This window comes from Pseudoflavonifractor phocaeensis (assembly GCF_016901735.1).
In the GTDB taxonomy this organism is placed as follows: domain Bacteria; phylum Bacillota; class Clostridia; order Oscillospirales; family Oscillospiraceae; genus Pseudoflavonifractor_A.
This window is the reverse complement of the sequence record NZ_JACLZC010000009.1, coordinates 1-57,671: the sequence shown is the minus strand read 5'-3', so window position 1 is coordinate 57,671 and position 57,671 is coordinate 1. Positions and strand designations below refer to the sequence as shown.

The 57,671-nt window shown below is 57.0% G+C and carries 50 protein-coding genes (1 of these 50 running past the window's edge); 28 read left to right on the top strand and 22 right to left on the bottom strand.

What is annotated here, in order from left to right; genetic code table 11:
• The 5 genes from xdhA to H7U37_RS03535 all read left to right on the top strand — a co-directional run.
• Positions 1-1,665 carry the 3' portion of a xanthine dehydrogenase subunit XdhA gene (gene xdhA, locus H7U37_RS03555; protein WP_204873651.1) on the top strand. The gene continues 666 nt to the left of window position 1, outside the view, so 1,665 of the gene's 2,331 nt are visible here — the last part of the coding sequence; its start codon lies beyond the left edge, outside the window; it ends in the stop codon at positions 1,663-1,665.
• Entirely contained in the window at positions 1,658-2,536 is an 879-nt protein-coding gene (gene xdhB, locus H7U37_RS03550) for a xanthine dehydrogenase subunit XdhB (RefSeq protein ID WP_204873649.1), read from the top strand. Before xdhA ends, xdhB begins: the two co-directional genes overlap by 8 nt.
• Positions 2,533-3,024, top strand: coding sequence for a xanthine dehydrogenase subunit XdhC (gene xdhC / locus H7U37_RS03545; protein ID WP_204873648.1), 492 nt, complete (start codon positions 2,533-2,535; stop codon positions 3,022-3,024). The genes xdhB and xdhC overlap by 4 nt, the downstream gene beginning before the upstream one ends.
• A gap of 14 nt (positions 3,025-3,038) precedes the next feature.
• A complete protein-coding gene (miaA, locus tag H7U37_RS03540) occupies positions 3,039-3,944 on the top strand; it encodes a tRNA (adenosine(37)-N6)-dimethylallyltransferase MiaA (RefSeq protein ID WP_204873647.1) in 906 nt (301 codons plus the stop codon).
• Positions 3,945-4,199: 255 nt separating this feature from the next.
• A complete protein-coding gene (locus H7U37_RS03535) occupies positions 4,200-4,454 on the top strand; it encodes a DUF6061 family protein (protein ID WP_204873646.1) in 255 nt (84 codons plus the stop codon).
• 49 nt (positions 4,455-4,503) lie between these two features.
• Here H7U37_RS03535 and H7U37_RS03530 read toward each other — a convergent pair whose 3' ends face one another.
• A complete protein-coding gene (locus H7U37_RS03530) occupies positions 4,504-4,815 on the bottom strand; it encodes a helix-turn-helix domain-containing protein (RefSeq protein ID WP_081032467.1) in 312 nt (103 codons plus the stop codon).
• A gap of 111 nt (positions 4,816-4,926) precedes the next feature.
• On the opposite strand from H7U37_RS03530, the gene H7U37_RS03525 reads away from it, so the two are divergent.
• The 6 genes from H7U37_RS03525 (at position 4,927) to H7U37_RS03500 (ending at position 12,055) form a co-directional block, all read left to right on the top strand.
• The gene (locus H7U37_RS03525; protein ID WP_242864969.1) at positions 4,927-5,391 is read left to right on the top strand and encodes a hypothetical protein; all 465 of its coding nucleotides are present in this window, start codon (positions 4,927-4,929) and stop codon (positions 5,389-5,391) included.
• A 62-nt stretch (positions 5,392-5,453) separates the two neighbouring features.
• Entirely contained in the window at positions 5,454-5,693 is a 240-nt protein-coding gene (locus H7U37_RS03520; protein WP_204873645.1) for a type II toxin-antitoxin system prevent-host-death family antitoxin, read from the top strand.
• The gene (locus H7U37_RS03515) at positions 5,690-7,405 is read left to right on the top strand and encodes a type I restriction-modification system subunit M (protein WP_204873644.1); all 1,716 of its coding nucleotides are present in this window, start codon (positions 5,690-5,692) and stop codon (positions 7,403-7,405) included. The genes H7U37_RS03520 and H7U37_RS03515 overlap by 4 nt, the downstream gene beginning before the upstream one ends.
• Positions 7,402-8,682 (top strand): restriction endonuclease subunit S, encoded by a 1,281-nt coding sequence (locus H7U37_RS03510; protein WP_204873643.1) that lies wholly within the window; start codon positions 7,402-7,404, stop codon positions 8,680-8,682. The genes H7U37_RS03515 and H7U37_RS03510 overlap by 4 nt, the downstream gene beginning before the upstream one ends.
• Complete coding sequence (locus H7U37_RS03505; RefSeq protein ID WP_204873641.1) at positions 8,679-9,059, top strand: hypothetical protein; 381 nt, start codon at positions 8,679-8,681, stop codon at positions 9,057-9,059. Before H7U37_RS03510 ends, H7U37_RS03505 begins: the two co-directional genes overlap by 4 nt.
• The gene (locus H7U37_RS03500) at positions 9,059-12,055 is read left to right on the top strand and encodes a type I restriction endonuclease subunit R (protein WP_204873639.1); all 2,997 of its coding nucleotides are present in this window, start codon (positions 9,059-9,061) and stop codon (positions 12,053-12,055) included. The genes H7U37_RS03505 and H7U37_RS03500 overlap by 1 nt, the downstream gene beginning before the upstream one ends.
• A 10-nt stretch (positions 12,056-12,065) precedes the next feature.
• On the opposite strand, the gene H7U37_RS03495 is transcribed toward H7U37_RS03500, so the two are convergent.
• Both H7U37_RS03495 and H7U37_RS03490 read right to left on the bottom strand, forming a co-directional pair.
• Positions 12,066-13,175, bottom strand: a complete 1,110-nt coding sequence (locus H7U37_RS03495; RefSeq protein WP_338049766.1) for a hypothetical protein — start codon at positions 13,173-13,175, stop codon at positions 12,066-12,068.
• 110 nt (positions 13,176-13,285) lie between these two features.
• The gene (locus H7U37_RS03490; RefSeq protein WP_204873635.1) at positions 13,286-14,401 is read right to left on the bottom strand and encodes a DUF6076 domain-containing protein; all 1,116 of its coding nucleotides are present in this window, start codon (positions 14,399-14,401) and stop codon (positions 13,286-13,288) included.
• 173 nt (positions 14,402-14,574) lie between these two features.
• Here H7U37_RS03490 and H7U37_RS03485 point away from each other — a divergent pair, with 173 nt between their 5' ends.
• On the top strand, positions 14,575-15,171 hold the full coding sequence (locus H7U37_RS03485) for a CHC2 zinc finger domain-containing protein (protein WP_204873634.1): 597 nt from the start codon (positions 14,575-14,577) through the stop codon (positions 15,169-15,171).
• Entirely contained in the window at positions 15,164-16,459 is a 1,296-nt protein-coding gene (locus H7U37_RS03480; protein ID WP_204873632.1) for a DNA primase family protein, read from the top strand. Before H7U37_RS03485 ends, H7U37_RS03480 begins: the two co-directional genes overlap by 8 nt.
• Before the next feature lie 371 nt (positions 16,460-16,830).
• On the opposite strand, the gene H7U37_RS03475 is transcribed toward H7U37_RS03480, so the two are convergent.
• The 11 genes from H7U37_RS03475 to H7U37_RS03425 form a co-directional block, all read right to left on the bottom strand.
• Positions 16,831-17,745: a hypothetical protein gene (locus H7U37_RS03475; protein WP_087290077.1), complete on the bottom strand. Its 915-nt coding sequence runs from the start codon at positions 17,743-17,745 to the stop codon at positions 16,831-16,833.
• The gene (locus tag H7U37_RS03470; protein ID WP_204873631.1) at positions 17,738-19,159 is read right to left on the bottom strand and encodes a hypothetical protein; all 1,422 of its coding nucleotides are present in this window, start codon (positions 19,157-19,159) and stop codon (positions 17,738-17,740) included. The genes H7U37_RS03475 and H7U37_RS03470 overlap by 8 nt, the downstream gene beginning before the upstream one ends.
• Positions 19,160-19,255: 96 nt before the next feature.
• Positions 19,256-20,326: a hypothetical protein gene (locus H7U37_RS03465; protein WP_204873629.1), complete on the bottom strand. Its 1,071-nt coding sequence runs from the start codon at positions 20,324-20,326 to the stop codon at positions 19,256-19,258.
• Between the two features lie 113 nt (positions 20,327-20,439).
• On the bottom strand, positions 20,440-21,792 hold the full coding sequence (locus H7U37_RS03460; RefSeq protein ID WP_204873628.1) for a hypothetical protein: 1,353 nt from the start codon (positions 21,790-21,792) through the stop codon (positions 20,440-20,442).
• A complete protein-coding gene (locus H7U37_RS03455; RefSeq protein ID WP_087169852.1) occupies positions 21,789-22,667 on the bottom strand; it encodes a tetratricopeptide repeat protein in 879 nt (292 codons plus the stop codon). Before H7U37_RS03455 ends, H7U37_RS03460 begins: the two co-directional genes overlap by 4 nt.
• Position 22,668: 1 nt before the next feature.
• Positions 22,669-25,149: a tetratricopeptide repeat protein gene (locus H7U37_RS03450; protein ID WP_087169851.1), complete on the bottom strand. Its 2,481-nt coding sequence runs from the start codon at positions 25,147-25,149 to the stop codon at positions 22,669-22,671.
• 24 nt (positions 25,150-25,173) lie between these two features.
• Entirely contained in the window at positions 25,174-25,677 is a 504-nt protein-coding gene (locus H7U37_RS03445) for a zinc ribbon domain-containing protein (RefSeq protein WP_204873626.1), read from the bottom strand.
• Positions 25,661-26,071 carry a hypothetical protein gene (locus H7U37_RS03440; protein WP_071429670.1) on the bottom strand — a complete coding sequence of 137 codons (411 nt, stop codon included), beginning with the start codon at positions 26,069-26,071 and terminating at the stop codon, positions 25,661-25,663. The genes H7U37_RS03445 and H7U37_RS03440 overlap by 17 nt, the downstream gene beginning before the upstream one ends.
• A gap of 44 nt (positions 26,072-26,115) precedes the next feature.
• Positions 26,116-27,480, bottom strand: coding sequence for a hypothetical protein (locus H7U37_RS03435; protein WP_139193343.1), 1,365 nt, complete (start codon positions 27,478-27,480; stop codon positions 26,116-26,118).
• Between the two features lie 141 nt (positions 27,481-27,621).
• On the bottom strand, positions 27,622-29,088 hold the full coding sequence (locus H7U37_RS03430) for a LuxR C-terminal-related transcriptional regulator (RefSeq protein WP_071429664.1): 1,467 nt from the start codon (positions 29,086-29,088) through the stop codon (positions 27,622-27,624).
• 354 nt (positions 29,089-29,442) lie between these two features.
• Complete coding sequence (locus H7U37_RS03425) at positions 29,443-29,643, bottom strand: AbrB/MazE/SpoVT family DNA-binding domain-containing protein (RefSeq protein WP_087235037.1); 201 nt, start codon at positions 29,641-29,643, stop codon at positions 29,443-29,445.
• 587 nt (positions 29,644-30,230) lie between these two features.
• On the opposite strand from H7U37_RS03425, the gene H7U37_RS03420 reads away from it, so the two are divergent.
• From H7U37_RS03420 to H7U37_RS03405, 4 genes are all read left to right on the top strand, one after another.
• Entirely contained in the window at positions 30,231-30,452 is a 222-nt protein-coding gene (locus H7U37_RS03420) for an LLM class flavin-dependent oxidoreductase (protein ID WP_204873623.1), read from the top strand.
• A 351-nt stretch (positions 30,453-30,803) separates the two neighbouring features.
• Complete coding sequence (locus H7U37_RS03415; protein WP_204873621.1) at positions 30,804-32,069, top strand: plasmid recombination protein; 1,266 nt, start codon at positions 30,804-30,806, stop codon at positions 32,067-32,069.
• Between the two features lie 19 nt (positions 32,070-32,088).
• Complete coding sequence (locus tag H7U37_RS03410; RefSeq protein WP_117547822.1) at positions 32,089-32,394, top strand: hypothetical protein; 306 nt, start codon at positions 32,089-32,091, stop codon at positions 32,392-32,394.
• Positions 32,391-34,142, top strand: coding sequence for a recombinase family protein (locus tag H7U37_RS03405; protein ID WP_204873619.1), 1,752 nt, complete (start codon positions 32,391-32,393; stop codon positions 34,140-34,142). Before H7U37_RS03410 ends, H7U37_RS03405 begins: the two co-directional genes overlap by 4 nt.
• Positions 34,143-34,251: 109 nt before the next feature.
• Here H7U37_RS03405 and H7U37_RS03400 read toward each other — a convergent pair whose 3' ends face one another.
• From H7U37_RS03400 to H7U37_RS03385, 4 genes are all read right to left on the bottom strand, one after another.
• Positions 34,252-35,511, bottom strand: coding sequence for an acetyl-CoA C-acetyltransferase (locus H7U37_RS03400; RefSeq protein ID WP_204873617.1), 1,260 nt, complete (start codon positions 35,509-35,511; stop codon positions 34,252-34,254).
• 203 nt (positions 35,512-35,714) lie between these two features.
• Positions 35,715-37,589 carry a hypothetical protein gene (locus tag H7U37_RS03395; RefSeq protein ID WP_204873616.1) on the bottom strand — a complete coding sequence of 625 codons (1,875 nt, stop codon included), beginning with the start codon at positions 37,587-37,589 and terminating at the stop codon, positions 35,715-35,717.
• The gene (locus H7U37_RS03390; protein ID WP_204873614.1) at positions 37,564-38,466 is read right to left on the bottom strand and encodes an ABC transporter ATP-binding protein; all 903 of its coding nucleotides are present in this window, start codon (positions 38,464-38,466) and stop codon (positions 37,564-37,566) included. Before H7U37_RS03390 ends, H7U37_RS03395 begins: the two co-directional genes overlap by 26 nt.
• Positions 38,463-38,843, bottom strand: a complete 381-nt coding sequence (locus H7U37_RS03385; protein WP_204873612.1) for a GntR family transcriptional regulator — start codon at positions 38,841-38,843, stop codon at positions 38,463-38,465. Before H7U37_RS03385 ends, H7U37_RS03390 begins: the two co-directional genes overlap by 4 nt.
• A gap of 243 nt (positions 38,844-39,086) precedes the next feature.
• On the opposite strand from H7U37_RS03385, the gene H7U37_RS03380 reads away from it, so the two are divergent.
• Positions 39,087-39,578, top strand: a complete 492-nt coding sequence (locus tag H7U37_RS03380) for an HD domain-containing protein (protein ID WP_243413630.1) — start codon at positions 39,087-39,089, stop codon at positions 39,576-39,578.
• Between the two features lie 39 nt (positions 39,579-39,617).
• Here H7U37_RS03380 and H7U37_RS03375 read toward each other — a convergent pair whose 3' ends face one another.
• Complete coding sequence (locus H7U37_RS03375; protein ID WP_204873671.1) at positions 39,618-39,830, bottom strand: hypothetical protein; 213 nt, start codon at positions 39,828-39,830, stop codon at positions 39,618-39,620.
• Between the two features lie 4 nt (positions 39,831-39,834).
• On the opposite strand from H7U37_RS03375, the gene H7U37_RS03370 reads away from it, so the two are divergent.
• The 7 genes from H7U37_RS03370 to mfd all read left to right on the top strand — a co-directional run bounded on the left by H7U37_RS03370 (position 39,835) and on the right by mfd (position 48,707).
• Positions 39,835-40,998 carry a DapH/DapD/GlmU-related protein gene (locus tag H7U37_RS03370; RefSeq protein ID WP_243414215.1) on the top strand — a complete coding sequence of 388 codons (1,164 nt, stop codon included), beginning with the start codon at positions 39,835-39,837 and terminating at the stop codon, positions 40,996-40,998.
• 71 nt (positions 40,999-41,069) lie between these two features.
• The gene (locus H7U37_RS03365) at positions 41,070-42,029 is read left to right on the top strand and encodes a ribose-phosphate pyrophosphokinase (protein ID WP_204873608.1); all 960 of its coding nucleotides are present in this window, start codon (positions 41,070-41,072) and stop codon (positions 42,027-42,029) included.
• Positions 42,030-42,140: 111 nt separating this feature from the next.
• A complete protein-coding gene (pth, locus tag H7U37_RS03360; protein WP_204873606.1) occupies positions 42,141-42,728 on the top strand; it encodes an aminoacyl-tRNA hydrolase in 588 nt (195 codons plus the stop codon).
• A gap of 12 nt (positions 42,729-42,740) precedes the next feature.
• Positions 42,741-43,565, top strand: a complete 825-nt coding sequence (locus H7U37_RS03355) for a VanW family protein (protein ID WP_204873604.1) — start codon at positions 42,741-42,743, stop codon at positions 43,563-43,565.
• A gap of 13 nt (positions 43,566-43,578) precedes the next feature.
• Complete coding sequence (locus H7U37_RS03350) at positions 43,579-44,913, top strand: AMP-binding protein (protein WP_204873602.1); 1,335 nt, start codon at positions 43,579-43,581, stop codon at positions 44,911-44,913.
• Complete coding sequence (locus H7U37_RS03345) at positions 44,910-45,170, top strand: phosphopantetheine-binding protein (RefSeq protein ID WP_204873600.1); 261 nt, start codon at positions 44,910-44,912, stop codon at positions 45,168-45,170. The genes H7U37_RS03350 and H7U37_RS03345 overlap by 4 nt, the downstream gene beginning before the upstream one ends.
• Before the next feature lie 36 nt (positions 45,171-45,206).
• Positions 45,207-48,707, top strand: coding sequence for a transcription-repair coupling factor (gene mfd / locus H7U37_RS03340; protein WP_204873598.1), 3,501 nt, complete (start codon positions 45,207-45,209; stop codon positions 48,705-48,707).
• An 87-nt stretch (positions 48,708-48,794) separates the two neighbouring features.
• Here the strand turns inward: mfd and H7U37_RS03335 are convergent, their stop codons facing one another.
• The 3 genes from H7U37_RS03335 to H7U37_RS03325 all read right to left on the bottom strand — a co-directional run bounded on the left by H7U37_RS03335 (position 48,795) and on the right by H7U37_RS03325 (position 53,581).
• Positions 48,795-51,446 (bottom strand): cation-translocating P-type ATPase, encoded by a 2,652-nt coding sequence (locus tag H7U37_RS03335; RefSeq protein WP_204873597.1) that lies wholly within the window; start codon positions 51,444-51,446, stop codon positions 48,795-48,797.
• A gap of 178 nt (positions 51,447-51,624) precedes the next feature.
• Complete coding sequence (locus H7U37_RS03330) at positions 51,625-52,809, bottom strand: peptidylprolyl isomerase (protein WP_204873596.1); 1,185 nt, start codon at positions 52,807-52,809, stop codon at positions 51,625-51,627.
• A 70-nt stretch (positions 52,810-52,879) separates the two neighbouring features.
• On the bottom strand, positions 52,880-53,581 hold the full coding sequence (locus tag H7U37_RS03325) for a F420-0--gamma-glutamyl ligase (protein WP_204873595.1): 702 nt from the start codon (positions 53,579-53,581) through the stop codon (positions 52,880-52,882).
• 171 nt (positions 53,582-53,752) lie between these two features.
• Between H7U37_RS03325 and H7U37_RS03320 the strand changes: the two genes are divergently transcribed.
• From H7U37_RS03320 to H7U37_RS03310, 3 genes are read left to right on the top strand one after another with little or no spacing between them, the layout of a single operon-like run.
• Positions 53,753-55,255, top strand: coding sequence for a spore germination protein (locus H7U37_RS03320; RefSeq protein ID WP_204873594.1), 1,503 nt, complete (start codon positions 53,753-53,755; stop codon positions 55,253-55,255).
• Entirely contained in the window at positions 55,252-56,340 is a 1,089-nt protein-coding gene (locus H7U37_RS16015; protein WP_204873593.1) for a Ger(x)C family spore germination protein, read from the top strand. Before H7U37_RS03320 ends, H7U37_RS16015 begins: the two co-directional genes overlap by 4 nt.
• 25 nt (positions 56,341-56,365) lie before the next feature.
• Complete coding sequence (locus tag H7U37_RS03310) at positions 56,366-57,475, top strand: GerAB/ArcD/ProY family transporter (RefSeq protein ID WP_204873592.1); 1,110 nt, start codon at positions 56,366-56,368, stop codon at positions 57,473-57,475.
• Positions 57,476-57,671 lie beyond the last annotated feature (196 nt).

Genomic DNA, 57,671 nt, shown 5'->3' with positions numbered 1-57,671 from the left:
CAGATCCCCCACATCGTCCGCCGGGTGGTGGGCCAGGCCCTGGGCATCCCCTGGGGCCAGGTCCGGGTCATCAAGCCCTACATCGGCGGCGGTTTTGGCAACAAGCAGGAGGTGCTCTACGAGCCCCTCAACGCCTACCTCACCACCCAGGTGGGAGGCCGGGCGGTGAAGCTGGAGCTCACCCGGGAGGAGACTTTTCAAAATACCCGCTCCCGCCATCCGGAGCACTTCGACGTGGAAGCGGCGGTGGACGATGATATGCGCCTGATGGCCCGGTCCTGCCGGGCGGTGTCCAACCAGGGCTCCTACGCCTCCCACGGCCACGCCATCGTGGCAAACTCGGTCAACGGCTTCCGGCAGATCTATGCCGATGTTTTGGGCCATAAGTCGGAGGCTTATACCGTCTATACTAACCTGCCCGCCCCCGGCGCCATGCGGGCCTACGGCATCCCTCAGGGGGCCTGGGCCGCCGAGTGCCTCATGGAGGACATCGCCCACGCCATGGGCTGGGACCCCTATACATTCCGGCTCAAAAACCTCATGCCCGAGGGCTATGTGGACCCCACCAACGGCATCACCTGCCACAGCTCCGGACTCAAGGCGTGTATGGAAAAGGGGGCGGCCTTCATCGGCTGGGACGAGCTGCGCCGGGCGTATCAGAACCAGACCGGACCAATACGCCGGGGGGTGGGCATGTCGGTCTTTGTCTACAAAACCGGCGTGTGGCCTATTTCCCTGGAAACAGCCTCGGCCCGTATCGTCCTCAACCAGGACGGCACGGTGCAGCTCTCGGTGGGGGCCACCGAGATCGGCCAGGGCGGCGATACGGTCTTTTGCCAGATGGCCGCCGAAGCCATCGGCATCCCCACCGAGGATGTACACATCGTCTCCTTCCAGGATACCGACATTACCCCCTTTGACACCGGGGCCTATGCCTCCCGGCAGACCTACGTCACCGGCATGGCCATCAAGAAGGTGGGACTGCAATTCCGCCAAAAGCTGCTGGACTACGCCGCCGAGGTGCTGGACCGCCCGGCGGAGGGGCTGACCATCCAAAACCGGGCGGTGTGCGACGCCTCCACCGGGGAGGTTCTGCGCACCCTGGAGGAGATTTCCCAGGAGGCCTTTTACTCCTTCCGCCGCTCGGTCCACATCACCGCCGAGGATACCAACCAGTGTAAGGACAATACCTTTGCCTTTGGCTGCTGCTTTGCCCAGGTGGAGGTGGACATCCCGGTGGGCAAGGTAAAGATCCTCCATTTGGTGAATGTCCACGATTCGGGCAAGCTCATTAACCCTGCCCTGGCGGAGGCCCAGGTCCACGGCGGCATGAGCATGGGCATCGGCCAGGCCCTCAGCGAGGAGATGAAGTTCGACTCCAGGGGCCGGCTCTTAAACGGCAACCTGCTGGACTACAAAATGCCCACCGCCATGGACCATCCGGAGCTCCACGCCCTCTTTGTGGAGACCGACGACCCCACCGGACCCTTTGGCAACAAGGCTCTGGGGGAACCTCCCGCCATCCCGGTGGCCCCCGCCATCCGGGCCGCCATCCTGAACGCCACCGGCGTGGCTCTCAACAGGCTCCCCATGTCGCCCCAGTACCTGGTGGAGCAGTTCACCGCCGCCGGACTCATCGGAGAGGGAGGGAAGGACCATGTATGACTTTAGATCCATCTACCAGGCCAAAGACGTGGCCGACGCCATCGCCGCCTTGCAGCGGGACCCGGAGGCGGTCCTCATCGCCGGCGGCACCGACGTGCTCATCAAGATCCGGGAGGGCAAGCTGGCGGGCTGTTCGCTGGTGTCCATCCACGAGCTGCGGGAGCTGTCCGGCGTGACCATGGAGGAGGACGGCACCCTTTCCATCGGGGCGCTGACCACCTTCCGCGACGTGACCTATGACCCCCTCGTCCAAAAACACCTCCCCGTGCTGGGGGAGGCGGTGGACCAGGCCGGCGGACCTCAGCTCCGGGCGGCGGGCACCATCGGCGGCAACGTGTGCAACGGCATCACCTCGGCGGATTCGGCCTCCACCCTGGTGGCGCTGGACGCCGACCTGCTGGTCCGGGGCCCGGCGGGGGAGCGGATTGTCCCCATCTCCCAGTGGTACAAAGGGATGGGCAAGACCGCCCTCACCCATGAGGAGATTTTGCTGGCGGTGCGCATCCCCAAGAGCCATTATCAGGGCTGGACGGGCCACTATATCAAATACGCCATGCGCTCGGCCATGGACATCGCCACACTGGGGGTGTCCTGCCTGGTGAAGCTGTCGGCGGACAAGCGCCGGGCGGAGGAAGTGCGCCTGGCCTTTGGCGTGGCGGGACCTGTGCCCATGCGGGCGCCTCACGCCGAGGCGGTCTGCGCCGGACTGCCGGTGGAAGCGGCGGCGGCGCGCATCGGACAGGCGGCGCTGGAGGACGTGAACCCCCGGGACAGCTGGCGGGCGTCCAAGGCCTTCCGGCTGCAATTGGTCAAAGAGCTTTCGGGCCGGGCCTTCCGGGAGGCCGGGCGCAAAGGAGGTGCCCGGATATGATGCAGGTGCTGCAAATGACGGTCAACGGCCGTCCGGTGGAGGTGGGCGTGGACCCGCGGGAGTCCCTGCTGGACACCCTGCGCAACCGGCTGGGTCTGACCAGCGTCAAACGGGGCTGCGAGGTGGGCGAGTGCGGCGCGTGTACCGTGCTGGTGGACGGCAAGGCCATCGACTCGTGTATTTACCTCTCGGTGTGGGCCCAGGGAAAAGCCATCCTGACGGTGGAGGGCTTGCAGGCCCCTGACGGGACCTTGTCCCCCATTCAGCGGGCCTTTGTGGAAGAGGCCGCGGTACAGTGCGGCTTTTGTACGCCGGGCATCATCATGAGCGCGGTGGAGATTGTGGGCTCCGGCAGGACCTACACCCGGGAGGAGCTGAGAAAGCTCATCTCCGGCCATCTGTGCCGCTGTACCGGCTATCAGAACATCCTCAACGCGGTAGAAAAGGCGGTAGAACTCTGTCATTCTCACGCGGGAAATGAGGCATAGAAAGGATTGAGTCCATGGCAGAGCAGGGGAAGCTGGTGGTGGTGCTGGGCACCACCGCCTGTGGAAAGAGCGGGCTGGGCGTGGAGCTGGCCCTTCGGTTCGGCGGGGAGATCGTCTCGGCGGATTCCAGGCAGGTATACCGGGGATTGGACCTGGGCACCGGCAAGGTGACGGCAGAGGAGACCAAAGGCGTTCCGCATTATCTACTGGACGTGGTCTCCCCCAACGAGAGCTATTCGGTGGCCCAGTTCCAGCAGGACGCCTACGCCGCCATTGACGGCATTCTGGCCCGGGGCAAGCCCCCCTTTCTGGTGGGCGGGACGGGGCTCTACGTCCGGGCGGTGGCCGAGGGGTACACCTTCCAGGAGGCCAGGCCCGACCCGGCGCTGCGCGCCCGGCTGGAGGGGCAGGACGCCGCCGCCCTCTACGCCCTTTTTCAGCAGAAAACCGGCCTCACCCTCAGCGAGAGCGAGCGCCACAACCGCCAGCGGCTCATCCGCACCCTGGAAAAGGTCTACCATGGGGACAGCCTCACCGAAGCCCCCCGCCATCCCCGCTATCAGGTCCTCCAGCTGGGCATGACCTATCCCCGGGAGGTGCTGAATCAGCGCATTGAGGAGCGGCTGTGGCGGCGCATCGACGACGGCATGATTGAAGAGGTGGCCAATCTCCGGGCCAACGGAGCCACCGACGCCTTTTTGGAGGGGCTGGGGCTGGAGTACCGCCATATTCTCTGGTACTTGCAAGGCAAATATGAGAGCGTGGATCAGCTCTGTGAGGAACTGGGCCGGGCCATCCGGCAGTTTGCCAAGCGGCAGGTGTCCTGGTTCAAGCGGGACAAGGACGTGCTGTGGCTGGATACCGGCGGCGACTTCCTGGCCCAGGCCACCCAGGCGGTGGAACGGTTTTTGCAGGGATAACCTTCCTTGTAGGGGCGGCCCTTGTGGCCGCCCGTTTCCCCGCAGATACAGGCGGGCGACCATAAAGGTCGCCCCTACGGTCCGGTTCCATCAAAAAACACCCCCTCCGCTTGGCTTAACAGTGATAAGGAACTAAATCACTTATCAACTGTTAGCTGACGGTTTTCGGGTGCATACGAAACTCCCGTCTGATTCCTAACAGGAATTAGGCGGGAGTTTTTCTTGTTAACAGAGTTTATATTGGAGGATAACATTATGAAAACATTACTTTCCTGTGAATTTAACATGGATACCGGTTGCGTTGAACTAAGATATTCCGACGGCAGCATGGTTTCCATCAACTGCACCGCTGTTGAGGATGAGGTGGCGAATAGTCGTTTCCAGCGGTCTGAACTGGACTGGCTCATGTACAACGATCCGCTGTCCTATGCAGAATTGATTTTGAATGGCGATCCGGAAGAATACCTGCGAACCGTAACGGAGGCTCCACAGTTAGATTTCGATTCATAAGCAAAGCCGCCAGAGGCACATCCATGCGATGCTGCTTCTGGCGGCTTTTTTACATTTTGTCAATTAAAGCAAACACTACGGCTTGTTGCTCTTCACTCAATCTTGACCATCGTTCCAGGAGCTTCCTTTGTGAATCAGTCAGAGAAACCGGTGAATCTTCTTCTGCGAATAGCTGAGAAAGCGTGATGCCAAAAGCCATGCAGATTTTTTCCAACGACGGAATAGTGGGAACCATATTCTTGCGATACCACGAGGAGATCGTAGATTGAGGCAAACCAGAGCGTTCTGCAAGCTGATACTCCGTCCAGCCCCGCTCCTCTCGATATGTGGTTATGGCAGAGAGAATATCTTTCACCTGCATCACCCCTTTGCTTGTGTTCTTCGTAAATTATACTTTTGTTTGTCGTTGCTCTTTAATAATTTTAATCGTATAATTTTAACGATATACACAAGCAAAAGGAGAATGATTTCAGTGAGCCAGAAAAGCTGTTTCTTTATTGGGCACAGAGAAACACCGGAAGAAATTTACCCAGTGCTATGCGCCGCTGTTGAGGAGCATATAGTCCGCTACGGCGTTACTGAATTTATTGTTGGCCGTTATGGATGTTTTGACGGTCTTGCGGCAAAAGCCGTAAAAACCGCAAAACAAACCCATCCAGAAGTCGAACTGACATTATTGCTGCCGTACCATCCAGCAGAGCGCCCGATTCCTGTACCGGATGGATTTGACAGTACCTACTATCCTCCGGGGATGGAAAATGTCCCTCGTAAGGTTGCTATTGTCAGGGCAAATCGGTATATGGTCGATCATACTGATTTCCTCATTGCCTATGCGTGGCACCCTGCCAGCAATGCAAGAGATCTTCTCGAATATGCAAGAAAAAGAGAGGGCAAGGGATTAATCCATGTGACAGCCTTGCCCCATAACGATTTATAAGAAAAAGTCATTACTTTAATATAGTTTTTTATCTTGCGAAAAGTAATGACTTTGTGCTAAAATTGAATCGACATATTTTGCCGAAAAGAGGTGGTTTTGTGGCGAAAAAGAGGTCCGCTTCTACCGTGACGCCGGATTATGAAGCGATTACATCATTTCAAAAGGGCCAGGCTTCACGCATTTTTAAGGAAGTGAACGAGCAGGACAAAGTTTTGATTGTCAGCAAGCAAAATAAGCCGCAGAACGTCGTTATCTCATACGAACGGTATAAGAGACTCAGGGAAGAGGGAGCAGATATATGAACATCAATGAACAGGCCAATTTTATATGGAGCATAGCCGATTTGCTGCGTGGCGATTTCAAACAGAGCGAATACGGCAAGGTGATTCTGCCCTTTACTGTGCTGCGTCGCTTTGACTGTGTACTTGCACCTTCCAAGGCAAAAATTTTGGAGGCCAATAAGACTTTGACGGTCAGCAACAAGCGCCCTATCTTTAAGCGCATGACTGGCCATGATTACTATAATGTCAGCCAATTTGATTTCGAAAAGCTCATGGATGACAGCAATGCCATCGAAGCCAATCTACGAGATTACATCAATGGCTTTTCCGAAGATGTCCGTGAAATCATGGACAACTTTGAAATTTTCGGGGTAATTGATCGTCTATCAAGGGCGAATCTGCTTTATCTGGTCGTGCAGCGTTTTGCGGAGATTGATATGAGCGATACCCAGATTGACAATCTGGAAATGGGATATATGTTCGAGGAATTGATCCGGCGATTTTCTGAGCAGTCCAACGAAACCGCTGGTGAGCACTTCACGCCCCGTGAGGTAATCGAACTGATGGTAGAAGTGCTGCTCGATCCCGATATGGACGAAATTGCAAATACCGACGGAAAGGTCATCACCATTCTGGACCCGGCCTGCGGCACGGGTGGAATGCTGTCCGTTGCCCAGAATAAAATGGAGTCTCTGAACAGCACGACCCAGGTAATCCCCTTTGGGCAGGAATTAAACCCCGAAACATATGCAACGTGCCGTTCCGACATGATTTTAAAAGGCAATACCAACAGCCGTATCGTTTTGGGAAACAGCTTCAATGAGGACGGATTTAAGTCCCAGACATTTGACTATATGCTGAGCAACCCTCCCTTTGGTGTGGAATGGAAAAAAGTAGAAAAATTCATCAAAGACGAAGCGGCTTCTCAGGGATATCATGGCAGATTTGGCGCTGGTCTGCCCCGTATCTCGGACGGCTCTTTCCTGTTTCTCCAGCATCTGATTTCCAAAATGAACCCGCCGGAAAAAGGTGGAAGCCGCATCGGTATTGTATTTAACGGTTCGCCCATGTTCTCCGGTGATGCCGGAAGCGGAGAAAGTGAAATCCGCCGCTGGATTATTGAAAATGATCTGCTGGAGGCTATTATTGGCCTTCCGGATCAGCTGTTCTACAACACCGGCATTACCACTTATATCTGGATTTTGACCAACCGCAAAGAGAACCGCAGAAAAGGCAAAGTGCGTCTTATCAACGGAGCCGGTTTCTTTGAAAAGATGCGCAAGGGTCTCGGCAATAAGCGCAACATGATCAGTCCAGAAAATCGTGCAGAACTGGTGCGCCTGTACAGCACCTACGAGCCGGATGAGAACTATATGGATCTGGATAATGAATATTTCGGATACCGGAAAATTGTTATAGAACGTCCCCTGCTTAACGAAGATGGCACACCGGTAATCGACCGCAAAGGCAATAGAAAAGCAGATGCCTCCCTTCGTGACTACGAAATGGTGCCGTTGAAGGAAGACATCCACGAATATTTTCGTCGTGAGGTTCTGCCGTTTGTGCCGGATGCCTGGATTGACGAGAGCAAGACCAAAATCGGCTATGAGATTCCGTTTACCCGTTATTTCTACAAGTTCACTCCGCTGCGTGACAGTTCTGTAATTATGGAAGAAATTAAGGCTTTGGAGGAACGCATCCAAGCAAACCTTATGGAGGTGTTCTCAAAGTGAAGAGGTATGCAGAATATAAGGATAGTGGAACAGCTTGGATTGGAAAAATCCCAGCCAATTGGAAACTCAAAAAGCTCAAATATTACACGACTGTTAACGACGAAGTCCTGACCGAAAGAACACCTGCGGAATACGAATTTCGTTATGTTGATATTGGTAGTGTTACATTGGAAAACGGCATTGAACAATACCAAGAAATGCTTTTTGAAAATGCACCTTCTCGCGCAAGGCGAATTGTACGAAAAGGAGACGTGATTGTATCCACAGTACGTACTTACCTGAAAGCGGTAGCCAGTATCCAAGATGATGATGATGTTATTGTTTCAACTGGTTTTGCTGTAATACGATCAAATAAGGTTGATCCCAGATTTATGGCATATTCGCTTATTAATCATTATTTTGTAGAGAAGGTGTCCTCTCTATCAACAGGTGTAAGTTATCCTGCAATCAATCCGTCTACGCTTATTAATATCAAAAATATAGTGCCTCCAATCGAAACTCAAAAGCATTTGGCAAGTTATTTGGACAGAATAATTGGAACAATTAATTCCGCAATTTCTGATAAAAAGCAACTGATTCAGTTGCTTAATGAACATAGGACTTCAATAATATGCTCCGCAATAACAAGAGGAATTAGTCCAAACGTAGAAACAACGGATAGCAAAGTCGATTGGATTGGAAAAATTCCAAAGCATTGGAGAATAGTTCCTGCTAAAGCTTTGTTTTCCCAAAGCAAAGAAACCCGCCATGAAACGGATATTCAGCTGACCGCCAGCCAAAAGTACGGCATTATCTCCCAAGAAGATTACATGGATCGGCAGAACTATAAAATTGTTTTGGCCGATAAAGGGCTTGAAAACTGGAAGCACGTTGAGCCAAACGATTTCATAATCAGTTTGCGTAGCTTTCAAGGCGGGCTGGAGATAAGCTATATTCCAGGGTGCATCACATGGCATTACATCGTTCTGAAGCCTAAGGCGGGTGTAGCACCGGAGTATTTCAAGTGGCTGTTTAAGTCTCCCCGATATATTCAGGCATTGCAGCGCACGGCAAACTTTATCCGTGATGGTCAAGATTTGAGATTTTCGAACTTTGTGCAGGTTCCTCTCCCCTTGATTCCAATGGATGAGCAAAAAGACATTGCCGAATATTTGAATAAGGAAACCGCACGAATTGACAGCATCATTGCGGATATTACAGAACAGATCGAAAAACTAAAGGAATACCGCCAAAGCGTCATTTCTGAGGTGGTAACCGGAAAGGTGGCAGTAGAATGAACTATCAAGAATTGTCACCGCAAAGCGAAACTTTGCTGAAAGAAATTATCGACCTCCAAGCCAGCGGTCAGGACAATGCGGCTTATTGGAGTAAGCGGTTTGATGGATTATCCATGCAGCAGGATACCCTGCTCCGGGATACGTTTCGAGAGCTGAAAGAATGTGGTTATGTCCACATACAGTGGGCTGACAACATTCCATACTATCTGTCCCTCACAGTAGATGGTCAAAATTATTTCACTAACAAAAAGGCCGCAAAAAAAGCCGAGAGAAAACTATCTCGGCGGGAATGGCGGATTGCTGTCATATCGGCCATCATTGGCGGTATGGTTGGGCTGATCCCCTGGATTTGCACTTTGATAGGAGGTGGTCAATAATGGCAATCGAAACCAAAGAAATTACATTTGAACAAGAGATTGAATACAGCCTGCTTGACCACGGCGGATATATCAAGGGAAATCCCCGTGACTATAATCGTGAGTTTGCCATAGACACCAAGCAGCTCTTTCGGTTTCTTCAAGACAGCCAGCCCGTAGAATGGGAAAAGCTGTGCAGAAAACACGGAGAGAATGTGGAAACGGGTTTTCTGAAGAAGCTGTATCGTGATCTTGATACATACGGAACATTATATGTGCTGCGGCATGGCGTTGTAGATGCTCCCGCCAAACTATCTCTGTGCTATTTCAAGCCTGCCAGCGGCATGAACCAAACCAGTCAGGCACTCTATGAGAAGAACATTCTCACCATCACCCGGCAGGTGCATTATAGCCTGAAAAATGAGAACTCCATAGATGTTGTGCTGTTCATCAATGGATTGCCTGTTGCGACGGTGGAACTGAAAAATCCAATCACCGGTCAGACTGTCGAAAATGCAAAGCGTCAGTACATGAAAGACCGTGATCCCAGAGAACTTCTGCTTTCGTTCAAAGCCCGATGCTTGGTTCACTTTGCCGTGGATACCGAAGAAGTGTGGATGACCACAAAGCTCAATGGCATCAACACCTATTTTTTGCCGTTCAACAAGGGAAACAATGGCGGCAAGGGAAACCCTGTTGGGAACAGCACCTACCGGACTTCGTATCTGTGGGAAGAAGTCCTGCAAAAAGACAGTCTGCTGGACATTGTACAGAGATTTATCCATTTGCAGGAAGATAAAAAGAATCCTAAAAAGTCTGTTATGATCTTCCCACGTTACCACCAGCTGGATGTGGTCCGCAAGCTCGTTGCCGATGTCTACGCAAACGGAACCGGACACAATTATCTGATTCAGCACAGTGCGGGGAGCGGAAAATCCAACTCTATTTCTTGGCTGGCACACCATCTGTCTAACCTGCACGATAAAAATGACAAGGTTGTATTCAACAGCATCATTGTAATTACAGATCGCCTCGTATTGGATAAACAGCTTCAGGATACCATCTACCAGTTTGAGCACGTGGAAGGCGTTGTGACTAAAATCGACAACAACGCCGCACAGCTGGCAGATGCTTTGAACACAGGTAAAAAAATCATTATTACCACACTTCAGAAGTTCCCGTTTGTCCTTGAAAAGGTAGATGATTTAAGCGGCAAGCGGTTTGCGGTCATTGTGGATGAGGCCCATTCTTCCCAGACCGGAGAAGCCAGCAAAAAAATGAAGGCGATCCTGGGAAATGCTGAGGGGCTAACGGAGGAAGAACAGCTCCAAAAGGTTGCGGATGAGGAGGCCAAGGAAGAGCGCAAGCAATCCGACAGCGAGGATGAAATCGCAAAAGAAATGGCTACACATGGTCGGTTGCCTAACCTGTCCTTCTTTGCCTTTACCGCAACACCCAAGGCGAAAACGCTGGAAATGTTTGGAACCCCGGATGCAAGCGGTATTCCTCATGCTTTTCATATTTACTCGATGAAGCAGGCCATTCAGGAAGGTTTTATTCTGGATGTTCTGAAAAACTATGTAACCTACGATACCTATTTCAAAATCGGCAAGAAAATTGCCGATGATCCCCGCTATGAAAAAAGCAAGGCAAATAAGGCGCTTGGCAAATTCTTAAGTCTGCATCCGCACAATCTGGCCCAGAAAACCCAGATCATCGTAGAACACTTCCGCACTGTCACCAAAGACAAGATTGGCGGCAAGGCCAAAGCAATGGTAGTGACCGGCTCACGCCTGCACGCAGTCCGGTATTATCAGGAGTTTCAGCGTTACATCAAAAAGATGGGATACGAAAATGAGCTGGGTATCCTGATCGCATTTTCTGGGACTGTCCATGATGGCGGAGAGGAATACACCGAAGTCAGTCTAAATGGAATAAAAGAAAGCGAACTACCGGAAAAATTCCACAGCGGCGAGTATCAGGTACTTTTGGTTGCGGAAAAATACCAAACTGGGTTTGATGAGCCGTTGTTGCACACCATGTTTGTAGATAAAAAGCTTAGTGGTGTAAAAGCTGTCCAAACACTTTCCAGGTTGAACAGAACCTGCTTCGGAAAAGATGATACATTTGTTTTGGACTTTGTAAACTCTGCCGAGGATATACGAGCCGCTTTTGCTCCGTATTATGAAGAAACCAGTATTGAGGAGACAACAGACGCCAACATCGTATATGAACTGAAATCCAAATTGGATGAATTTCGTGTGTATTGGCAGAGTGAGATTGAGGCTTTCTCTAAAGCATTTTTCAAGCCTACCAAGAAACAGGGAAATATGGATTTTGGCGTACTCAACAGTTTCCTTGATCCGGCAGTGGATCGATATAACGGTTTGGATGAGAACGAGCAGGAAGAATTCAAGACTACCCTCGCAAAGTTTGTTCGTACCTACACATTCCTCACCAACATCATCCGACTAGATGATGCCGACCTGCATAAGTTCCATGCTTACGCAAAATTTCTTCAGAAGAAACTGCCAAAGCGAGAGGGCGGCGGTCCTATTTTTCTGGATGATGAAGTATCGCTGCAATATTACCGGGTTCAGAAAATTTTTGAAGGGTCTATTGCGCTGGAGCAAAGTGAGCCGTTGCCCAATAAACTTCATCCCGGAAAACCGAAGCCAGAGGAAGAAAAGGCCCCTCTGTCTGAGCTGATTGATAAAATCAACGAAAAGTTTGGCACAGAGTTTACTAACATCGACAAGGTCTTGGAGCAAATTGTTTCTGATATGGATGCCAACGAGGAATTGCGTGTCCAGGCTCGCAACAATTCACAAGAACATTTCCGTTTTCCCTTTAACGATGCGTTTATGGACGTGGTTATCGGACGCATGGCGCAGAATCAGCAGTTCTGCGAAAGAGTTTTGGATGATGCCAAATTCGGAGATACCGTTCGTGATTTGTTGGTAGGTGTTGTCTATGAACGATTGCGGAGCACAACAGGAAGTGGAATCCATCCATAGCTGTTGACAATTATTCATATATTAGAGTAGTTTCTTTACATAATTTAGCATTACAGGTCAGAATGTATTGAATCGCTTTTTGTGCAAATTTCTTACTTACCGTCGTATCCCACTCTGCCAACTGAATGATCTCCGCTGTTCCAGCTTCAAAATTAAACGAAATTTCGCCCCATTCGCCGTCGTTGTCCACCTGATACAGGTAGACAGCGGCGGCGATTTTCTTTTTGCGTTTGGTCTGGGATTTACGTTTTAGGCGAATCATGTGAAGCACCCCGGCGTCTGTCAGCAAACAGGCTAAGTGCTCCACAGCTTTGCGGTAGGCTCGTTCCGCACCGCTGGCTGTGCTGCCCTCAAAAAGTACCGCCAATTCCTCAAAGGTCAGCCGGGTGCTGAGTGGGCTGACCCTACCACAGGTCATACAGATGGCGTTTCGCTTCTCCAAAAGAGTCTGCTCTCGGTAATTTAGTTTTTCAAATGCTTCTCGGACAGCTTCAGCCCGGATACCGTTCCAGAGAACCTCCGCATAGTCCCAGTGGTCATCCCGGCTGACATCCTCGCCGGTTTCTTCGCTATCCTCATCCTGTACGGTCTGATAAAACGGAACACGGCTGCGATTTTGCTTGGCCAATGCCAAAAACTTCGCTGCGGTTTCCTCGGTGCAACTATTTTTCTGAGCATATTCCTGAATCGCCGCCTGTTCAGACTGACCGGATTGATTATAGAGCCAAGCAATCCCACGCACAGCTTTGTACTCATCCACATTTTCAAAGGAACCGGTCTCCTCCTGCATCCGGCAGATCAAAAGGGCGTTCCCGATAAAATGGTGGGCATAGGTCAGAAAATCTGCCCCTTGTGCGGGATCGTATTCCCACAGACAATCCAGCATGGCAAGTACACAGCCCATTTTATAGTCCAAAAAGCGTTCCGGGTCATAGCGATCCAGCCCCTCCCGCAGCAGGAAACGGCGAACACGGCCATTGAGCCGGTTTTCATAGCGGTGAAGGAAAAAGGAAAACCAGCGCTGTTCACGGTTCTGCACAGCCTCCATGATGTAATCATTCAGGCTTTCCCGAACAGGCGGTTCCGGGTCAAGCTGAAAGATGCGTTCCACTTCCCGCATGGTCAAGCCCTTGGGTTCCGTCAGAAAACTGTATTTTGCACAGTGGCCGGGCAGCTCCCATGTCCACGCTGTATCCATTTTCCCTCACCGCCTTTCTGATGTTTCGCTGCTCATTTCTTTTGTACCGCTTCCAAAAGTGCCTGCTGAGTCATTTCCCGCTCATAGACAGTGCTGGCATAACGCTGATCTGAAAGCGCACGGAGCATCTTATCCTTTGCCAGCTTTTTCATAGCTGCTGCCGTCTCTTCATCCAACTTTCCCCGGCGGGTGCTTTGCAGGATGGTGTTCATACGGCGGGTATAAATCGCCTTGATAGGATGGTCATCCGCAAGCTCACGTTGTTCCCGGCCTCTCAGATTGCCGATTTGTCGGCACGTCCGTCCACGCTGGTCGCCGGGGGCCAGCCCGCCGCAGTATTTGGTGTGCCGTGCGTCAATGGTGAGAAACCATCTGCCGCAGATGGGGCATTTCTTGGGGGCGTGGCCTACGCAAAGCCCCTCGAACAGGTCAGAGCGGAACATTCCCACAAAAGAAACATAGTGCATCCGCTTGACCAGCTGAGGCTCCATTTTCCCGGGCCGAGTAGCGGACACATACTGCACCGAAGCATTGGTCAGAGTCATCCAAGATGGATTTTCCAGCGATAAAGTTGGTTCGCTTCTGAAGAACTGTCCGAACATCGCTGCATAACCATCTGGAGTGCGGTCATAGCCTGGTTCATTCAACCGCTCCGCAAATTTCGTCAAGGCTTCCTTGTATTGCCTTAGAGAATAGCTCAAATGCCCCAGCACCTGCGCTACCCGGACGAGCAGCGTTGCCTTGCCGTGCTGTCCGGTCAGAGCGCAGACTAACTGCTCCGGCTGAGTGAGCTGCAAATAGACTTTTGCATCCTCCATAGATTCTTCGGAAAAGATGACGGCCAGCTTTTGCTCAAAATAGCCTCGATCCAGATGGGAGAATGGCGGCGTTGCCTGCAAGAAGGAGATAATCTCGCCAGCGGCCTGCTGCACCTGCGGAAGCAGCTCCATATCTACGGAACCGGTGTTCATCCCCTGAAGCAGCCGGTTCAGCACATTGCAGGGAGTATCCAGCTTCTCAATGGTGCTGTCCGGGATGTTCAGCACCTCGCAGCCAATGGTTCCCGTGGGCATGGTACTTCCCTCATAGGTCACGGTGTCCTGCCAGAAATCCAGCGATAAAACCGCATGGTTGATAATCTGATCCATCTTCTCCCTCCTGTCATGTTTTTCTATTTTCATAATAGCACACAATTAAATTCTTGTCATGTTTTTTGAAAACGGCTTGTCATGCCATTCGCCTGTTTTTTTCGATTTTCCCCATAACCTATACAGAGGGGTGAGAAAACTGCCCCATCAAAAAGGAAATGGAGGGAATTTGTATGAATCTGTTTGAAGTGGTGAAAACAGGCATCAACACACGGGAAGCAGCGCAGGTGTATGGAATCGATGTCAACCACTATGGCATGGCGCTGTGCCCGTTCCACAATGACCGTCATCCGAGCCTGTATGTATCGGATGACCACTACCACTGTTTTGCCTGCGGGGAACACGGGGACGTGATCGACCTGACTGCCAAACTGTTTGACCTTCGGCTGTATGATGCGGCACGAAAACTGGCATCGGACTTTCACCTTGTACTGGACAAGCCCTTGCCAGAATCAATTCGCCAAAAATTAAAGCACAAAACCAAAGCACAGCAGCTTCGTGAGAACGAGCAGCTGTGCTTTTCTGTTTTGAACCAGTATCGGCGGTTGCTCCTGGATTGGGAAAGGCAATATGCACCGCAAGCGCCGGAAGATGTGTTGGACGAGCGGTTTGTGGAAGCCTGCCACCGTCTGCCCTGGGCAGAGTATCAGCTGGACATTCTGCTGCAAGGCGATTCCTATGAACGAGGCGAAGTCGTGAGTGAACTAACGGCAAACGGATACATCTGCAAATTACAGACCCGCCTGAGAGAGGAGCGATACCATGAATAACCCTGTTTGGATTGATGATAAGGGGAAAATCGTCGAACCGGAATACTGCCGGGATTTCCTGTCCCAGCATCCCATGCGCTGTATCAACGACCGCTTTTATACTGTGGATGGCCCATTGCCCGATGAGAGCAAATTGAAGCGCACGATTTATGAGGAAATCTCGCCCTGGCTTCACGCCAAGGTCGCACAGACGGTGGAGCAGATAATCAAAGCGTTGAAGCTGGCGGCATACACAGAACCGTTGACCCTGCAATGTGACCGCATCCATGTGGCGAACGGCACTTGTTTCCTGGATGGCACCTTTACGGAGGAAAAAGAGTATTGTGGCAACCGCCTTCCGGTGTCCTATCGGGCAGATGCTCCTGCACCGGAACACTGGCTGCACTTCCTTTCAGAACTGTTGGAACTGGAGGATATTCCCGCCTTGCAGGAGTATCTGGGCTATTGTCTAATCCCCTCCACCAAGGGCCAGAAAATGCTCATGCTGATTGGCAAGGGAGGCGAGGGCAAAAGCCGCATCGGTGTGGTGATGAACGCCATTTTCGGGCTCAACATGAACACCACTTCCATCCAGAAAGTAGAGAACAGTCGTTTTGCCAGAGCCGACCTGGAGGGCAAGCTGCTCATGCTGGACGATGATTTGGACATGAATGCCTTGACCAAGACCAACTATGTAAAATCCATCGTGACAGCAGAACTGCGGATGGATTTGGAACGGAAGAGAGAACAGAGCTATCAGGGGCTGCTTTATGTGCGTTTCCTCTGCTTTGGCAACGGGGCATTGACTGCACTTCATGACCGCAGCGATGGTTTCTTTCGCCGTCAGATCATTCTGACCACCAAAGATAAGCCTGTGGATCGGTTCGATGACCCGTTTCTTGCTGAGAAATTGATTGCCGAAAAAGAGGGAATCTTCCTCTGGATGCTGGAGGGATTGCGGCGGCTGATCGCCAATCACTATCACTTTACCATCAGCCAGAGAGCCAAGGACAATATCACTTCCGCAGTTCGGGATGCCAACAACATTCTGGACTTTCTCGATTCTGAGGGTTATGTGGCATTCAAGGCCGATTATGAAGCCAGCACCAAAAATCTGTATGCAGCCTATAAGCGGTGGTGCGAGGACAACGCCGAAAACCCACTGTCACCAAAGAGCTTCGCAAACCAGCTTAGCCAAAATGCTGAACGCTACCATTTGGAGCCGGTCAACAATCTACACATCGGCGGTGGAAAACGGTGCCGGGGATATATGGGCATTTATGTTCTGCTCTCGCCTATGGAGTTGTAACGGAACATCAAAATTTTCTGTTCGTGCGTTCATGCGTTCCTAATCGGGTGCAGCCTTTGGAACGAAGGAACGCACGAACGCAAAAAATCGAAGTTCATTTTTTATTGTTCGGCTCAGAGGGCGCTCTAAAATCCGCACTTCCCGATCAATGGTTGTGCAAACAGTGAAAAACACTACTGTAAACAGAATGCAAATCATCATTCGGTGATTTACAGAACGGTGATGGTGGTATGCGGAAAGGTGGCTAGAGGCGAAGACATTTTCAGGTCTTTACAAAGAGGTTTCATTGAATCATAGTTATGCCGCCGGCATACGCCTTTGCAGGCCCCGAATCTTTTTGAAACCTCGTTTCCAAGGATAAGAGTCACCGTCTATGCGATTGGGCTTGTGTAGGTAAACCGGTGCCCGTTGAGCTCCATGTCCAGCACGACGCTCGTCTTGGCTTCAGCATAAACAGACGGAGGGAGCAAAGCGGTGACAACTGTGATATATTGCGTTATAGTCTGACGTTCATCCGGATTATCCCAAGAGGAAATCTCGGTTTCCTCCGTTTCACCGTCAACTGCGTAGTTTTCCTGAGGGATGGGCTGACCATCCGCCAGCACCGTCACACTGACAGTTTTACCCACCGCGTCTTCCGGCGCACCGCACACCACGGGGAGGAAGTCCTCTCCTTTAAACTCATACAACCGGATTTCCACCATACCAGTATCCGGGTCATAGGAGCAGCGAAACTCGGGGCTTCCGCCCATATGCTCGGCCACATAGGTTTCCGTTTCTCCATCGGTCCGCTCAATGGTCAGGGTGATCTCAAAATCCGGATGGCTCCCCTCGCCGTTGGCCGCCCAATATGCTTCGAAATCGGGCACAAAATTATCATACATCGCGCTGTAATGCCCGGTATCGATCTCCTCCCTGGAAATGCCTTCACCAAAGATGTCTTCATAGAAAGCCTTTTGAGAAACTAAATCAAACACATCGATCCTGGCCGATGAAATGGTCTCCGGATTGGCCAGAGTCGCGTCTATCAGCCCATAGGAGCTGTTTATGATGGCAGTGTAGATTTGGCATTCCTCCTGCGCATCCGGTTCCTCCGCATCAGAGGATGGCACTTCATGCGGGTCAGAAGCCTGCAGTTTCGGAGAGCCTGTCGAGGATTCCACGACAGATCCTGTATCCGAATTTTCTGTTATTTTTTCTGCCGACTCTCCACACCCAGCCAGGACGGTCAGACACAGGAGAACGGGAATGAATAAACTCCATTTTGGTTTTCTGCGGTCACTCATCGCGGCCCACATCCTTTCCTTCTGTTTTTTCTAAAGCCTTTTTCCTGCGAACCAAAACGAAAAAAGCCAGTGTCACTACTGCGGCTAAGAAAATGGCGGCGGCAATGGAGAGCACTGTCCATCCGTTTTCATACTCTTCCGGCAGATCTGCCGGCGGGGAAATGGATTCCCCGTCAGCCGGGTCGACGGGATCTACATTTTCCCTTCCGGCTGAAACGGCGGCGGCATCTCCAGATGGGGATATCTGAATCACATCATTTGTGCAGTAATAACTATACATACCTGTTTTTTCAATTTCAGGCCGATAATCCTCCGGAACCGCGCTTTGATCGGTGGTGAGGTTCCTTAGGCCGTCCACAGGAACTACAAGCTTTGCAGGTGCCGTCTCGCCGCTCCATGCATCTGTGATTGGGATTTCCATGATGCTCCGATAGACGGAATACATGTACTCCTTAGGATACTCTTCGCTTTCTTTCAAACCGTCCGTGCCCCAAAAGAATGTTTCTCCATCCTTTTCAATGGCCCCCATGCTGGATAACTCAGACTGTCTTAGGGTCATTAGTTTGTTTTCAGGGTCTTTGGTGTATTCCTCCGGCCATCTGTCTTGGCGGAGGGTAGCGACGCTGACAGCGAGATACTCATTTCCACTTGGAAGCCCGGCGGCAGGGATCAGTTCAAAAATATCCACCTGCCCTTCAGTAATGACCTCATCAGGCTCAAGAACCCGGATACCATAGAGCCGATTATCGCCTTTTTTGGAAGCAAGTTCAACATCGGCGGTGTATTCGCTTTCCTTTATGACAGTTTCTCCAAGCCAGGCCTCTTCTTCCATGCCGGAGTCATCTGTCAGAATTGGTTCTACTGCCAGCTTGCCCTGCAAGGGAAAACTGCTGGAAATAGAACCCACAAACGCTGCGGAATAATATTCGGCGTCGGAACCTCTATATGCTGTCAGCGTAGCTTCCGGACCGATTTTGAGAACACCTTTCGTCCCTTCTGCCATAAACCGTATCGCAATGGGAGATTTCTTGGTCTCATTGATAATCAGCGAACCGTCCCCGATGATTTCCAAGCTTCCACCCCATCCGAATCCCCACACAACAAGAGCGGAAATATGGTTTTCCCCAACTAACTTCAGCTTCAAATCATCTCCCATTTCATTGGTGTTCAAACTGGTGTTCGGGTGATTGTAGTTGGTCAGCGTGATGGTGTTGGTCTCACGATCATAGGCCGCTCCCGCTACTTCGACAGCCGGCTCGCTGCTGCTGAATAGAAGCTGCGCTTCTTCTCCTTGAATCAGTTGAATCCAGGCGCTGCTCCATTCTCCGGAAGACGGTCCGTTTTCCGCGAATGCCGCTACGGGCAATCCAGCAGCGATGCAAATGGTCAGCAACACTGCAATCAGTCTCTTCATGAGCTCTCCTCCTTTTTCCGGCTTTGCCGGGGATAAAGCTGGACAGGATACAATGGCATGGTATCCCGATGTTTGTATGGTTCTGATAGTCTCATCCTATTTATGAGATGATGCTTTTTTTCTGCGTGCAAGGAGGATAAAAGCCGTAACCCCTGCTGCAACTGCTGCGGCAACGATCAGCCCAACCGCCATATAGGAAGTTTCGCCGTCATCCTTTTCCGGTTCGGGTTCCTCTGCCTGCGGACTGTCCGGTGAGACTGGTTCTTCAGAGCCGTTGCCATCGGACGCCTGAGCGGAGGTTTCCGGGGTTTTGCTTTCCATGGAAGCAGTTCCAGACGCTTCAGACTGTGGGCTATCCGAGGAAGCGGCTACCGGCACAAAGGGCTTGTCGGATCCGAGGATAGCGATCCGCCCCGGGGAAGGGGCTTCAAAAATCAAAGCGTCGCCCTCGGAAACGGTTTCAAGAGGCTCCGGCTCCTCACCGAGATAAACCGCCTGATGATGGCTTTGGCTTTTCAGATGATCATTTAAGGGGATGCGGATCTCTATCGGAATGTCCCCCAGCTCCAGCCGTCTGCCGCTTTGCCGGATCGAAATCTCATAGACCGATAAAAGCCCTGGCAGCTGGGCTTCCAGTCCGGGATCGGCGCAGAGCAGGCTTTCCGCCGCCATTGTATCGGCATAGAGCTCTGCATCCTCCGATAAATCCGCTTGGAGGGAGACGGACACGCCGTTATCCGGAAAGGTGAGTTCCACCTTCCCGGAGCCAGCCGCAGCAGGGGCCGGCCCGTCTGCTTCCGGGCCGCTGGAGGCCCAGGGCCCCCAGTCCCCAACATCGGCTACCATATATTGGCCGTCCGGATCCCCGACGATCATAATCCACCGGGCACGCACCCGGATGGTGTATTCCTCCTGCGGCAGGGTCACGGTATCGGATGAGAAAAAGACATAGGGCTGGATCTCCGACGTCTGGTTTTCCAACACCTCGCCTTCGAGAAGCAGATGAGCCTCGTACTCGAAACTGTCGCTGGAACCGGCGTTTTCCGGCTTATCCCACTGCACTTGATTTTTGTAGCCTGACCAGCGGGGATTGCCGGGTATATATTCTTCCGCAGCCAAAGCAGGCTGGGCAAGCGCTGGGAGCGTGATGCAAAGCGCCAGTGCCATTCCCCATATCCGCTTTTTCCATGTAGCCCGAATCTTCATGGCACACTAGATCCTCCTTTTTTACTGTAAGGCGCGGGAAGAAGCTGTCTCCCCGCGCCTCTTGTTTTCTGCTCTCAGTTCAGTACTGCGCCGCCCCACTCGACCGCCTCAAAGCCGCTACGGTCCATGGGAACGATTTCCGGCTCGGGAACCGCGCCGCCCTCGTACCGGACAAAGCCAAACCACAGGCGGAATATGTTGTCCGGCTGGACCGAGAAGCGGACCGGCATTTCCGCATCCACCCCTTCGGTGAGCAGCGGATACATCACATAATCTACGCCGGGCTCCAGGTAATCCGTCCAGTATTCGATAAAGTCCAGAATTTCCTGCTCGTTGAAGCCATAAGCCTCCAGCACCCGGCGGTAGGTCTGCTCCCGCTGCTCCGCCTTCACCACAAAGCCCTCGTCCAGGCGGAAAATGGAGGGATCTGCCAGGCTTTCGTAGAACAGGAAGCCATATTTGCCGCCTGCATCCTCCAACGTGCCGTCCGGATGGGCGGTAACTGTCCATCCGTCCCCATACAGCGGGTCGGACACGGTCAGAAGCTCCGGCCGGTCAAAGGTGACGGTGATCTCCGTCTCCTCTTCGGGGTACAGGTAGATGTTGGGCTTTTTGACCTCCACTCCCCTGGGGGTCATGGAGGAGGGATCCTGATTCATGGAGTTGAGCCGGTCCAGAAGGGCCTGAGCCTCGGCTTCCTTGCCCGCGGCGATCAGCTCGGCGTACCGCTGGTACAGCTGGGCGATCCTCCAGTCCTGCCAGTTCTGGCCTTGGACATCATCGAAGGCGTTGAAATCCCCCGCAAGGGACTCATACCCGTTATCGCGGATGTTCCGGATATAGGCGTCCCCGTCCCCGCCGAACAACTCGGTGATCCCCCAGTTCATGTCGATGGTCATCTGATCCATGAAATCAATAATGGGATGCTTGTTCTCGGCGATATAGTCCACCACCGGCTGGGACTGGATCACCCCCTGGGTCACCTCTGCGGCGGTACCGATCCGCTCTGCGCCGGGATGCTTGACCATCTCCGATGTGGCGCCGATTCCGGTTAGGATATTATCGATAAATTCCATCCCGGGGGAAATATTGGCGTAGGGGCTGCTGCCCGGGGTCATATCCTCCACCGCTTCGGTCAGGGTGGAAATCTTTTCCACCCCATTCTGGAATCGCTTGGCCCCCCGCCGGACAGCGGCAGAGCTGGGGGTCTGGCTTGGACTTTCCCCCCGGGGTCTGGTCCAGTTCTGGATCGTCTCCTCGGTTAGCATGAGATAAACGCCTCCGGCGGCGTCGGAGCCGGAGGGCCGGTAGCCCTCAAAACTGCTGGGCAGCGACCCGGAGGGCGGGTCGTCGGCGTAGACCGGCGTTATGGCGGCCGACGCCGCGATGATCGCCGCCAGGGCAAAAGGCATCCATTTTCTTCTCATTGCAGTTTTCCCTCCTTTTTCGTAAATTCCGTGTATTCCGCTATGGTCTGGGAGAGCGCCTGGTCCTTTCCGTCGTCCAGTTCCGTCGCCTGATCCAGATAGGTCAGGGCCAGGGGGTAGTTCCCCCGGATGCAGTTGGCCACCCCCAGATAACAGTTGGTGTAGGGATTCTCGGGGTTCAGTTCGTAGGCCCGGCCGAGGAAGAAAAAGATGGTAGGCAGGACATAATCCATATCGCGTGCAGTCACTTCGTCCAGTATGCTAATCCCTCGCATCAGGTTGGCGGTCTCCCACTGGGGATAGGCGTACACGGCATCCAGCCAGTTGTTTCGGAAGCCTACATCGCTTCCCATTTGGCGGCACAGCTCGCCGTACTGGAGGAAATACTCCTGGCTTCCTTTGTCGGCCACTTTCTTCAGAGCTGCCTCTGCCCCGGCCGGATCTCCAGCCACGAGGCAACACTGGGCCAGGAGCAGATGTACCGTGTCGTCCGCCGGGAGGAACTCCGGCGCGCCGTTTTCCGCAATATCCTTTTCACGTCCGGCAGTGTATTCCGCCGCCAGTCGATCGCCTTCAATCAGATCACCTGAGAGCGCCGCCTCCGTCAGTTGTGCAATCAGCGGGTTCTCAGCTGGGCTTTCTTCGGACAGTCCGGACGCTGGAAAAAGAAGTCCCGTTCCGGCCGCAACTGCAATCAACAGTACGCATCCTGCCGTCGCCAGCTTTTTCTGGGGATACCTGCGCCGCAGCACTGCCAGGGCCGCGGCCCCAGCCGCCAGGGCCATGCCGAGGATCCCCCCCAGCAGACTTCCCTTCAGGAAAACAGTGCAGCACAGAAACAGAATAAACACAAGGATCGATATGGTCATCATCATTTCAGTTCCCTCCCTGCGCAAGCTGTCCTCGGACCCGTTCCAGCGCAAAACCCGCGTGAACGGACACCCCGGTCCAATCTCCGGTATGGCTGCTGCCGATTTTCGGCATGATGTCCAGACTGATCTGGAACGCCTGCTGGGCGTTTTGCAGATCTCCCAGTTCCTCATAACAGGCGCCCAGGGCGTACCAGATGTAATGTTCGTCTGGTTGCTGAGCCAAAGCCGCAGTGTATTCCCGGATTGCCTCTTCATACCGGTCCACTCCATTGAGAACCATCCCCCGGATATAGTGGGGGAAGCCGGCTTCCTCCTTCATGGAGATGAGGGCGTCCGCCAGCTCCAGCGCCCTTTCTCCCTCGGGATCCTCCCATCGATAATAACCCAGATCCACCACCGTATTGTCTGTGGATGCAGCGAAGGCCTGGATATAGGCGTTGAGGTATTCGTTCTCCTGGATCTGCTTCAGCTGCTCCTCCGGCAGCTCGTGGTAACAGGCGGCGCCGGGGAACCTGTCGCTCATTGCATACCAACTGTCCTCCACCGTGAGGTAGCTGACGAACTGATAGAGCATATAATCGGCGTAAGGGTCATCGCTCTCTTTGGCGATATCCGACAGGCGTACTCCATAGTCCGCCACCGCCGGGTAGTCGTCCAGCAGCATGGCGGCCCTGCCGGCATAGCTGAGGGCTATAAAGCTGTCAGGATCCTCCTTCAATGCCGCCTCTGCCAGCTCCAGGCACTCCTCTCCCTGGGCCAGCATAAAATAGCCGTACATAGCCTGTTCGGTAAGGAAGGGGTCACCTGTTTCCTCTGCGGCCCGCTGAGCGTAGGCGGCCCCCTTTGCGGTGTCCCCCAGCTTCAGATAGATACCGGTAAGCTTCTTCATGTGGGCCAAACGCTCATCCTCACTGTCCTCAGCCATAAGCTCCTCCCGGTAGAGGGTATCGTATCGGTCGACACAGGCGAGGATCTCAGAGGATTGCGAGGATCCCGGGACAACCGGATACCCGTCCAGCATGTAAAGGACCAGGTACTGGTAGGCGATCTCTTCCGGGAAATCCTCTGCCAGCCCCATAGTCCGATGCATGATATCGTTGTCCACTCCGCTTTCTCCGACGCTATCTCCCGCCTGAGCCCAGGAGATCAGGTCCGCGCAATTATACTGCACCTCCACCTGCGCCCGGCCGGCCAGAAGCCGTTCCACGGCGCTGGGGGAGAGTCCTGTTTCCTCTTGTGCGGCGCCGCTGTAAATCTGGGCCGCCGCCAGCTGCACCACAGCATCCTGCTGGAGTTCTTTTTGCGCATCGGACAGCTCTTCGGCCTGCCGATATGCCTCCAGCAGCCGGAAGCACAGGGCCGATGTGATCTTTCCCTGCCGGTACTGTTCCTCCAGCAAAGTAAGTTCATTCGCTCCGGCAGTTATATTGACCAGCTGCGCTAGGGTCTCGTTGCGGGTGTGTGCACTGGCATGGAGAGAACCAAAGTGTCCTCCTTCCGCATACTGCTCCAGCGCGTCCAGCGTTTCCAGATAATCTACATACTCCTTTCGGGCAGAGAGATAATCCCCTGCCGAAAGATAGGACTGTGCGGCGGAGAGCTGCTGCTCCATGCTGGCCAGGAAGCCGGTAGACCCGGCCTCCGTGGTGGTAGGAAGGGCTCCCCACAGCAGTGTGAGCGCCAGAACAAGGCAGGAGAGGGCCGGGCGAAACCAGCCGCTTTTCCATACCGGCGATTTGGGAGGCGGGGCTGCGGATGCGTCGTCTTCTCCGGAAGGCTTCTGCGCGCTGGGCATTTCAGTTGGCAAACCAGTGGCCAGGGGCCGTCTGGAAGCGGCGGCGAGGATCCCGGTCAGCACAGCCCATTGGACAATGGCCGAGACCAGCCTGGCCAGCCCGGCGGCGAATACGCTGTCGCCCGCTGGCTGGAGCAGAGCGACCGCTGAGCTCAGCATCGCAGAACCCATGAACAGCCCGACCATGATCACTGCGGAGAAGATGGCTGAAACAGACACACCTTTCGCTCTCTTTTCACCTGTAACCGTTTCCACCACATGAAAAAGAAGCATAGACGTCAATACAGAAGCGGTCGCATTGATCAAAACAGCGGGAATCCAGACGCTCCAAAGGTTTTGGAACATCGGCGCAAGGTAGGTTTGGAGCAGCGACAGCAGCAATTCCCGGCCGTAAAATACGGCGAGCAGAGGAAGAATCCCGCTGAACAATAGCCGGAAAGGGAACCTCTTATCAGGCCGGGCTGACCGGGCTGCAGCCAACACAAAGGCCGCGCCGCCCAATATCCCGGCAGAATCCGCAAGGAACAGGGTCAACACATCCAGCGAATGTTTTTCTATGTAGAGCAAGGCTGTTTTCAAAAGAAAGGGAAGCAAAAGCTGGCAGCAAAGCCCGCCGAACAGCCATTTTGCCCAGCCGCTTTGATATGCGTCAGCCAACGTTCGCATCAGTCGTTGTTTTTCTTCTTTCAAGGCAAAAGCCTCCTTTCAGTGGAGTCATTGTTCATCTGGCCGAGGGGCTTGTTCCGGCTGAGAAAGAGCCGTGCCGCATTCCGGGCAGAATTTCACTCCCGGTTCCGCAGCCGCCCCGCATTGTGGGCATACAGCAGGGGACTCTGCCACCAGTTTTGTTCCACATTGCCGGCAAAATTTTGTTCCCGCTGTGTTCTCTGTCCCGCAGGATGGGCAAACAGGACCTGCCGAGGCCGTCGTGACAGCCTGCGCTGCTTCCGCCGCGCGGATTCGGTCAATCTCCAACTGTGCATGTGCAGCCTCATCGTAATGGGCTTTGGCCGACTGACAGGCCTCCAGTATCTCTGGCTCTATCTGGCCGCCGGAAAGAAATTGGCCATAATAATACTCACCGATTTTTCTCAGCTCTGTTTCCGCAAGAGCCTTTTCCGATGTAATTTTTCCGTTCAACTTGCTCATCGCAATCGCTTCGTTGGTTTTATCCCCCAAATTTTTTGCCAAGCTGCCTAACTTATCCAGAAACGCCATAACAATACTCCTCTCTTATGATTTTGTTTATCTGACAGAGCCGTTTTCCAGAGCCGTTTTCCGGCTCATGATTCAGTCTTTCGACGGGTCGATTCATTAAAAGCTCATTTTCGAGATACTGTACGATCCGATCCGACATAGCGGCCATCGTCCGTTCTTTTCCCTGTTCAGACAATCCCCCGCATGGCTGCAGCAACGCGACCCTCAGCTCGGTTCCTACCTCCTTTTCCTCGGCAGAAATAGAAAAGACGCTGATATTTCCATACACCTTTGCCCTGGCCACGATCGCGTCTTCTTCCTTGTGATAGGAAATGCTCTCTTCATCCAACACATCGTAGATCGCCATCAGCACATACCGCCTCACATAGGGAAGGATCCGTTTTACATTTTCCATATCAGCGCCTCCTTTTTTCTTTATCGGTTCTCTATTTGTGGCTGTCATTCGATATATCCGCTGATGGGTTCCAGATACATCGAGTCTTCTGAGACCAGCTGATACCGGTCGCCATGATACCCGTCGCTCCAGCCGTTTTCCGCTTTGTAGATTTCCCCGGTTTCGGTATCGCAGATACGCTCGTATCCGAGGGTTGCATCGCTTTGCTTTTGACTGATGATATCCTGACTGGTGTTTCGGTTTTCCCAGGAGGACATAATCCCGTCTAGCACCTCGTTTGCATTCCGGCTGAACTCCATAGCCCGCGCGACGGTTTCAGTTCCGGCCTGTTTTACGGCATTTACATAGCTTTCAGAATATTCCAGGCTCCTTGCGCACTCCGTAAGGATGTCGACCCATTCCAGAAAAGAATCTTTCACGGCAGTTACAGCCATCACATTATAGGCCATATAATAGCCGCCATCCGCCGATGGGACCTGATATCCTACTGGTGGCCCCGCCGCAATCTCAGCACTTCCGAAATCCACCACTGACGCGGCAAACATGCCCTCACCCTCTTTTCCTCCTTCGGTAAAGGTAGCCCGTAGAATCTCATCGTTCAGTGCGTAAGCACTCAAACCGCCGGTTGACGGGAAACGCTCGGTGACAGCAAATCCTTCAAACCGGGGGAAGGTATAGCCAGTATAACCCGGCTCAGCCTGCACAGCAAAATCTGCATACTGCGGAAAAATTTTAAAAAAGTTCTCAGTAGAGGGGGTTGACAGGACTGGTGCCAGGGCAAATATCTGCATTCCGGGGACGCCTGAAATCCCGGAATAATAAGCCCAGGCGTCCTTTCCCTCCTGACTGTGGAGCAAAGCATCTGCCTTCAGCAGCACGAAAATCTGGTTGAGAGGCTCAGCAGGATCCTGGACCCGGATGGAGTGATACATGCCTGTGCCGCCGCTCGTTACCGTCCATCCCTTGGGGATTTGCAAACTGAAATCTGCTGTTTCATACAGCTCCAGTTCGACCGATTTGGCTGCTGTTGGCGTGACGGCGATCTCGTCCTTCGATGAAGATAAAGCTTCCTCCGAAGGAGGGGTATCTGGTTCTGTGTCCGAAGGATGGGTTTCCAATTTGGAATCCGAAGAGATCTGAGACTGCGCAAGGTCTCCAGCTTCTCCGCATCCGGAAAGGGTAGTCAGAAAAACTGCTGCCAATAGTAGAAGTATAAATTTTGTCCGCCTCAACTTTTTCATACCATAAGTCCTCCTGATCCATACAAACGCTTTAGATAGAAACGTAAAATTTGCTGAAATAGTGATTTCACGGGATTGTTTTACAGCTTTATATCCACTCCTTCCGGTTTCTTGTTTGCAGAAAACTTCTGCGCAAATAAAATAGCGCCGCACCAGAAATTCTGACACAGCGCTATACCGCTTTTCAGATCTCCGCGCCAGTCCCTTAAACAGAGAATAGCATGGAGTATCCTAAAATATAAGGTTACATTCATCTCTTTTTTGGTTTTTATGCTGTTTTTTCTGAGATAACAAGGGGTTGCATTTGTCTCAAGCCCTAAAATCCGGGCTTTTTTCAAGGGCGGCGTCTTCTTTTTCCGGAATCCACTCATAATAAAATTGCAACAGGCCGATTCGGCTTTTGGTACCTGTTTTTTCATTGAGACTGCTAATATGGCGGTACAGTACGGGTCTTGAGATCGCCATCTGCTGCGCGATATCCTGCACACTGCTATCGGAAACCAGAAGATACTGCAGAACATCCTGCTCTCGGTCGGTCAATGAAAAAAGACTTGCAAAGGAAGAAAACTTTTCTTTTGGCGTGTATCCTGTTGCCGGGGCCTCGGGCGGGGCCAATGCCGTATGGGATCTAGTCGTATAGGCAAACATCAGAATACTGACAGCAACAAACAACACCAGCATGAAGATGACCAGTGTGAGGTTTCTGCCTGAAAGGAGCAGAGTTACTGAGCTGTTGGTAATCAGCGCCGCCACAAGGTTATTCACCGCCCGTCCCATGCCTGCCCAGAGATCTGGTATACGCATGCAAGCCGCAAATTCTAAAAAGCTAGTGGTAAAAAACACAACAAAAAATCCGGAAGCTATATAGGCGATCACTACTCCGGTCAAAAATGGGCCGCCCCACCGAAGTATTATCACACACAGAACAGAGAATACCATTACGCAGTACATCATAAGCGTCATGTATTTTCTGTTCCGAATATCAAAGAGAAAGCCTGCCGCCAGGCCGCTCAGCGCCAGCAGAATGCGGGGCCATTGCCCGATATCCATTGCGCCTGCAGCATGGCCTAAGGTGATTGCGTTGTCCAATGTGCTGAATACGCAGGCCATCAGGGCCACTAGAAAGACCAGGAGTAAGCCCGTCGTTATTTTTTTCTGTATTGGGCCGTTTGTTTTCTCCAACGCTTTAGATAAAGTTTTCTCTTCACCCATCAATTCCACGCGAAAAACATGCCTCGTCCGTATAAACAGAACGCTCAGCACTGCTAGAAAAACAGAAAGAATGACCGCTTCGGCAATTTCTATGTTGATTAAGTTGTTATTGATATATTGCAGAAGAATACCGCCCGCATAGGCAAAACCCACCAGCCGGGCCAGTGTTCGCTCCCCATGGATGGTACAGACAGCCAAATAGTGAGCCGAACTGCCGAAAAGCCCCATCAGAAAAAACAAAATCAACCCTGCTGTTAGGGTAATGGCGTATGAGATATGTTGCTGGATTAGAAAAATGCAGATGATGGAGACCAGAACGGTAGAAAAGGTAAGTAGGGCTTTGAACCGTTCATGAACCGCCCGATTCAAAACCGGATACAAGATAAATCCCAAAACGCTGATACCGAGTGCGTAATTTTGAGCAATCACTGTCTGATCCTCACCAACCATACGAGACATCATATTGACATAAAGATACTCCACGCCTAAAAAGACGAATGTAAATATGCTCAACAGCAATATGGCATTGATGGATGCTGGTGTTCTCAATCCCCTTGTCTTCATAGATTCTCCTTCACTTTATGCAATACGCATGGTCTCATCACACACTCTCTTATATTCACCATTATAGGAGATATAGGCTGTATATTGTTAACGCCCCTTAGGAAGAGGGTGATATTATATTCATCAAACTCCACTTACGGAGAGATCACAAGTTAGTGTTATAAAACGATGAAGCAGTTGTAACTTCCACCGGAATTACTTGTTTACATGGATATATGGATATATGGTACAAGATATTCTGTCAGATACAGAAATATTTTTATCTCTCAGAAATGCCGACTAATATACCAACACCATTAAAAACAAACAAAAAGCATGACTCATAGAATCTTATTCGCCCTTTTCTTCATCTGCTTATGTTTCAAAAATAGTGGCCGCAAATTGAGCAAATGCACTTTTGGGCGGGATAGCCAACCCTCTGCTTTCGTCTCCCAAAATCATCAGTGTATCTCCTGGATTTATTTTGAAAATCTCTCGGGCTTGCTTAGGAATTACGATTTGTCCTTTTTCACCAACCGTCACAGTCCATGCATATTTTCCTTCCGACTTTTCCATGTTCAGTTCTCCTCCGTGAAACAAGTATGATTTGTATAATTAATTATACTTCGTAAAGAGCTTAAAGTCAATATAGCGCTGTTGAAAAAGCATCTTTACAAATATGCGAATGTGAAAAAATTGACCAACATTTTAAATAGGGTACAGTTAAATAACACTTTTGATAAAGCTAGACACTGCTTTGTATTTGTGTGCTTGCTTGAAAACTGGCAGTGACAGTCATGTTTTCAGGGATGCCAAAAACAGAAATTCAATACAGGGAAAAAGGTCCCCAGAGTCTGGGGGCCTTTTTCATTACACTGAATTAGATTCAGATTTTGATTGTTTGGATGCAGCGGAAAAGGGTCAAGCTCAATTCTTGAAACAGATCTTCATCCATATCCATTCTTCCGTTGATAATGGATTCCTTTATTTTCACGGTTTCGCTTGCAAGCCCATCTAATCGCAAAGTCGATGGGGTGTTGCTCTGGACAGCTCTTCACAGGCGCAGTTCTGAGCGATTTTTGAGAAGTAATTAAGATGAACTGTACCGTGCAACGTGTATGCTCCACGGCAAACTAACTTTACGAAAGAATGAGGTATTTTCTATGAAATCCAATTTAAGAAATGAAATTAAGTCGTACATCGTGCGTTCCGGCTACACGATGCAGGAAGTCGTTGACCTGCTTTCTGAGGATTACGGCTGGAGCGACAGCGTTTCCAACCTGTCCAACAAGCTCCAGCGGGAGTCTCTGCGGTATGTGGAGACGGTACAGCTCGCCGATGCCCTTGGCTATGATCTCGTATGGCAGAAACGGAGGGACAAATAATGTCCGCCGTTCTTACCCACCGTATCTCCCGTCCCCATCGAAAAATCCGCAGATTTGGAGATGGATGGCAGAGTGGGTTTGCAAAATCTGCTCTGCCTGTGAGCGGCAGAAATGAAGCAATCGAGATTGCGGAGAGGCTGTCGGTCACACCGCCTTTTGAGGATTTGGGTACCACACACAAACCTCTAAAGGCGGCAAGGCATCCGCAGATGCCGCATTCCCCCTCGGAGAGCCCACGGCACTTTGCAGCCCTTCGGGATGAAAGTGTCATAGTGGGTTATTACACTTCCCGCAGGAAGTGCATCCCCGTCCCTCAGCCGTCTGCCATACAACGGAAAGGAGCTGATTTTTATGGCCAGAAACGACGGAATCGACCGCACCTTTGCCCGTAACCAGGACTTGCCCACCCTTGATGATGTGGCAAAAGTTCAGGAACATAACGAACGAGAAAAGGGCAGCTACTCCAACCAGGATATTGATACCACCCAGACCTACCGGAATATCCACTTCAAAGCTCCCACCGACAGCTATGCCGCTATGTTCGATCAGATGATTGCCGATGGGATTATCTCCACTCGTGGCCTGAAAGCCGATGCGGTGAAATACGGGGAACTGATTTTCGATGTGAACTCCGCTTACTTCCACAACCACGGTGGATACGAGTATGCCAAGCAATTCTACACCGACGCATACAAAGCTGCCGTAGAGATCGTGGGCGGTGAGCAGTATATCCTCTCTGCCGTCATGCACGCCGACGAGCGCAACCGGGCTATGTCGGAAGCTCTGGGGCAGGATGTGTACCACTACCACCTTCATGTGGTGTATGTCCCGGTGGTAGAAAAACAAATTCTTTGGTCGAAGCGGTGCAAGGATAAGTCCCTTGTGGGTACAGTCAAGGAAACGATCATGCAGGTCAGCCGCAGCAAAAAGTGGGAGTCAAAAGTTGCTCTGGATGAGCAGGGAAATCCGCTTCTGACCACCAAGGGGAAGAAAGTCCTGCGAACATCGTACAGCGTCCTGCAAGACGATTTCTTCAACTATATGAAAGCTGCCGGATATACCGATGTGGAGCGTGGAGAGCGTGGCAGTACCGAGGAACATCTGACTGTGACCCAGTTCAAGGTGGCACAGGAGCAGCAGCGTCTGGAGGCTATGACCGCCCAAATCGCTCAGACAGAACAGGCGCTGGACACCGCACAGGCTGCTGTTGAGAAAAAGCAGAAGGAGCTGCAATCCCTGCAAAAGCAGGCCAAAGAACAGCGTACTGCCGCCCTGACGGTACAGGAAATCCGCTCCATGGGGAAAAAGACGATTACCGGCAACATCACTCTGACCCCATCCGAGTGCAGCACACTCAAGGATTATGCGGTCAATGGGATTCTTGCCAAGGCGGAAAACAGCCGCTTGGAAGAAAAACTGCAAAGCGCACAAAAGAGTGCCGCTGTCTGGAAACAGCGATATGAATCGCTAAAAGAACAGGCACGGCCTTATCTGGAAGCTGTCAAGCTCGCACCCGAAAAGGTGCGGGCTTTTCTTGACGCCATTTTGACACGAACTCGGCAAACAAAGCAGCACGATCAACCTTCTCGCCGCAAATCGCAAGATATGGAACTTTAACAGAAAGGAATTTTTGCTTATGACCAATCTGACAACAAAACTCAATAAGCTGGTGCTCGATGATTCTCCTTCGGAAAAGCTGATTAACGCTTGTGCTGAAATCGATATTGAATCCTGCTTTGACCCGATTTTTGAGCCGCCGATTGATTTTCTGGAAGAATGCCGGAAACGCTGGGAAAACCTAATGAATCCTTTTACAGGTACGGTAGAACGAAAAATCGGAAATACCTGGTATCTGCTGGAGACTGTATGTGACGGAAATGAGCCGCTTACCCACAAGGTAAAACGGCTCATTTTCTCGGATAAGGAGGCGCTTTGTTCATGACACAGACTCAAATTCATGCTACAATATCACCATGCACACCAATTCTGTCAGCTGACCCAACCGTAAAGGAGGACGCTATGTTGGATCAGCAGAAAATCACCATCCTGTACTGCCGCCTCAGCAATGAGGATGCGCTGGATGGAGAATCAAATTCGATACAGAATCAAAAAGAGTTTTTAACCCGGTACGCAGCCGAGCATGGCTACACCAACCTGAAAATTCTGGTGGATGACGGATATACGGGAACCAATTTTGACCGCCCTGGCGTACAGGAAGGCTTTGCACTGGTTAAGCAGGGGCTTGTCGGTTGTTGGCTGGTCAAAGATCTCAGCAGGTTTGGCCGAGATTACCTGACCGTTGGGCAGTACACGGACATCATTTTTCCCAGCTACGATGTACGCTTTATCGCCGTCAACGATGGTGTGGACAGTGAACGAGGTGACAGCGACGGCTTTGCTGCTATTCGTAATTTGTTCAACGAATGGTATCCACGGGACACCAGCAAAAAAGTCCGGGTCGTATTCCGTCAGAAAGGCACCAGCGGAAAGCATCTGGGAAAACCGCCCTATGGTTATCGCACTGACCCTGCCGATAAAGACCATTGGATTATTGACGAGGATGCCGCCCCAGTAGTCAAGCGCATCTTTGACTTGGCTATTGACGGCAAGGGGCCGGAACAGATTGCCCGTATACTGGAGAAGGATAAGGTGTTGACTACCAAGGCGCTGTATGCCAAACAGTCGGAAAACCATCCTGACCCGAAAAAGCGGAAAAAGATGCCGGAACGCCCTTACCATTGGATTGGTCAATCGGTTGCGGGTATTCTGGAACGGATGGAGTACACCGGTTGTACCTGCAATTTCAAGACCTATTCCAAGTCCTACAAGCTGAAAAAACGGATTCCCAATGCAATTGAAGATATGTGTATCTTCCCTGATACGCAGGAAGCAATCGTTTCTCAGGCTCAGTGGGACAGGGTGCAGGAGCTGCGAAAAAACAAACGCCGTCCCACAAAAGCGGAACGGCAGGGATTGTTCTCCGGGCTTCTGTTCTGTCCTGATTGCGGGAATAAGTTGCACTTTGCTACCTGCAAGAGCTTTGACGGCAAGCAAGACCACTATGTATGCTCCAGCTACAAAAGCGGTCGAGGCACCTGCTCTGCCCACTATATCCGGGAAGATGTACTGCGGGAACTGGTGTTGGAGCGCATCCGTGCGGTCAATACCTATATCCGGCAGGACGTGGAGGGGTTTCAGGAAGAATGGCTGCAATGCCGCCGCTCCGATCAGGAACGCAACATCCGTGAAGATCGGAAGCGAGTGGAGCAGGCCAAGAAACGGCTGGCTGACCTGGATGTTCTTCTGTCCCGACTTTATGAGGACTTTGTCCTGGGTGATCTGAGCAAGGAGCGGTACAAGAAAATGACCGCCGATTACGAGGCAGAACAGGAACGGTTAAAACTCGAAATTGAAGTGACGGAAGAATGGCTGGAAACGCAGGAAACTATGAGTGCTGATGTAGACGCCTTTGTAGCCCTGACCCAGAAGTATGTGGATGTGCCGGAATTGACACCTACGATAGTCAATGAATATATCAAGAAGATTGAGGTGTTTGCGCCGGACAAATCCAGCGGCAAGCGGGTACAGAAGGTGAAAATCTATTTCAACTTCGTGGATGACGTAGAGATTCCTGTGATTTCCGAGCCTGTTGTTGCGAAATCTACCCTTGGACGCAGAAAAACGGCGTGACCATTACGGTCACACCGTTCTCTGCCCCTCGCAAAGCTAAATAGTACCTTATCACTATTACGCCTTTGCGGAGGGGGTGTTTTCATGTATTGGAGTTATGCCAAAAGGCTCAGCACTTCTCGAAGATGGTGGCAACGCCCTGGCCGCCGCCGATGCACAGGGTGGCGAGGCCCTTCTTGGCGTCGTCCCGCTTGGCCATCTCGTGGAGCAGGGTGACGATGATACGAGCGCCGGAAGCGCCGACGGGGTGGCCCAGAGCGATGGCGCCGCCGTTGACGTTGACCTTGCTCATGTCGAAGCCCAGCTCACGGGCCACGGCGATGGACTGAGCGGCGAACGCCTCGTTGGCCTCCACCAGGTCGATGTCGTCGATCTTCAGGCCGGCCTTGTCCATGGCCTGACGGGAAGCGGGCACGGGGCCCACGCCCATGATCTTCGGGTCCACGCCGCCCTGGCCCCAGGAGACCAGCTTGGCCATGGGCTTGAGACCGTACTTCTCCACGGCCTCGCCGGAAGCCAGGATGATGGCGGCGGCGCCGTCGTTGATGCCGGAGGCGTTGGCGGCGGTGACGCGCTGGACGTGCTTGTGGGCGTCGGCCTCATGGACCTGGGTCACGGGGAAGGTGTGGACGATCTCGTCCTCCACGCCGTCGGGGCCCACGGGGAAGGCGCCCTTCAGCTTGGCGACGCTCTCAACGGTGGTGCCGGGGCGGGGGAACTCGTCCACCTTGAACTCCACCATTTCCTTCTTCTTCTTCACCATGACGGGAACGATCTCATCGTTGAAGCGGCCGGCCTCGATGGCGGCGCAGGCCTTCTGCTGGGAGGAAGCGCCGAAGGCGTCCAGCTCCTCACGGGTGATGCCCCACACGTCGCAGATGTTCTCGGCGGTGGTGCCCATGTGGTAGCCGTTGAAGGCGTCCCACAGGCCGTCCTTAATCATGGTGTCGACGACCTTCTTGTCGCCCATGCGGGCGCCCCAGCGCTCGGCGGGGAGGGCATAGGGAGCGGCGGACATATTCTCGGTGCCGCCGGCCACGATGACGTCGGCGTCGCCGGCCAGGATGCTGCGGGCGCCCTCGATGACGGACTTCATGCCGGAGCCGCACACCATACCGACGGTGTAGGCGGGCACGTTATAGGGGATACCGGCCTTGACGGCGGCCTGACGGGCGGGGTTCTGGCCCAGACCGGCGGTCAGGATGCAGCCGAACATGACCTCGTCCACCTGCTCGGGCTTCACGCCGGCGCGGTTGAGGGCTTCCTTGATGACGGTGGCGCCCAGATCGGTGGCGGGCACATCCTTCAGGCTTCCGCCGAAGGTGCCGATGGCGGTACGGCAGCAATTGACAACATAAACGTCCTTCATGATTTTCATGCCTCCCAAAAATTGTGGTAATATGCACAGAAATTAGGGTACGATTCAGACGCATCTATTATATACGATGTCCTGAGAAATTGCAAGAACAAGGAGAGAAAAATCGTTAATATTTTAACGAGTCTTTCGGAATAGAAAGAAAACTCCCGGGTTTTCCTTGTTTTTGCGGAAAACCCGGGAGAGATGGGCCGGTTTTACTCCGAGGCCGGGAAGGAAGGGTCAGACAGGAGGCGCAGCTGGGAGGCAAGCCCCAGCTCCTCCAGCACGGCCAGGGTGTCTCGGGCGGTGGTCTGGAGGGTCACGCTGACGGTGCGGGACTCCTCGGAGGGATCGGTCCGCAGGAAGAAAACCAGATCGGTGCTGTAACAGGTCTCCAGCCGCTCCAAGCTGTGCAACAGGAAGCGCCGGCCGATACGGCCCGCCTCCAGGTCGGACTGCACCGCCTCCAGCAGACGCCCGGCCTCCTCCAGGGAGACGTACTGCTGCTCGGAGTCGCTCCATTCCGATTGGGTCTCCAGATAAGCGCCGCTCAGGGTGCCGGCGTCCAGGGCCGCATAGTAGCGGACCAAAACCTCCGGCTGGTTGACAAGGGCGGTGAGTTGGGCGCACAGGGAGGACGGGTCCGCCAAAAGCGCGTCGCTGACCGGCAGGAGGGAGTAATGGCGGGATAAGGTGCCGCCGTTGGTCAGGTGATAGGTGAACTCTGTATAGAAAATATCCTCGGTGGCGTAAGGTACGCCGGTGGAGGTGGTGGATATGCTGTATTCGTTGCCGTCGCTTTTCCGGAGGATCTCCCGCTGGTCCACGATGGACTGGTGGAGGGCAACCGCCGCGGCGATGTGCTCCGGCTCGGTCAGAGAGACGGAGGAAGCGGAGGCGAAGTCATTGGGATAGGAGAAAATCCGCAGTTCCACCGAGGTCACCGCGTCCGCCTGGGGTACCCGGGACTCGTAGCCCGTCAGATCGAAGATCAGCGCGCCGCACAGCAGCCCCAGCACCGCCATGGAGAGCGCCGCCCCCTTCCAGCCCGCCCGAAAGACCCGGAAGGACTTGCGCAGCAGCATTTCGGAGACAAAATAGCCCGCCCCGCCCCACAGCAGCACGCACAGGGCCAGCAGGGGGGGATTCTGATGGCTGCCGTCGAAGAAGAGGGCCCAGGTGCCGGTGCCCAGCACCACCCCGGCGCACAGGGCCACCCCGTACTTGAAGATGGGACGGACCCAGGAGATGGAGATCACATCGCCGGCGGACTCGATGCGGCGGCGGCGGTAGGCCACCAACGCCAGCGCCGTTAGGATAAGCCCCACAAAGGCGTAGACGAAAATGGGAAAAAGGCCGGTCAAATGGTATTCGTCATCATAGCCCAGCTTGCTGTAAAGGTTGAGCAGGGGAGTAAACCACAAAACGATTTCGTCCATGAGGCCGTCGGCGGTATAGCCGTAGAGGAACTGGTGGCACAGCTCGTAAAAGAGGGCGAAAATGGCCCAGATCAGCCCGTTCAAAATGCCGTAAAAGGCGGGAAGCGCCAGGATGTGGCCGGTGAACATGGCGCAAAAGACGGCGAAGGAGTAGAAGAAAAAGCCCATGGCCCCCACGCAGAATACCAGCAGGAAGAGGGAGGGAAAGTCAAAGCCGCTCGCCACCCACAGCTCGGCCAGGCCGGCCAGACCGGCCACCGCCGCCAGGGGTACAAAGAGAAAGAGCAGGCCGGAGAGGTAATTGGTGAAAAAAAGCCCTTCCCGCCGCACCGGCAGGGCGTGGAAGAACCCGGCGGACCGGTGATTGCAGAGGTAGGAGAAGAGGACCATGGCCGCCAGAATGCCAAAAAGCGCCGCCATCCAGGGTCCATAGGAGATGATGATGTCCAAAATCAGCGTTCTGGGGTAGGCGTCGGAGGAGGGGGAATACCACCGGTTGTCCGCGTAGGAGAAGATGCGGGGCACCACCAGCAAAAACCAGACCAGTCCCCAGCCCAGCCACAGGGGCCAGAACCGGGCGAAATTTTTCTTCAGAATGGCGGGGTAAAACCACTGCCGCACCCGCTCAGAGGACGATGTCCCGGACCGCATAGTCCTCACCTCCCAACTCGTAAATAAAGATCTCCTCCAGGGTTAGGGGCAGCGCCTCCATGAGAATGGGGGCGTAGACCGCCAGACGGTTCATGACCTCCTCGGCGGCCCCCCGGACAATGAGGGTGTGGATGCGTCCCACCTGAGAGATGTGGAGCACCTCCAGGTCCTCGGGCAGGGCCGGCGCCTCCCGCTCCTGAAAGACCACCTGCATTTTGACGATGTTGCCCTGCAATTCCGACAGGGACCGCTGAATGAGCACCTTCCCGTGGGACAAAATGCCCACATGGTCGCACACGTCCTCCAGCTCCCGCAGGTTGTGGGAGGAGACCAGCACCGTGGTGCCGTAGTCGGCCACGTCCCCCATCAGCAGGGACCACACCTGCCGGCGCATCACCGGGTCCAGACCGTCCACAGGTTCGTCCAGCACCAGCACGTCGGGCCGGCAGCAGAGGGACAGCCAGAAAAAAGCCTGCTTCTGCATCCCCTTGGAAAGCCGCCGGATGGCCTGCCGTTCGTTGACCGCCGGGAAGGCCTCCCGGAGGGCTTCATAGCGCGACTGGTCAAAGCGGGGATAAAACTGGCGGTAAAACTTCATCATATCCCGGGTGGAGGCGGACAGAAAGGAATAGAGCTCGTCGGGGATGGAGGCGATGCGGCTTTTCACCCTGGGATTTTCCCACACCGGCGCTCCGTCCACCAGCACCTGGCCGGCGTCCTGCCGGTAAATGCCGGTGATGTGGCGCAGGATGGTGGATTTGCCCGCGCCGTTGGGCCCCACCAGGCCGTAAATGGAGCCCTTTGGGACCTCCATGGAGAGACCGTCCAGGGCCCGGAAGCCGTCGAAGGTCTTGACCACGTCTTTTACCTGTATCATTGTGCTGCCTCCTTTCCCGTGGGAACGCTCTGCCGCAGCCGCTGACACAGTTCCTCCGCCGTTGCGCCCAAAAAGAACAGTTCCGCCGCCGTGCGGTCAAAGATGGTCAGCAGCTGGACCCGCCGCTGCTGGTCCACCGCCTCCCGCCGGGCGGCAAAGCACCCCTTTCCGGGCACCGCCTGTAAATAGCCCTCCTGCTCCAGGGCCTCATAGGCCCGCTGGATGGTGTTGGGGTTGATGGCCAGAGACGCCGCCAGCGCCCGCACCGAGGGCAGCTTTTCCCCCGGCGCGATGGCGCCGCACACCATCAGATGGCGCAGGCCGTCCTTGACCTGCTCATAAATGGGGCGGGCGTCCCGATAGTCCAGACGGATCATAAGTACCGCCTCCCTTCCTGCAAGTGTATGAAGTGTACTAGTACAGTTAGGATAGCAGAGGCCGGAAGGGAAAACAAGGGAAAAGAGATAAAGCTTTTCTTAAGATGAGAAAAGAGAGGGGGGTGGTATTTTTTGCAAAATGCACAAAACGACATGACAAATGACGGGGGATATATTATAATAAAAATACAGAGGGCGCGGGCCGCCCTTATGTCTGTATTGAGAAATGAGGGGTGCATTCCAATGGCTTTTTTGGACGAACAGAATTGGCAGAGCTTTCTGGACTGTGTGGACGATCTTCTGGCCGACAGCCGTGTGCGCTCCATGCGCGATATTCCCCACCATCCCGGCTGCAACTGCTATGAGCATTCGGTGTTTGTGGCGTATGTAGCCTTCCGGCTGGCCCGGCGGTGGGGGCTGGATTACCGCATGGCGGCCCGGGGCGGACTGCTCCACGATCTGTATCTCTACAACGCTCATATCCCCGGCACCCATCCGGGCAACCAGTGCTTTGACCATCCGGTGGCGGCGCTGCGCAATGCCCGGGCGCTGTGCGGCGGTCTGAGCGAAAAAGAGGAGAACATCATTCTCTCCCATATGTGGCCCCTGGCCCGCCGCCGGCCCCGCAGCGCGGAGGCGGCGGTGGTGAACCTGGCGGACAAATTCTGCGCTACGGTGGAGGTATTCCAGATCTGGCGCCGGATGCGGATGCGCCAGGTGGTCGTGGCGGCCTGAGAGAGCAACGGGAAGGCCGCGGCAGGGCCTTCCCGTTTTTTACTTGTATTTTTGGGCAAAAAGAGACAAAACTGGCACCGTTACCGCAAAAAGAGACAAAAAGGCCCCTGAAAAGGGGATAGGTTTTCGGCCACGTGCAAAAAGAACGGTTTTTTGTAAAAAATAAGGGTGCATTTCCTCCGGCGCTTTGATATAATCTGTATCGGTAAAAGGAGCGTGAGAAACAGGTATGGAATATGCGGGCGCAATCATCTTTTTGCCCCGGGAGGGTGGCAGACCCACCCTCATGCTGGAGGATCTGCTCTTCGATCCGGCAGCCAGGTGGCTGTCCCGGGCGCTGGAGCGGGCTGGCGTGGGCCGCTTTTTGGTGGTCTGTCATCAGAACGACCAGGCCGGCGCCGCGCCCTGCTTCCCCCAAGGTACCATTTTCATCACCACCGGCACGGAGGACGCCTCCGAGCAGCTGATGACCTTTCTGCGGGAGACCGAGGGACGTGTGTGTGTGGTGACCCGGCCGGTCTTTCTGACGGAGGACAGCGCCAAGCAGCTGGTCACCGGTTCGGCCCCTCAGTACGGCTCCGGCGAGACCGGCGTGTGTCAGATCGAAGCCGGCGTGCTGGCCGACGCGTTGGACAAGGGCGAGACCTTTGAAGGGGCGCTGCTGCGCCGGTCTGTCCGGTCGGAGGGGCAGGGCATCTGGTGGCAGAGCGTCACCCTGCTGCGCCGCGACCCCCAGCGCCGGGCTGAGGCGGAGCTCACCGCCCGGCAGAGCAGCGTCTGGCGGCTCATGGACGACGGGGTACGCATCATGGACCCCAACCACGTGTATGTGGGCCCCGACGTGACCGTGGGAGAGGGGACCGTGCTGCTGCCCGGCGCCATCCTGCGGGGCAAGACCCGCATCGGCGCCGGCTGCGAAATCGGCCCGGACAGCATGATCCGGGACTGCGTCATCGGCGACCATGTGACCGTCAACGCCTCCCAGCTCTCTGAGAGTACTGTGGAGGATGAGACCACCATCGGCCCCTACGCCTATATCCGGCCCAACTGCCATGTGGGCCGGGAGGTCAAGGTGGGCGACTTTGTGGAGCTGAAAAACGCCAGCATCGGGGCGGGCACCAAGATCGCCCATCTGGCCTATGTGAGCGACGCAGATGTGGGCCGTCAGGTCAACATCGGCTGCGGCGCGGTCACCGTCAACTACGACGGGACCAGCAAATACCGCACTGTCATTGGGGATAACGCCTTCATCGGCTGCAACAGCAATCTGGTGGCGCCGGTTCGGGTGGGCGCGGGCGCCTACACCGCCGCTGGCTCCACCATCACCGCCGATGTGGACGACGACGCCCTGGCCATCGCACGGAGTAAGCAGGTGGTCAAGCGCCAGTGGGCCGCCAAAGGCCGGACCAACTGGAAATAAGCAAGCGCAATCCCATGGATCTGGACGGGGATATACCCCGCTGGAATCAAAAAAAGAGAGGAATGTACACAATGATATCACACGGTAAGGACGTCAAGGTCTTCTCCGGCAGTTCTAACCCCTCCCTGGCGAAGGCCATTTGCCAGAAAATGGGGACCGAGTTGGGCAGCTGCGAGGTGGGCGCTTTCTCCGACGGCGAGAACTACGTTTCCATCTATGAGACGGTGCGCGGCTCCGACGTGTTCGTGATCCAGTCCACCTGCGGCCCCGTCAACGACAACCTCATGGAAATGCTCATCATGATCGACGCCCTTAAGCGGGCCTCCGCCGGCCGCATTACCGCCGTGATCCCCTATTTCGGCTATGCCCGTCAGGACCGCAAGACCAAGCCCCGCGATCCCATCTCCGCCAAGCTGGTGGCCAACCTCATCACCCGCGCCGGCGCCGACCGGGTGCTGACCATGGATCTCCACGCCAATCAGATCCAGGGCTTCTTCGACATTCCCGTGGATAACCTGCTGGGCTCCCCCGTGTTCGTCAAGTATTTTACCGAGAAGTACAAGGACTGCATGGACGAGCTGATGGTGGTCTCTCCCGACGTGGGCTCCGTGGCCCGCGCCCGGGCGTTTGCCCAGAAGCTGGGCGTCTCCCTGGCCATCGTGGACAAGCGCCGCCAGAAGGCCAACTCCTCCGAGGTCATGAACATCATCGGCGACGTGACGGACAAGCGGGTCATCATCCTGGACGATATGGTGGACACCGGCGGCTCCCTGTGCGGCGCCGCCAAGGCGCTGGTGGAGCTGGGCCACGCCAAGTCGGTCGCCGCCTGCGCCTCCCACGGCGTGCTCTCCGGCCCCGCGGTGCAGCGCATCCAGGACAGCGCCCTGGACGAGGTGATCTTCCTGGACACCATTCCCGCCAAGAGCGGCGTCAAGTGCGACAAGATCAAGTATCTGTCCGTGGCCCCCATCTTTGCCGAGGCCATCAGCCGCATTTACGAGGAGATTTCGGTTTCTCCCCTCTTCTCCTGATTTCCTGAATAAACCGGTCTGCCAGGCGGGCGCGTTGCAGAAGAGAACGCTCTTTTGTAACGCGCCCCCTTCTTTCGGCAGCGAAAACCAGCAAAGGAAGGTAAAATAACCATGTTCTTTTCGCGTTCCGGCCCGGTGGATTGGCTTGTGGTCTGCCTGGGCAACCCCGGGGACAAGTACGAGGGCACCCGGCACAACGTGGGCTTTATGGTGGCCGACGCGCTGGGGGACCGGGGCAATTTTCCCATCCAGCGTCTCAAGCACCGGGCCCTTACCGGTACGGCGGTCATCGGCGGCTGCCGGGCCATGGTGATGAAGCCGGTGACCTTTATGAATCTCTCCGGCGAGGCGGTAGGAGAGGCCGCCCGGTTTTACAAAATCCCAGCCGACCATGTGCTGGTGGTGTCGGACGACGTGTCTCTGCCGGTGGGCAAGCTGCGCATCCGCACCGGCGGCTCGGCCGGCGGCCATAACGGCCTGAAAAACATCATCCAGCACCTGGGCACCGATCAATTTCCCCGGATCAAGGTGGGTGTGGGCCAGAAACCCCACCCGGATTATGATATGGCCGACTGGGTACTGGGCAAGTTCCAGGGGGAGGACAAGAAAGCCATTGACGCCGCCGTCTCCCGGGCCGCCGACGCGGTGGCCTGTTATCTCCAGGACGGCCCCGCCAAGGCCATGAACCGGTTTAACTGAGGAGGAGACGCCATGGGCGGCCGAAAGCTGATGTGCCAATATGGGCCGGTGTTTTATCAGCTCTCCCTCTGGAAAGAGGGGGCGCGTAAGGCGCTCAAGGACATGGGGCAGCATGTGACCCTGGCCCGCCGCCGGCAGCGGGAAGAACTGCCCGTCATCGTCAAAGGACACCGCTCTCCGGTGCTGCGCCGTCTGGCGGGGGTGGACATGGCCCTGCAAAAAAATAAGGAGACCAATCTTGGGCTGGCCCTCTCCCAAATCGACGGCCTGGTGGTGGCGCCTGGGGAGACCTTTTCCTTCTGGGCGCTGGCGGGGGCGCCCACCGCCCGGCGGGGCTATCGGGAGGGCCTGGTTATCGCCAACGGGGATTTGCGCCGGGGCGTGGGGGGTGGGCTGTGCCAGCTGGCCAATCTGATCCATTATCTGGTGCTCCATAGCCCCATGGAGGTGGCGGAGCTCCACCACCACAGCGACGCCCTTTTTCCCGACGACCGGCGGCGGGTGCCCTTTGGTACCGGCACCTCCATTTTCTATCCCCATGTGGACTACCGCTTTCGCAACACCACCGACCAGCCGGTCCAGCTCCGGCTGTGGCTCTCCGAGGGGGATCTGTGCGGAGAGCTGCGGAGCGAGCGGCCCTTTCCCTGCCGGTACCGGCTGGTGGAGGAGGACGCCCATTTTGTGAACGAGGGCGAGGCATACTACCGGGTGAGTCGGGTCTACCGCCGGGTCATCCACCGGGAGAGCGGCCGGGAGCTGGGGCGGGAATTATTACTGCGCAACCACTCCCGGGTGCTCTACGATCCCGCCCTCATTCCGCCCGACCAGCTGCGCTGAAAAGGAGAGACCTGTGTTTTTAGAGGAGATTTATGAAAACAGCCGCCGCCTGGCCCCCCGTCCGGCCCTGAAAGCCGGCGGGCAGGAGCTCTGCTGGGGACAGCTGTGGCCCATGGCCATGGGGCTGGCCGCCCGGCTGCGCCGTCAGGGCGCCGGTCCGGTGGCGCTGGAGGGGAACGAGGACCTGTGGGTCCCCGCGGCCATGCTGGCCTGTCTCATCGCCGGGCGGCCCTATCTGCCACTCCATCCGTCCCTTCCCGACCCGGCCTGGCGGCAGCGGCTGACGGAAGCCCGCGCCCAGCTGCTCACCCGGGAGGAGGCGGAAAGGGGCTTTACATCGGGAGAGACCTGCCCGGCGGCCCGGGACCCGGACCGGGAGATCTATCGCATCTACACCTCGGGCAGCACCGGCGCGCCCAAGCCGGTGGCCATCACCCAGCGCAATCTGGAGTCCTTTCTCCGCTGGGCCAGGCGCCTGCCGGACATCCGGGCGGGCGCGGAAGGCGTGGTGGTGGGACAGGCGTCCTATGCCTTCGACCTGTCGGTGGCCGATCTCTACCTGGCCCTCACCTGCGGCGGCACCCATCTCTCCCTGACCGAAGGGGAGAAGCATGACCCGGTCCGCCGGGTGGAACGGCTGACGGCCTGCGGGCTCTCCCTGCTGGTCACCACGCCATCCTTTCTCCGCACCCTGCTCACCGACCGCCTGGCCCTAGCGGGGCGGCTGGACCGCTTTCGGGCGGTCTTTTGCTGCGGAGAGGCGCTGCCTCCCGCCGTCGCCCGGCGGTTTTTGGAGACCTTTCCCCAGGTCACCCTCTACAATGCCTACGGCCCCACCGAGGCCACCTGCGCCGTCTCAGCGGCCACCATCACCCTGGCGGACTGCGCCGGGCCGCTGCCCATAGGCAGGCTGGACAACTGTGCCCTTTCGGTGACGGTGGAAGAGGGCGAGATTTTCCTGCGGGGGGAGAGCGTCGCGCCCGCCTTCGGCGGCGTCTACGCCACCGGCGACCTGGGCCGGATAGAGCATGGACGGCTCTACTGGCTGGGGCGCAAGGATGACCAGCTCAAGTATAAGGGCTATCGGGTGGAGCCGGCGGAGATTGAGCGGGCGCTGGAGGCCTTGCCCGGTGTGGAACGGGCAGCGGTGGTGCCCCGCCGCTGGGGCGGCGACGTGCGGGGGCTGGTGGCCTTTGTGGTGGGGGACCGGAAAGAGGACGAACTGACGGCGGCGCTTGCCCGGCGCCTGCCCTCCTATATGATTCCCGGACAGTGGCGCAGCGTGGCCCGGCTTCCCCTGACGCCAAACGGAAAATGTGACCGAAAACGGCTGGAGGAAATGGTATGATGACAGAGAAGGAACTGGAGCGGGCGGTGGAGGCGCTGCTGGTCCAGGTGTGCGGCACGCCCCGGGCGCTGTCGGACGAGACGGACCTGCTGGACGAGGGGCTGCTGGACTCCATGGGGGTCATTGAATTGCTGGAGGGGTTGGAGGACCTGGGGATCGTGCTTCAGCCCACCCGGCTGCCCAGGGACGTTTTCCGGCGCAGGGCGGATCTTGTGGAGGCCTGTCGAAAGGCCCGCTTTTCCGAAGAAACAGTGTAAGGTGATTTTACCATACAGTAATCAGCGAGGTATGACATGAAGCAGCTTTTGAAGGGCCTGAATGGGCTGGAGGAATATCATAAACTGCTGGCGGCGGTGGACGGCGGCGGCTGTCCGGCGGCCATGTCCGGCCTTTCGCCGGTACACCGGGCCTATGTGGCCGCGGGACTGAAAGAGGACAGCGGCCGGCCGCTGGTGATGGTGTGCCCCGACGAGGGGGAGTGCGGCCGGATGGCGGCCGATCTGCGGGCCCTCACCGGCCGGGAACCGGCGGTGCTCACCGCCCGGGAATTCACCTTCCACCAGGCGGCGGTGGCCTCCCGGCAGTGGGAGCACCGCCGTCTGGCCCTGTTTCAGGACCTGCTGGACGGAACCTGTCCCATCCTGGTGACCACCGCGGAGGCGCTTATGCAGCGCACCATGCCCCCCGACCTCCTGCGGCGTTCGGCCCGCACTCTGCGCATCGGGGAGCGCCACGACCTGGAGGAGGTGACCGACACCCTGGTGTCCGCCGGCTACCGCCGGTGCCAGCAGGTGGAGGGGGTGGGTCAGTTTGCCCTGCGGGGCGGCATCCTGGACTTCTTCTCCCCCGACCGGCGCAATCCCGTCCGGGTGGAGTTTTTCGGCGACGAGGTGGACGCCATGGGGGCCTTTGACGTCAACACCCAGCGCAGGACGGAAAACCTGACCCAGGTGCGCATCCTGCCCGCCGCCGAGGTGCTGCCCCAGCAGGCGGAGGGGGGCGCGCGGGGACTGGCCGGCCGGCTGGAGAAGCTCATGGCCAATCTGCGCCGCCGGAAAGGGGACCATACCGCCCTCCTGTCCCACCTGGAGGAGGACCGCTCCCGCATCCTGACCGAGGGGTCCTTTCCCGCCATCGACCGGTATTTACCCCTCATCTATCCTGAATTTGCCACCGCCGCCCACTATCTCCCCGCCGACGCCCTGGTGGTGCTCAGCGAGAGCGGCCGGGTGGCGGACCGGGCCAAACACTATGCCTGGCAGATGGAGCAGGACGTGAAGGCCCTGCTGGAAAACGGCACCCTGGCCGGGGAGAGCGCCGCCTTTTTTATCGGGGAGGAGGAGCTGTGGGCCAGGCTGGAGGAGTGGCCGGTGGTCTATCTGGACTCCTTCGCCGTCTCCCGCTATCCCCGAAAGCCCAGGACTCTGCTCAGCGTTCTGGTCAAGCAGCTCCCCTCCTACGGCACCAGCCTGGAGACCGCCGTCTCCGACCTCACCCACTATGTGGACGAGGGCTACCGGGTGGTGGTGCTGGTGTCCAGCCGCCAGCGGGCGGACAATTTGCAGGCCCTCCTCCGGGAGAGCGGCGGCTTAAAGCCCGCCCTGGACTACGATCTCCACGACCTGCCCCCCACCGGCGGGGCGGTCATCGCGGTGGGAGGACTGTCCGCCGGACTGGATCTGCCCGCCATTCGCTTTGCCGTCCTCACCGAGGGACAAAACCTGCCCGCCAAGAAGCGCAAAAAGGCGGTGACCAACCGGTCCAAGCTGGGCTCTTACGCAGACCTGTCGCCCGGCGACCTGGTGGTCCACGAGCATCACGGCATCGGCCGCTTTTTGGAGATGGTCAAGATGCAGGTGGACGGGGTGGAAAAGGACTATCTGAAAATCGCCTACGCCGGGGCCGACGTGCTCTATGTGCCCGCCACCCAGCTGGACCTGGTGAGCAAGTACATCGGCGGCGGCGAGGACGCGCAGGAGACCAAAAAGCTTTCCAGACTGGGGGGCGCCGACTGGGAAAAGGCCAAGACAAGGGCCCGCAAGGCGGTAAAAGACCTGGCCAAGGGGCTTATTCAGCTCTACGCCCAGCGGCAGCGCCAGCCGGGCTACGCCTTTTCCCCCGACTCTCCCTGGATGAAGGAATTTGAGGACCAGTTCGAGTACGCCGAGACCGACGATCAGCTCCGCTGCATCGCCGAGATCAAGGAGGACATGGAACAGCCCCGGCCCATGGACCGGCTGCTGTGCGGCGACGTGGGGTACGGTAAGACCGAGGTGGCCTTCCGGGCCATCATGAAGTGCATCCTGGACGGCAAGCAGGCCGCCATTCTGGTGCCCACCACCGTGCTGGCCCGGCAGCATTTCCTCACCGCCCGGGCCCGCTTTGCCCGCTATCCGGTGAATATCGACGTGCTCTCCCGGTTCCGCACCCCCGCCCAGATGAAGGAGACCCTCCGCAAGGTGGCCGAGGGCGGGGTGGACCTGCTGGTCGGCACCCATCGTCTCTTCAATAAGGACGTAAAATTCAAGGACCTGGGGCTGCTGGTGGTGGACGAGGAACAGCGTTTCGGGGTGCAGCACAAGGAAAAGCTGAAAGAGAATTTCCGGCAGGTGGACGTCCTCACCCTGTCGGCCACCCCCATTCCCCGCACCCTCAATATGGCCCTGTCCGGCATCCGGGACATGTCCACCCTGGAGGAGCCCCCCATGGACCGCCAGCCGGTGCAGACCTACGTACTGGAGCATGACTGGGGCGTCTTGGCCGACGCCATGCGCCGGGAGCTGGAGCGGGGCGGTCAGGTGTACTACCTCCACAACCGGGTGGAGACCATCACCCGGGCGGCGGCCCGCATCAAAAATCTCCTGGGGGAGGACACCGAGGTGGCGGTGGCCCACGGCAAGATGAGCCAGGAGGAGCTCAACGACGTGATGAAACGCATGAGCGACGGCGAGGTGGACGTGCTGGTGTGTACCACCATCATCGAAACGGGCATCGACATCTCCAACGCCAACACCCTCATCATCGAGGACGCCGACAAGATGGGCCTGGCCCAGCTCCATCAGATCCGGGGCCGGGTGGGCCGGTCCAGCCGGCGGGCCTACGCCTATCTGACCTTCCGGCGGGGGAAGGTGCTCAGCGAGGTGGCCTCCAAGCGGCTGGGGGCCATTCGGGAGTTTGCCGAGTTCGGCTCCGGCTTCAAGATCGCCATGCGGGATCTGGAGATCCGGGGGGCGGGCAACGTGCTGGGCCCCGAACAGAGCGGTTTTCTGCTCAGCGTGGGGTATGATATGTACCTGAAACTCCTGGAGGACGCCGTGCTGGAGGAGCGGGGCGAAAAACCCCGCAAAAAGACCGAGTGCTCCGCCGACCTCACGGTGGCGGCCTCCATTCCCGACCGGTACGTCCCGTCGCCGGAGGAGCGGATGGACCTCTACCGCCGCATTGCCGCCATCCGCTCCGAGGAGGACGCCGACGACCTGGTGGATGAGCTCATCGACCGGTACGGCGACCCGCCCCGGACGGTGAATAACCTGATCTCGGTGGCCATTCTCCGGGCCCACGCCGCCCAGCATGGCATTGTCCAGATCGACCAGAAGGGGGGCAACCTGAACTTCTACCTCCAGGAGGCCGACCTCAACCGGGTCAGCGCCCTGTGTGCCGACCGGGCCTACCGGGGGCGGCTCCTCTTCGCGCCGGGAGACCGGCCGTGCATCGCCCTGCGGCTGAAAAAGGGCGAGGACGTTTTGAAATGGGGAAGCAAGCTGGTGGAGGACTACGCCAAAACCGGAGCATAAGAAAACAGCGCAGGGAGTTTCGCCCCTGCGCTGTTTTCTTTAGAGTGAAGAGTGAAAAGTGAAGAGTGAAAGGGGCTGGGCCCCCCATTATGCTTTGGGCGAGGGGAGGGCGCTGTGAAAGCTTTCTTTGCCTCCTTTCTTTCTCGAAAGAAAGGAGGAGGCTTTGGCGAGTTCGCAGACCAGAATGGGGGTCAGAGCCAGCGCCAGCACGGCGGCCCACTGTGCGGCCGTCATGGCCACGGTCTGAAAGACGGCCTGGAGAGGCGGCAGACAGAGGACCGCCAGCTGCATCACCGCGCCGGCGGCAAAGGCCCGCAGCATGGCCGGGTTGGAGAACACCCCCAGGGCGAAAAGGGACCGGTCCTCGCTGCGGACATTGAAGGCGTGAAAGAGCTGGCAGAAGGTGAGGGTGGCAAAGGCCATGGTGTTGGCGGTGGCCCAGGCCCCGTCCCCCGCTCCCAGGACGAAGGCCCCCAAAAAATAGGCGCCAAGGGTCAGCGCCCCCACCATCACCCCCTGCCAGGCCAGGCGGAGGGAAAAGGCCCGGTCAAAGAGGGGCTTATGGGCGTCCCGGGGGGGCTGCTCCATGACGCCCGCCTCCACCGGCTCCACCCCCAGGGCCAGGGCGGGGAGGGAGTCGGTCACCAGATTGAGCCACAAAAGCTGTACCGGCACCAGAGGCAGCCGGGGAAAATGGAAGAGGGTGGCCACAAAGACGGTCAAAATCTCGCCGATGTTGCAGGAGAGCAGATAGTGGATGGCCTTTCGGATGTTGGCGTAAATCCCTCGCCCTTCCTCCACCGCCGAGACGATGGTGGCGAAGTTGTCGTCGGTCAGGATCATATCCGCCGCCCCCCGGGCCACGTCGGTGCCGCTTTTTCCCATGGCGCAGCCGATGTCCGCCGCCTTCAGGGCCGGGGCGTCGTTGACCCCGTCCCCCGTCATAGCCACCACCCTGCCGCGCTTCTGCCAGGCCTGCACGATGCGCATTTTGTGCTCCGGCGTCACCCGGGCGTAGACCGAAAACCGCTCCACCTCCTCCTCCAGCAGCTCCTGGGGCATGAAATCCAGATCCGCCCCGGTGAGCGCCAGATCGCCCTGCCGGAAGATCCCCGTCTCCTTGGCCACTGCCACCGCCGTGCGCCGGTGGTCGCCGGTAATCATGATGGGCCGGATGCCCGCCGTATAGCAGTCCCGCACCGCCTGGATCACCTCCGGCCGGGGCGGGTCCATCATGCCGGCCAGTCCCACAAAGGTGAGACCGTGCTCCAGCGTTCCGCTGTCCAGAGAGCGGGGCAGAAAGGAGAGGTCCCGATAGGCCACCCCCAGCACCCGCAGCGCCTGATCCGCCATGGCGGCGTTGGCGTCCAGCACCCGGCGGCGGCTCACTTCGTCCAGGGTACAGCAGGTGAGGAGCACGTCGGGAGCGCCCTTCACCATCACCCGGAACCCGCCGTCCGGCCGGAGGTGAATGGTGCTCATCCGCTTGCGGGAGGAGTCAAAGGGCAGCTCTCCCCGGCGGGGCCATGTCTCCTCCAGCTGCCGCTTGTCCAGCCCCGCCTGAAGCGCCCCCCATACCAGCGCCGTCTCGGTGGGGTCGCCGGTGCAGCGGGGCCGTCCGGCCAGGTCGCAGTCCACCTCCACGTCGCCGCACAGCGCCGCCGCCGTCCAGAAAAGAGCGCTGTCCTCCGGACGAAGGAGCCAGGTCTGGGTCACCGTCATCTTGTTCTGGGTCAGCGTGCCCGTCTTGTCCGAACAGATCACCTGGGCGCAGCCCAGCGTCTCCACCGCCGGCAGACGCTTGACGATGGCCCGCCGCCGGGCCAGCCGCCCCACCCCCAGGGAGAGCACGATGGTCACGATGGCGGGCAGCCCCTCGGGAATGGCCGCCACCGCCAGGGAGACCGCCGTCATAAACATGGTCAGCAGGTCATAATGGAGGAGCAGCCCCACCCCGAACATCACCGCGCACACGCAAAGACACAGAAAAGACAGCGTACGGGACACCTCCCCCATTTTCTTCTGTAAAGGGGTTTCCCCGCCGCTCTGGTCCTGCAAGAGCCCGGCAATGCGCCCCATTTCACTGCCCATGCCGGTGGCGGTCACCACGCAGACACACCGCCCCGCCGTCACCACCGTTCCGGCCAGCACCATATTCTTCCGCTCGGCCAGCGGGGTCTCCGGCGGCAGCACCGCCTCCCACGTCTTGGACACCGGGGCCGATTCCCCCGTCATGGCGCTCTCGTCGCACCGCAGCCCGGCGCTCTCCACCACCCGGGCGTCGGCCGGCACCTGGTCTCCCGCCTCCAGCCGGATCAGATCTCCGGGTGTCAGCCCCTCGGGCGGGATGCGGGCCTCCTTGCCCTCCCGGGTCACCCGGGCCAGGGGGGCCGACATCTGCCGCAGCGCCGCCAGAGCCTTTTCGGCGCTGTCCTCCTGAGAGAGGGAAATACAGGCATTTACCACCACAATGAGCAAAATAATCGCCGCGTCCAGCCAGTCCGACCCGCCGCTGGCCCCCAGGGACAGCACCGCCGCCGCCAGCAGCACCAAAATCATCGGGTCCTTCAGCTGCCCGGCCAGACGGGACAGCCAGCCCGGCCGCTTTCCCCGGGCCAGGGCGTTGGGGCCGTAGCGCGCCAGACGCTGCGCCGCCTCCCGCTCTGAAAGCCCCCGTCTCCCGTCGCTCTCCAGGGCGGAGAGCACCTCCCCAGCCCCCATGCTGTGCCATGGCCGCATAGCTACCGCTCCTTTGTTCCGTGAAATTACCAGTTATTTCCTGGCTGCAACCAGTATAACCACATATCCCTACGATTCCAAGGGAACGGTGGTGGGGAGAGTAGGGAGGACCGGGACGGAAGGGCGCAAAAAAGCAGCGAGACCGGGATGGTCTCGCTGCTGGGGGGAAGGGGCTGCATTAAGCGGCGGGGGAAGGAGAGGGAGAGGCGGCAGCATCGCCGTCGCCGGTGGTCTCGTCGCCGGTGGGCGCGGCGGAGGCGGCGGCGTTGGCGGCGTCGATGGTCTCCTGATGGGCGGCGATGATGGCGTCCATGTTGGCCTTGAAGGTCTGGGGATCAATGGTATCATAGACCTCGTTGGTCTCCACCTCGGCCGCGTCGGTCCAGTCGTTAAGCTGGTTGCTGGCGTAGTAGCTGCGGACGTCCTCGCAGTCGGAGGAGAGGCGGAGGATGATGTGATAGCCGTATGGGCTCTTCACCGGCTCGCTCATCTGGCCGGGCTGGAGGGCCAGGGCGGCGGTTTCAAACTCCTCCACCATCTGGCCGCTGGAGGTCACATACTCCGGATAGGCCAGGGTGCCGTCGTCGTTGCGGCTGTCGTCGCTGCGCTCGTTCATGGCCGCGTCAAAGGCGGTTTCCAGGTCGTCGGCGGCCCGGAGCTCGGCCACCAGGGCGTTGGCCTCCTCCAGGATGGCCTGCTGCTCGGCCTCGGACAGGTCGTTGCCCTCGGCGTCCCGGGTGGAGAGGAGGATATGCTTGACCCGGTAGAGGCCGTTTTCATCGGCAAAGGCGGTGACGGCGTCGCTTCCCGGGTCCAGAGGACCGCCCTCCTGGAAGGCTTGGATGAGATCCTGGCTCAGATAATAGAGCTCGTTCATCTTGATCATGCCCTCCTGGGAGATGCACTGGGCGTCCAGGTACATTTGCAGGGTGATGTTCTGGGCGGCGAGGGCGGCTTCAATGTCGTCCATATTCTCCTGAACGGCGGTTTTGTCCTCCTCGGAGAGGGAGATGCCATTCTCCTCGGCCTTCTGGGCGATGGTGGCGTAATAGGTCACGGCGGTGAGGGCGTCCGACTTGACGTAATCCACGCCGTTCTGGTCGCCCAGCTGCTCGGTGGTCCAGTCGTCGCTGGTGAGGTAGCCGTAATACTGGATGTTGGTGATGCTCTGCTGGAGCCAGAAGAGGTAATCCTCGGCGGGGATCTTCTGGCCGTTGACGGTGGCCACCACGGTGTCCCGGGCGATGCCGGCGGCCTTGTAGGCCACGTCGTCCTCGGCGGGCTGGCTGGAGCAGCCGGACAGGACCCCGGCCAGCAGCGCGGCACTGACCACGCCGCTGAGCAGCTTCTTTGTCATATTCATGGGGATGTAACGCTCCTTTCAAGTTCTGGAGAACAATATACCAGTTTACAGACAAAAATACAAGGGAAGATCAGTCCTGAACGGGACGAATGAGCACAAAGGGGGTGAGCTGACGGTCCTGACCGGCGGGGTTGTCCCGAATCAGGTCCAGCAGTTCCTCATCGCTGGCGGTGAGGCGGGAGCAGTGGCCCAGCATCTCCACGTTCAAGTCGTTGGCGTCCACGATCATGGAGACGATACCGGTCTTTTCCAAAATCTCGTCGCACACGCCGGCGGGGTTTTCGGGGATGCGCACCCCCATATGTTCATATTCGGGAATATCCTCGCCGTAAAAGCCGTCCAGACCGGAGACCTCCAAACCGGCGATGCGGTAGAAGGTGCCGTGGACGCCCCGGAGCTTGTCGATGGCGGCCCGGAAGGCGGCCCACAGGATCTTGGGCAGGCCGCAGACGTTGATGGCAAACTGCATCTTGATGGGCAGACCCATGCCGGGGCCGGCGGAGGTCTGGTGGACAAAGCGGGAGAGCAGCTTGGCCCAGAAGCCGGGGCGGACCTCCTCCTCCCGGACCACCCGGCCCTGACACAGGGCAATCACCTTTTCACTCATGGACAGGATGTCGCCCTCCTGGTAGACGGGCTTGACGTAGCGCTCCATGAGGTCAATATAGCTCTCGCCCACCTGGACGAAGTGGGTGGCGATGGCGTGACGGGCCCAGGTCTTGCCCATGGCCTGTATGGTAACGCTCTTTCCCTCGTTGGCGTGGAATTCCATATAATATAACTCCTCTTTTCGTCGTTTCTAAAGATGGTTTTTCGCGTCTTTCCATTATAACCACCCTGGAAGCGAAAGGCAATGGGAGGGGAACATTTTCAGAAAATTCCACAGACGCATAAAGCCGGCGGCGGGGGACACACTAAGGGAAAGTCAAAGGGAGGTGTGTCCATGGCGTCCAAAGCCGCTGCCCAATGTCCGCCCCATCCCCGCAAAAAGCCCCGCATCCCGGGCCCTCTTACCCTGGAGCGGGTCAAGACCTATTTTGCCGGCTGCGCCGACTTTGCCGTCCGCACCGTCCGCCGGGCGGGGGCGGGCGACACGGAGGTGACCCTCTGCTATCTGGCGGGTATGGTAAAGATGGAGCGGGTGAGCGATTACATTCTGCGTCCCCTGGCCCAGGACGAGGCCCTGGCCGGTCCGCTCCGCGCCGCCTTCGCCAGAATGGGGGAGGGGGCGCTTTATAATCTCATCTGCGCCCACCGGACCGAGATGGACCAGGCCGCCGCCGACCTCATCGGCGGATGGTGCCTTCTCTTTTGTCCGGGAGAGGAGGGGTGCCTCTCCCTCATGACGGCCACCGAGGACAAGCGCTCGGTGGGACCGCCGGCGGGAGAGACGGTGCTCAAAGGAGGGCGGGACGGCTTTGTGGAGAGCCTGCGCACCAATACCAGCCTGATCCGCCGCCACCTGAAGGCCCCTGAGCTGCGCATCAAGGAGCAGACGGTGGGGCGTCAGTCTCTGACGCTGGTGGACATCGTGTACCTCGAGGGCATCGCCGACCCGGAGACGGTCAAGCGGGTGGAAGAGCGCCTGGCCGATATCGACATCGACGCCGCCCTCACCCCCGACAGCCTGGAGGAGTATCTGACCCACCAGAGCCGCACCGCCTTCCCCCTCTTGCAATATACCGAACGGCCCGACCGGTTCTGCGGCGGACTGGCCGACGGGCGGGTGGGGCTGCTGGCCGACGGTCTGCCTCTGGGCTATTTGATGCCCGCCACGGTGTCCGCCTTTTTCCGGGCCGGTCAGGACAAGGCCAACAACTGGATGGTGGCCACCCTGCTCACCCTGCTGCGCTACTTCTGCGTGCTGGTGACCCTGCTGCTCCCCGCCCTCTATGTGGCCACCGTCACCTTTCACCAGGAGATGATCCCCACCAAGCTGGCCCTTTCCATCATCGCCGCCAAGCAGGACGTGCCCTTCCGCACCGCCTTTGAGGTGATCGTCATGCTGCTGGCCTTTGAGGTCCTCCAGGAGGCGGGGCTCCGCCTCCCTCAGTCCATCGGGCAGACGGTTTCCATCATTGGGGGCCTGGTGGTGGGACAGGCGGCGGTGGAGGCCCGCATCGTTTCGCCGGCGGTGCTTATCGCGGTGGCTATTGCCGGCATCGCCGGCTACACCGCCCCCAGTCAGGAGATGGCCGGCGCCCTGCGGCTGTGGCGGCTCTTTCTCACGCTGTGCGCCGCCCTTGCCGGTTTGTTCGGCGTGGTGGCGGCCCTGGCGGCCCTGGTCATCCACCTGTCCCGGCTGGAGAGCTTCGGCGTGCCCTATCTGGCCCCCTTTGCGGGGGGAGGGGGCAGCGCGGCCCGGGCGGTGGTCCGTCCGCCCCTGCCCTGGACCAAACTGCGCCAGCGGCTTTATCATACACCGAACCGGAGGAAACAACGATGAAAAAGACGGCTGCGGCCATTCTGCTGGCCCTGTGTCTGAGCGGCTGCACGGGAGAGCTGCCCCGGGCCAGGGAGATCGAGGGGATGGATCTGGTGCGGACGGTGGGGGTGGACCAGGGTGCGCCGGTGCGGGTGACGGTATCCACCGGGCGGGAGCGGCAGAGCGGCGGGACCGACGGTCCTGCGCTGGTGCTGACCCAGGACGCCGAGAGCATCAGCGGGGCCTGTCTGGCCATCCAGGGACAGAGCGGGGCCAACCTCTTCTACGGCCATGTGGAGCAGCTCCTGCTGGGGGAGGCCCAGGCCCGGCAGGGGGTGTATGCGGCGCTGGAATATGTGCTGGATGACATTGAAATGAGGTTGGACACCGATTTCTATTTGGTGGCGGGCGGAACGGCGGAGGCGGCCATATCGGCGGGGGCGGAGGAGGAGCCGGCGGCCCGTCTGGAGGCCATGGCGGCGGACGGCGGGCTTCGGTCCTGGTGTGCCCCCCGGACGGTGGGTGCGGTGCTGGAGGAGCTGCTGGAGAGCGGCTGTTCCTACGCCCCGGCGGTGGTAAAGACGGGGGACGGACAGCTGGAGGGCTGGGGCTACGGCCTTTTGCGGGACGGGCGTCTGGTGGGCTGGGCGGACAGCGAGGCTGCCCGGGGCATCCATCTTTTGAACGGAGCGGTGGAGGCCGACCTGGTGACGGTGGAAACCGAGGCGATGGGGACGGTGACGGTCCGCCTGGTGGGGGGAACGACCAGGATAAGGGCCTCCTTTGACGGGGATACCTTTACGGGCCTGTCCATCGACTGCCGGGTGGAAGCCAATCTGGCCGAGGGCGGCGCCCGGCTGGACCAGGAGTCCCCGGCGGACACGGCGGAAGCGGCGGCGGCGGTGGAAGCGGTGGTGCGCGCCCGGCTGGGTGCGGCCCTCTCCCTGTGCCGCACCTACGAGGGGGACTTTTTTCAGCTGGCCCGGCGGGCGGGCATGGCGGCGCCTTGGCGGTGGGAGAGTCTGGAGGCCCAGTGGGACCCGTCGGCGCTGGTGTGGACCACGTCGGTGACGGTGGAGATTTTGCGGGGGTATGACGCCTCCTGAATTGGGAGAAATAGGAGCGGACATTATGGATCGGGATAAGATTTCACTCAGGCAGCTGCTGGCGGTGCTGTTTGCCGCCCTGCTCTCCCCCATGATCCAGCTTTTGCCCGGCCACACGGTGGAGTTTGCCGGACGGGCGGCGTTTTTGGCGCCGCTGGCGGCTTTGCCCGGGGCGCTGGCGCTGATGTGGGCCTATGGGCGCTGCCTGGAGGACGCGCCGGGTGGGATGGCCCAGGCGCTGACGCGGGCCTTCGGCCGCTGGACCGGCAAGGGGCTTACCGCCCTCTATTTCGCGGGCGGGGCGGTTTTGCTGGGGCTCAATGCCCGGTGGGCGGCGTTTCGGTTTTTGGCCACCAGCTACGGCAACGGTCCGCTGCCCTTTTTTATTGTGGTGCTGCTGGGACTGGCGGTCTGGCTGGGCCTTGGGAAGCGCTCCGCCTTTGCCCGGGCGGGCACGGTGTTTTCCTTTGCGCTGGGGGCGGCGCTGGTGCTGACCCTCCTCTTTGCCCTGCCCCAGGTGCATCCGGAGGCCCTGCTGCCGGTGTGGACCGCCGATGTCCCCGGCGTACTGCGCGGCGGCGGCGCGGTGCTCAGTCTGCTGGGCTACGGGGTGTTCGCGGCCTTCTGCGCCCCCGGCGTCTCCCGCCGGCGGGGAGACAGGGGACGGCTCTTTCGATGGGCGGTGTTTTTCTGCGGGCTTTTGACCTTGTTTCAGGTGGTGTGCATCGGCGGCTTTGGGGCCAACCTGGTGCAGCGGATGGACACCCCCTATTTTATGGCGGTAAAGGGCATCGGCGTGGAGGGCGGCTTTCAGCGCCTGGAATCTCTGGTAATCGCGCTGTGGGTCTTTGCCGATCTGGCGCTGCTGGGGCTGCTGCTCTTTGCCTGCCGGTCCATGCTGGGCCATCTGGCCGGTTCGGCGTGGGGCGGGAAACGGGGGTGCTGGGTGACGGCGGCCATCGGGGCGGCAGTGGCGCTGGTCTGGGCGCCGGACGCCTTCCAGCTGGCGGCGTGGATGCGCAATGGGGTGGCCTGGGGCCTGACCATACTGGGGTGGATAACGCCCATTTTGACGGCTCTGGTGCTTCGCGTAAAAAAAGCGAAAAAAGGGGTTGACAAAGGGAGTGGAGGTTGATATAATAACCCAGCGCTTCACGAGAGGGCACGAAAAGAGGATGAAATTCGGAAGAGACCGGGGGGAACCTGGACGGACTTCCGAAAGGGTTCCGAAAAAAGTGCTTGACAAAGTGAGATGCGCGTGGTAAAATAAACGAGTTCGCGTGAGACGCGGGACCGTTCAGAAAAAGGACTGAATTCGAGGTTGGCCGGCT

Coding starts and splice junctions, on each gene's coding strand:
- xdhB (WP_204873649.1), top strand. CDS start 1,658: ATGTATGACTTTAGATCCATCTACCAGGCCAAAGACGTGGCCGACGCC.
- xdhC (WP_204873648.1), top strand. CDS start 2,533: ATGATGCAGGTGCTGCAAATGACGGTCAACGGCCGTCCGGTGGAGGTG.
- miaA (WP_204873647.1), top strand. CDS start 3,039: ATGGCAGAGCAGGGGAAGCTGGTGGTGGTGCTGGGCACCACCGCCTGT.
- H7U37_RS03535 (WP_204873646.1), top strand. CDS start 4,200: ATGAAAACATTACTTTCCTGTGAATTTAACATGGATACCGGTTGCGTT.
- H7U37_RS03530 (WP_081032467.1), bottom strand. CDS start 4,815: ATGCAGGTGAAAGATATTCTCTCTGCCATAACCACATATCGAGAGGAG.
- H7U37_RS03515 (WP_204873644.1), top strand. CDS start 5,690: ATGAACATCAATGAACAGGCCAATTTTATATGGAGCATAGCCGATTTG.
- H7U37_RS03505 (WP_204873641.1), top strand. CDS start 8,679: ATGAACTATCAAGAATTGTCACCGCAAAGCGAAACTTTGCTGAAAGAA.
- H7U37_RS03500 (WP_204873639.1), top strand. CDS start 9,059: ATGGCAATCGAAACCAAAGAAATTACATTTGAACAAGAGATTGAATAC.
- H7U37_RS03495 (WP_338049766.1), bottom strand. CDS start 13,175: ATGCGGGAAGTGGAACGCATCTTTCAGCTTGACCCGGAACCGCCTGTT.
- H7U37_RS03490 (WP_204873635.1), bottom strand. CDS start 14,401: ATGGATCAGATTATCAACCATGCGGTTTTATCGCTGGATTTCTGGCAG.
- H7U37_RS03485 (WP_204873634.1), top strand. CDS start 14,575: ATGAATCTGTTTGAAGTGGTGAAAACAGGCATCAACACACGGGAAGCA.
- H7U37_RS03480 (WP_204873632.1), top strand. CDS start 15,164: ATGAATAACCCTGTTTGGATTGATGATAAGGGGAAAATCGTCGAACCG.
- H7U37_RS03475 (WP_087290077.1), bottom strand. CDS start 17,745: ATGAGTGACCGCAGAAAACCAAAATGGAGTTTATTCATTCCCGTTCTC.
- H7U37_RS03470 (WP_204873631.1), bottom strand. CDS start 19,159: ATGAAGAGACTGATTGCAGTGTTGCTGACCATTTGCATCGCTGCTGGA.
- H7U37_RS03465 (WP_204873629.1), bottom strand. CDS start 20,326: ATGGCACTGGCGCTTTGCATCACGCTCCCAGCGCTTGCCCAGCCTGCT.
- H7U37_RS03460 (WP_204873628.1), bottom strand. CDS start 21,792: ATGAGAAGAAAATGGATGCCTTTTGCCCTGGCGGCGATCATCGCGGCG.
- H7U37_RS03455 (WP_087169852.1), bottom strand. CDS start 22,667: ATGATGATGACCATATCGATCCTTGTGTTTATTCTGTTTCTGTGCTGC.
- H7U37_RS03445 (WP_204873626.1), bottom strand. CDS start 25,677: ATGGCGTTTCTGGATAAGTTAGGCAGCTTGGCAAAAAATTTGGGGGAT.
- H7U37_RS03440 (WP_071429670.1), bottom strand. CDS start 26,071: ATGGAAAATGTAAAACGGATCCTTCCCTATGTGAGGCGGTATGTGCTG.
- H7U37_RS03430 (WP_071429664.1), bottom strand. CDS start 29,088: ATGAAGACAAGGGGATTGAGAACACCAGCATCCATCAATGCCATATTG.
- H7U37_RS03425 (WP_087235037.1), bottom strand. CDS start 29,643: ATGGAAAAGTCGGAAGGAAAATATGCATGGACTGTGACGGTTGGTGAA.
- H7U37_RS03420 (WP_204873623.1), top strand. CDS start 30,231: ATGAAATCCAATTTAAGAAATGAAATTAAGTCGTACATCGTGCGTTCC.
- H7U37_RS03415 (WP_204873621.1), top strand. CDS start 30,804: ATGGCCAGAAACGACGGAATCGACCGCACCTTTGCCCGTAACCAGGAC.
- H7U37_RS03410 (WP_117547822.1), top strand. CDS start 32,089: ATGACCAATCTGACAACAAAACTCAATAAGCTGGTGCTCGATGATTCT.
- H7U37_RS03405 (WP_204873619.1), top strand. CDS start 32,391: ATGACACAGACTCAAATTCATGCTACAATATCACCATGCACACCAATT.
- H7U37_RS03400 (WP_204873617.1), bottom strand. CDS start 35,511: ATGAAGGACGTTTATGTTGTCAATTGCTGCCGTACCGCCATCGGCACC.
- H7U37_RS03395 (WP_204873616.1), bottom strand. CDS start 37,589: ATGCGGTCCGGGACATCGTCCTCTGAGCGGGTGCGGCAGTGGTTTTAC.
- H7U37_RS03390 (WP_204873614.1), bottom strand. CDS start 38,466: ATGATACAGGTAAAAGACGTGGTCAAGACCTTCGACGGCTTCCGGGCC.
- H7U37_RS03385 (WP_204873612.1), bottom strand. CDS start 38,843: ATGATCCGTCTGGACTATCGGGACGCCCGCCCCATTTATGAGCAGGTC.
- H7U37_RS03380 (WP_243413630.1), top strand. CDS start 39,087: ATGGCTTTTTTGGACGAACAGAATTGGCAGAGCTTTCTGGACTGTGTG.
- H7U37_RS03375 (WP_204873671.1), bottom strand. CDS start 39,830: ATGATTGCGCCCGCATATTCCATACCTGTTTCTCACGCTCCTTTTACC.
- H7U37_RS03365 (WP_204873608.1), top strand. CDS start 41,070: ATGATATCACACGGTAAGGACGTCAAGGTCTTCTCCGGCAGTTCTAAC.
- pth (WP_204873606.1), top strand. CDS start 42,141: ATGTTCTTTTCGCGTTCCGGCCCGGTGGATTGGCTTGTGGTCTGCCTG.
- H7U37_RS03355 (WP_204873604.1), top strand. CDS start 42,741: ATGGGCGGCCGAAAGCTGATGTGCCAATATGGGCCGGTGTTTTATCAG.
- H7U37_RS03345 (WP_204873600.1), top strand. CDS start 44,910: ATGATGACAGAGAAGGAACTGGAGCGGGCGGTGGAGGCGCTGCTGGTC.
- mfd (WP_204873598.1), top strand. CDS start 45,207: ATGAAGCAGCTTTTGAAGGGCCTGAATGGGCTGGAGGAATATCATAAA.
- H7U37_RS03335 (WP_204873597.1), bottom strand. CDS start 51,446: ATGCGGCCATGGCACAGCATGGGGGCTGGGGAGGTGCTCTCCGCCCTG.
- H7U37_RS03330 (WP_204873596.1), bottom strand. CDS start 52,809: ATGAATATGACAAAGAAGCTGCTCAGCGGCGTGGTCAGTGCCGCGCTG.
- H7U37_RS03325 (WP_204873595.1), bottom strand. CDS start 53,581: ATGGAATTCCACGCCAACGAGGGAAAGAGCGTTACCATACAGGCCATG.
- H7U37_RS03320 (WP_204873594.1), top strand. CDS start 53,753: ATGGCGTCCAAAGCCGCTGCCCAATGTCCGCCCCATCCCCGCAAAAAG.
- H7U37_RS16015 (WP_204873593.1), top strand. CDS start 55,252: ATGAAAAAGACGGCTGCGGCCATTCTGCTGGCCCTGTGTCTGAGCGGC.
- H7U37_RS03310 (WP_204873592.1), top strand. CDS start 56,366: ATGGATCGGGATAAGATTTCACTCAGGCAGCTGCTGGCGGTGCTGTTT.